Origin of the sequence: Bradyrhizobium sp. CCBAU 25338 (assembly GCF_028128965.1) — a bacterium.
Taxonomy (GTDB): domain Bacteria; phylum Pseudomonadota; class Alphaproteobacteria; order Rhizobiales; family Xanthobacteraceae; genus Bradyrhizobium; species Bradyrhizobium liaoningense.
The window spans coordinates 451590-507777 of record NZ_LFKY01000002.1 but is presented as its reverse complement, the minus strand read 5'-3'; the positions used below and the strand labels follow the sequence as shown (position 1 = coordinate 507777).

The window sequence follows — 56188 nt, the reverse complement described above, 5'->3', positions numbered from 1 at the left end:
GCGCAGGTGCTCGCCTTCGCGCTTCTGATCGGCGGCATCGCAATCCCCGGCGCGTTTCTCGCAAAGGCCGTCGTCGAACGGATGCCGGTGCACATCCACGCCGCGATCCTCGACGTTGCGGTCATCACGGGCGGGCTGGTGATGATCTCGGCCGCGGCGAGACAGCTCGTCGCGTAGATGACGCCGGTTCAATTGGCGTTCGCGTCCGGACCACCGTGCTCACGGACGTCGGCCCCGGGCACAAGCCGGAAGAGCACACGCCAACTCGTGGGCCGACTTCGTTTCGGCCATGGTCGCGCTCGCAGGGAGGCTCATCTCTTTTGAGAGCCCAAACGCCGCGGAGCCAGCCCGAGCCCCTCCGATGACGGGAGCGATGGAGCCCCTGACTCCAATCAGTCAGGCCGTGTTCGCCTGGCGGCTGAACTGATGTGGCGCCCCCGCGAGTTGACCTTCATCAATAACCCCGCTCCGATTTGAGCATCATACGCGTTCCGAGGTGGTAATGCGGAGAACTTGCCATGTTCAAGTTTAAGCGCGTTCCGTTTACCCCTGGTGATCTAACCAATCATCAATGGGGTACCGATGACGTCCTCGAGGGTGACCCAACTAAAACGATCTTGATCGGGGATGCTGGCGGCAGCATGTTCGATTTTTCGAGGGGCGGCAACGACACCTTTACGGGACCCTCGTTTGCGGGGGGCAACCTCATCCACTACACTTTCTACGGTGACGCGGCCGGCGGCATGTTCGATTTTGCTCGCGGCGGCGACGATACCTTCACGTTCGCTTCCCCGAGCAACACCGCTTACGGCGACGCGGGCGACGATATGTCCGATCACAGCAAGGGCGGCAACGACATTTTCAGCGGAGTTGGCCCCGCGACCAACACTTTCTATGGTGATGCGGGCGGCGACATGTCCGGCCATGCTCAGGGCGGCGACGATATCTTCACGGGCATCATCGACTTACCTGCTCCCTCATCCAACATTTTCTATGGCGATGCGGGCGGCAACATGTCGGGCCACGCTCAGGGTGGCGGCGATGCCTTCACGGGCTCTAGCAAGGCCTCCAACACCTTTTACGGCGATGCGGGCGGCAGCATGTCCGGCTATGCTCAGGGTGGCAACGACAGCTTCACCGGCGGCGTCCTCTCCTCCCACACTTTCTATGGCGATGCGGGCGCCAACATGACCGGCCATGCTTGGGGCGGCAACGACATTTTCAGCGGAGGCAACGACTCTATCAACACGTTCTACGGAGATGCCGGCGGCGACATGTTGGGCCGCGCTCGGGGCGGCGATGACACCTTCACGGGTGGCAACAGCTCCCTGACTGGCTCCACCACTTTCTACGGTGACGCGGGCGGCGACATGTCCGGCTATGCTCAGGGCGGCAACGACGCCTTCGCAGGCGGCGACAGCTCCGGCCCTGGCTCGACGAGCAACATTCTTTTCGGTGACGCGAAATCCATGTCCGGCCGCGCCGAGGGCGGCGACGATACTCTTGTCGGCGGCAACAGCTCCGGCACTGGCTCGACGAGCAACATTCTCTTCGGTGATGCGGAATCCATGTCCGGCTGCGCCGAAGGCGGCGACGATATCTTGTTCGCCGGAACCGCGGCCCCCGGCGGGACAGTCAGCAATGCGATGTGGGGTGACGGATTATTGCTGGGCGACGCTGATGGCGGCCGAGATCTGTTCGTGTTCAAAGACGATGGCCCGGCGACAGTCGGGACGGAGAACACCATCGAAGACTTCAGCCAAAGCCAACATGATCAGATCAAGTTCAGTAATGTGGCGGGCGTGCACTCATTCAACGATCTTGTCATCACCCAATCTGGAACTGACACCCTCGTTACCGCGGGAGCGGATCAAGTGACTCTGCACAATTTCGCAGGTTCGCTCACAGCAAACGACTTCCTGTTCGCCTGAAGACGAGATGCATTGCTTGCAAGGCAAGTTTTGGCCTGTGCACCCGACCGCGGGAACTGACGGGCTTATCCGCGGGGGATAAGTCAGGCCGCGCAGTCGGAACTGGGGCAAGACACTGACGGGGCGCCAGGACGGTCGTGGTGTGTCGCTTAGCCAGTGTTTCTGACCGCCTCAGCCAGAATGGCGTAAAGTTGCTGCCTGCTGAATTCCTTGGGCTGCTGCCTCCCCGCTGTACTCGACGACACCTTCTGTGTGACCGGACGGGGGCAGGGTGCCGACGACGGCCTCAGCTTCGGGGCCGGCCTTATCTTGGGCCGTGCTGTGGGCGACATGTGGCCGCGCTTCAGGCCAAGACGGGTCAGCATGCCGCAGACCGCGTTGCGACTGCACCCGAGACGGCGCGCAATCTGCGCCGCGCTCTGTCCTGCGAACCAGAGCCTCTTGAGAAGCGCTATGTCTTTTGCATCCCAGCTCATGAGAGATATTATAGCGCCGACTGCCGGACGCGGGCTAGTCTAGTCTTCGTCGGGCTCGCGCACGACCGCCGGTTCGTCAGCATCACCTTCCTCATCGGCGTCTTCGTCCTCCTCGTCCTCCTCGTCTTCATCGGGATCCCGGGGCGGCATCACGATGCCCATGAGCATGAGTGGTGTCCAGCCGTTCGCTGTGGTGGAAAATGCTTCGGAGGTGTGTTGCTTCATGTCATTGCTGCTCCTCGAAAAGCACGCGCCGTCGAATATTCCCGACGGGCGGCGCGCGTATGTTCGGGGCGCGATCGTTGCAAGCGCGAGGATGACATCAGGTCGATTACGCGAGCAACGGCCGCACCCGCCACGCAACCGGTGACGTTTTGAGCTACTTCAAACCCGAAGCCCCACTAGAGCATGATCCGGACAAGTGTGAAGCGGTTTTCCGAAAAGATCATGCTCAAACAGTAACCTGAAGCGCGATGCCGATTCATCCCAATCTCATCGTGCTTTAGGCTCTATGTCCACCAAGACCTCGCCGGTGGTGACTTCTGGAACCCCAAGATCGAGGTCGTGTAGACTCGCCTGAACAAACGCAAGTATCTTGGCGTTCGCTGCGCTGGCGCTTTCGCGGTCATCAAATATCATCACGGCGATACCGACACCGTCGCCCGCGTCCATCACATGGTAGGATCTGAATCCCTGCGATTGCTTCAGGATCTCACCGACGCCGCTCTTGGCGCGACGAGCAGCGTCCGCTACCGAACGAACCTTGGTGTACTTGCGAATGACCATGTACATGGGGCCACCACGCGCCACACGCCCCGTCGCATCAAAGCATATCGGTCCCAGCCGGACTAGGGCAACTTTCGGTACGGGCGACATCGTCCGGTTGGACGCCGCGCAACGCGCCTTTTCCAATGAGCCATCCTCGCCCCGCAAGTGGGGGCGAGGTGCCGAGGCTCAGGAGCCCTCGAACTTGAACGATACGTTGAGCTTGGCGCGATAGGCCTCGATCTTCCCCTTGTCATCCAGTTGCATATCGAGCTTTACGACCTCTGCAACTCGAAGATCTCGGAGAGATTTTGCAGCTTGTTCGACCGCATTGGCGGCCGCCTTCTCCCATGAGTCGGTGCTGGTACCGACCAGTTCGATGACCTTGTAGACGCTATCGGGCATGTCGTCCTCCTATTGGGTAGGAGCAGGAAATCTAGCATCGGTATCTCGACGCTGATACGTCCCGCGAGATGACGCGGAAAAGGGTCCGATTGGCTGTCATTTTCCTGTATGACCCACAGAAGAACCGGGCGGCCCTCCGTCGGGGATGCGTTCGTTGCAGCCCCCAACGGATGCCCGCATGGAATCGCCACCCGCCGGTTAGCTTCAGGCTATGGTGTCGTCATTGCCGCCAAGGTTCGACCCATGAAGCGATGGCGCTACGTCGGTATCGGCAGCATGGTTATCGCCGTGGTCCTGGTTTGTGCCGGGGCCCTGGTGGTTGGTCAATCCCACGTGCCGTCAGACGCCGTAGCGTCATCCGTCATACGAACTCCGGAGCTTATGGAGCGGGCGTGGCGCCTGCCCGTGGCAGCCACATTCCAAAGACACGTCGACTGGCAGTCAAATGGCTCTCGCTGCGGACCTGCAGCTGTCGCGAATGCCTACCGGTCGCTTGGCGAGGCGGCAAGGACGGAGGGCGAGGTGTTGGCCGGTACATGGAGCTGCTGGACAGGCATATGCATCATGGGTCTCTCGCTCGATGAGCTGGCCGCAGTCGCCCAGACCAACACGAGCCGGAAGGTCACTGTCTTGCGCGATCTCAGCGAGAGCCAGTTTCTGGAGCATCTTCGTCGCTCCAACGATCCGGGCCGACGCTACATCGTGAATTTCGATCGCGCTCGAATTTTCGGTGCCGGTAGCGGACATCATTCGCCAATTGGAGGTTATTTCGAAGCCGAGGACCTCGTTTTCGTGCTCGATGTCAACTCCGACTTTCAGCCTTGGCTGGTCGAACGGAAGCGGCTGTTCGACGCCTTGAATACGTTCGATGGCGACAAGAAGCGGGGGCTGCTGTTCATCGAGTAATGTTCCACTGCATGTCGCCTGTTGGCCCCAATGCAAAGCATTGCCTGTTGCAGTGGGCGCAACGTCACTCGTTACGAAGCAACCCCCTATCGCAATCGACCATCGGCCAAGATTGGCCTCGCTAGTTGGCGAGGGGGGTGCTACACAGCTGGCATCACCGCACGCTACGTGGCTGTTATCGGTGACTGAGAGCTTGCGCTCCCGCCTCCACCCGAAGAAGGCGGTCAGATGTCCAATCCGGTCAAATTCGATATTCGTGAGTGGCTGGTGCCACCGCTATTGGTGCCGATCGTCCTCGTGTTGCTGATCGCGATCGTGGCCGTTCTATGAGCGGCAGGTCCGTTCAACGGGAGCCGCTCTTAAGCAGAGACTTGAGCCAGGGCGTGAGCCGAGACAGGAGGCGGGAATGGCAAATACAGCAGTGATCAGGGATGCCTACGGCGTTCCGGCGATTTTCGTGGGTTCGAAAACAGGTCGGGACGATGCTCCCTTTGTTTTCGTCAGGGTCGGAGGCGAGGAGCGCAGGATGCGCTGGTCCGAATGGGATGCTCTGCCGGCCTGGACCGGCGAGCGTCCGATTTGGGCGAGCGGAACCAAATAGCGATGGAGTGTTCAGCATGAAGATGGCTCGACCAGGCACATGGATCGCGGCGCTTTTGCTGGCGTCGGCGCTGGGCACATCCACGCCCGGAGCTTTTGCCGCGGAGCCGAACTGCCGTGCGATCGAAAGCGCCAACGCGCGCCTCTCCTGTTACGATGCGGCTTTTCCTCCAAAAACAGGGCGGCCCGCCAAAACCAGCATCGATTTATCGTCCGGCTACACGGATCCGTTTCTTGCTGAAGATGCCCGAACCGCCGCGAAGCTGAAGAATATTTGCCGCGATTGCTGAGCGGCACCGACCGCGACGCGCTCCTGAACGTCGCGCTCCAATTCAGAGACCAGCTGTATGACGAATGAAGATGCGAAGGGGAGCCGCGCGCTCCGCCAACGAAAGCGTGCTGTTCATCTGGCCGGTGCGGCACTGGACGACAGGGCCGACAGTTTCGCGAGCTCGAAGGACCAATCGACGAGAAAGCAGCACCTGCTTGATGGGCCGACGGAATTTAGAGAGGTCCGGGTCGATCGTTCAAACGAGACTTCAAGCGACGAGGATTGATCCAATCGGCGGCAAAGCCAGGGCAGCCTGCAGATGGTTCCTGCGCGGACGCGAAACAAAGCGCTCGCTGTCCAGCAGATAAGGGAGCATTGTCTCGCTACCGCCGAGCGGCCCGCAGCATCTACCGGTGGTGTGAACGCGAGTTGCGCTCCCGCTCCACCCCGCAGCGGAGCATCAAACATGTCGGCTCGCCGATCCCCGGAACCATCATCGACATTCGAATACCGTCTGGCGCAAGAGGCACTCAACCTTCGTCAGCAGGCCAAGGGGATGCCCCTCGGGATCCGCCGCACAGAGCTTTTGCGAAAAGCCCGGCAGATCGATGCTGCCGGAGAGGTCAACAAGTGGCTGACCTCGCCGGGATTGCAGCCACCAGGTTGAGATTTGCAGCATGATCCGGAAAAGTATGCATCGGTTTTCCGAAAAGGATCATGCTCGAACGATAACCTGGAGCGCGATGTCGCTTCATCCTGATTGCATCGCGTTTTAGGCCGCGCCATAGCACGATGTGATGAACCTCGGCACGCAACGCGGCGACCAACTCTTGTCGGGATTTTACTCTCACCCTCCCGGGGCTGGAAGGACGCCGCCTGCGCTTTATTTCAAGCGGGCGGCGTTTTTGTGCGCGGTGGCAAGCCGTCGGATGCGACGTCTGGAAGCCGAAAGCGGTTTTCATGCGGCTTTCGAGGAACGCCGCTGGGAGATCGGCTTTAAGCTCAATCACCTTTTCGGATTCCTGGGCTGCTATCGGTGACTGAGAGCTCGTTGCTCCCGCCTGCACGCCGCGGGATGCACATGTGCAACAAGTGCGACCAGATAGATAATGAGATTGAACAGTTCCGCCGATTGATATCGCCGGGAATGGACGCGCTTAGCCTGACGATGATCCGATGCGCCATCGAATTGCTGGAGGCTGACAAGGCGGTCGTTCATTGCCGCGGCATTGTGCACCAGCCAGCGCGCCCAAGTTCGTAACCGTCTTGGATCTCGCCGCTTGCCCGGTTGCGAAGTTGCTTGCCGAGGCTGCCTGATGATCGGGGCATTCCCGCAACTGCGCGGGCAAGAGCCACACGGCACCTTGTGGGCTTGGACTGGCCGAGGCCGACATATCCGGTCCGGCCGGCAAGCGGAGAATCCAATGTCCCGGCTTCCTGGCATCGGGTTGCGGTTCTGCCCCAATCGAGCAATAGAAGATTCTTGGAGGCCTGCCTCCGCTCTGGAATGGTATGATCGCGAGCAACCCCTATGCTGACGTCCATCCCACACCCGCAGATCTTGTTTATTGATGGCCTGCCTGGTTCCGGCAAGAGCACGGCCGCAGCGGCACTGGGCGATTCAGTCTCCGACAGCAAGGTTTTCGTCGAGAGTGCTCCAGATCATCCCTTGCTCGTGGGCAGGCCCGACCGGATGGGAGCAGCCTTCGCAGACATTCACGAGATGCACTCTATAGGTTCGTTTGCCGCTGCGGCGCTCGAAAGGTTGGAAACATTCCTGGAAGGCGCCGGTCATGATGTGCTGTACGTCTTTGAGAGCCATCCCATCCAGAGCACGGTTCGGGTGCTTTTTCAGCTGGACGCGCCTCAAACGACGATACTTCGGTTTTGGTCGAATCTGCAGGAACGGCTGGCCGTCGCTCAACCTCGGCTGATCTACTTCCAGGAGCCGAATCCTCTGCATGCCCTCAAGGAGACCAATCGAAAGCGAGGGCCAAGTTGGGAGAGCTACTTCGTTGAAGCATTCCAGCGATCACCATGGATGCAGGCACGCGCGCTTTCCGGCGCCGAAGGCGTGGATCAGATGGCCGTCGCGTATGCAGATTTGATGGATCAGTTGGTGGATCTGTGGCGGTTCCCTAAGCTGAAACTCCCCGCACGGCCGGAGAACTACGAAGCGCGGACGGATGTGCTGACCAAGTGGGTCGTGGCGCCAGCAAGCCGAGAGCGGCATTAGGGGCAGCCGCGCGCAGGTTCGATGTGCCTTCACGTCCGGACAAATGGCCCATCAGCGAAGTAGGATACAGTTCACCTTCTTGATGCCGCTTCGATAAAGCGAACCACGAACGTCGGCTTTTGATCCCTGGCTGAACAACGAGGCGCCCATCGTCACGTCGGCTGTCGGCGGTAGTCCGGTCGCAGGACCCTGTGCCCGCAGTGAGTGCGACCACTATCAAGACGTGATACTCTCGCGCCCGGCGTCCTCAACATCTGATGAGGATCGAATGAAGCGGCGGAAGTTCATAGCGGCTACTGCTGTGTTGCTCGTTTTGCCCCGGCGTCTGTGGGCGCAGAGGAAGCCTCGTCGCATCGGCTTTCTTGCTATAGGTGATGGGAGCGGGCAGGCCCTTAATCCGGCCGAGCGTGTATTCCTTGATGGGCTCCGACGCTACGGCTGGACGGATGGAAACCTGATTATCGAATTCCGCTTCTCTCATCCTGCCGATCGATTGCCAGCTTCGGTCGCCGACCTGCTGGCTCTCAATCCCGATGTACTAGTCGCTGCGGGACCTCCAGCGGCCTTAGCCCTGAAATCGGCAACCGCCACCATTCCGATCGTATTCGTGGCTGTGGCTGATCCCGTCCGCCTCGGCCTCGTGCAAAGTCTATCGCGACCGGGTGGCAACATAACGGGTATTGCCACCAACGTGCCTGAAGATTTCTTCGGAAAGCGTGTCGAGATCCTTCGCGAGCTCGTGCCCGGCGCCTCGAAAATCGCGATCTTGATCAATCCAAAGAACCCAATGCTCTACCTGATGGAAGAGACACGCAACATGGCGCGGAGGCTCGGCATAGAACTGCTGACAGTTGAAGCGGCCACGGCCGAGGAACTTGACAGCGCCTTTGCTTCGGCCTCTGCCCAAAATGCCGATGCGATAATTGATTTCGGTGATCCGCTCACCTATGTCGAGGCTCCGCGAATAATCGCGCTCGCGGCGCAATATCGTCTGCCCGCAAACTACTTGTTTCGAGTCTACGCCAATGGCGGATTGTCCGTCTACGGCGCGGATACAGCCGATCTGTTCCGCCGTGCAGGCAGTTTCGTCGACAGGATACTCAAGGGCACCAAGCCTGCCGACCTGCCGGTTGAGCAACCGACGAAATTCGAGCTGGTCATCAACATGAAGACCGCCAAGGCGCTCGGGCTCACCGTGCCGCCCTCGCTACTCGTCCGCGCTGATGAGGTGATCGAGTAGAGGCGCCTTTCCTGCCGCTGTGCAGGAGTCCCGTCATGGCCCCTGGCTGCCCATCTGTTGCCACGCCCGGAAGTCGGCTCGCGGCGTGCTAACGGACCAAGGACTGATATGGCCGCGACGCCCGCATTTGAACCCAAACCTGACATCCATTCGGACTTCGTGGACCGACGACTGTCGAGGCGACAACTTCAGAAAAGCGCAAATGCGCCAGAAGCCCTGACTAATCTGAAGCCGCGCTAGTCTGCTAGTGTCTGCAGTCTGGGCGTGTGGCCCGTGCAGGGAGGCAACGGTGACAAACTCGGAAGTCTCCAACGACCCACCGGGCAAACCGCCATCCGATGATGAGCAGCCGGACAAGGCGGCATCCGATAAGGAGCAACCGGGGAAGCCGCCATCCGATCGCAATTTAAAGATTCGCTTACGGGCACGATTGCAGTTGATCGGCGGCGCGCTCGCCTCGATTGCCGCCGTCGGTGCGGTCGCGGGCGGCCTCGTCGGCTACTGGACTGTTTGGAAGACGTTCCGCACAGACGTGTTCCCGGAAAGCCAAAAAACGCAGAAGGCGGCTACGGCCCGGCCTGACATTGCTCCCCGTTTGTCTCTCGTTGTCCTGCCATTCGCAAACCTCAACAACGATGCAGAGCAGGACTATTTCGCCGACGGCATTACGACCGATCTGACGACCGACCTCGCGCAAATGCCCGATACATTCGTGATCGGGCGCGGGACGGCTTTCACCTATAAGAATAAGCAGGCCGATCTCAAGACGCTCGGCAAGGACCTTGGTATCCGATGGGCGGTACAGGGCGCTGTGCAACGGGCCGGAGATCGGGTCCGGATGAATGTGTCGCTTGCCGAACTTTCGACCGGTCGCGACGTTTGGTCGGATCGTTTTGACGGCGATCGGACAAATCTCGCTGCCTTGCAGGAGCAGGTCACGGCGCGGCTCGCCCGCTCTCTCAACATTGAACTCATCCAGGCCGAAAGCCGGCGGAGCCTGATGGACCAGCCAACGAATCCAGATGCCATGGATTTCAGCATGCGCGGCTGGGCGAAGGTCTATCAGCCCCAGAGCCAGGTTTCGAACGCGGAGGCAAACGATTTGTTCGACAGCGCGCTGCGCCTCGATCCAAACAACATTGACGCAATGCTCGGGAAAGCGTGGTGCATAACCAGTGGCGTGCTCAACGGATGGTCAACATCCGTGGTCGAGGACAAAAAGACCGCGACCAGACTAATTGATCAAGTTCTTGCAAAACGCCCGGCGACTGCAAAAGCGCGCGTAGCCATGGGAAGCATTTTAAGTTACGGAAATCCCGATAACGCGCTATCTGAATTCGACGCAGCTTTGGAAATCGACCCTAATTCGCCAGTTGCGTACGCATCAAAAGGAATCGCACTTATCGCTGCGGGACGCGCGCGCGAAGCGTTTTCCCCAATTCAGATCGCTTTGCGGCTAAGCCCCAAAGATCCGGCCGCTGGCGTTTGGCACTTCTTCCTCTGTCATGCCCACGCGCATTTGCACCAATACAACGAAGCCGTTGAGGAATGCAGGCGCGCGATAAATCTGAACAAACTAAACTGGTTGCCATATGTGGATCTGCTTTCAGCTTATGGAGCCACAGGACAATTGGAAATGGCCCAGCAAATGCTAGCCGAATTGAATACGATCCGGCCGGATTTTACCGTCAATTGGTTCCAGCAAATAGGCTATGCCCGTTCGAGCAATCCGCAGTATCGTAGTGAGTACGACGACATCGTCGATGGGCTGAGGAAGGCAGGCGTTCGGGAGAAATGAGGTGATAACCAGATAGCTGCATTTCATTGCTTCGTGACAAGGATAAAGACGACAAGGTCTCGTTTCTCGTTCTGACCCGCGTCTGTTAGCCAGATGTCGGTTCGTAGGGGTAAGCACGCCCCAGGTCCGCTTGTGGCCCATCAGATAAATGATGACACCCCGTCATTGACGTCCGCTCTATTTCAAGCGCCGTCCACGTGCGAAAACCTCGGAGGGAAGTTCTCCGAACATTTTCCGGAAGTCGTTGGCGAAATGACCTAAATTGGCGAAGCCACATTTGAAGGCGATTTGAGAGACGGAGGTTCTCGGATTTCCTTCTAGGAGCATTTGCCTGGCTCGTCGGAGCCGAATGGACTTTGCAAATTGCATCGGTGAATATCCGCGATACCTCTTGAAAGCCGCATAAAGGCTACGAATGCTGGTGTTCGTTTGTGACGCCAACTCCTCGATGACAACAGCACGTGCCCAATTTGCTTCAATGTATTCTTCGGCCGAGCGGACTATGAGAGGCGCTGGCTCGGTGGCGGGGCTCTCCAATAATTCGGTGTAGTTGTGCCTCTGAGCCGAGAGGAACGTCATGACTAGCGCTTGCTCGAGTTCGATCAGCGTCGGAGTAGGTAACTGCGCTGCCGTTGAATTCAGCTGGTCAGCCAAGAAAATTGTGAGCTGGCGCAACAGATGAGCTGCAGGCTGCTTCAGCGGCGCGGTGGGGTGAAACAACAGCGTCCCACGAGGTGGGACTCCCAGAAGCGCTGTCAACGCCTTCTCCAGCGCACTTGTTTTTATACGAAGGACGAGCTGCTCAAACCCGGCTCCGAAGACGATGGTAGCCGGCTGCCTTGGCGGGGTAATGCCGGAGTGGTGCTCGTCCACGGCCAGCGTCGTGGCGCCCAAAACGACGCCCGCTTTGCCCTTAAGGCCGACTTGTAGTCTTGCAAAATCGCCCTCGGGAAATTCGACGACCGTTTCGGCAGCATACCCGCAAAAACCGAGCCCGATGTGGGGCAACACAAGGTAATTAGCCACCCCTTCGAAATCGATTGAATCCGCGACAGCAAATCCGGTTGCCCCATAGACCGTACGAAGCGCATCTCTCATCTCTTCCGGATCGCGCGTCCGGACGACCGGAGAGCGGCTGAGCGGGTAATCGATTTCATCCATTGTTAAAAAACTGAAGCAAAATAATGCATTTCGCACTGATCTGGATCAAGACATGCTTCGATGCCGGAATTGAGTAATGTTTGCAGAATTTGGCCATGAGAAATCGTTGTGCCAGCACAAGAGGTGAGACATGCTGCCACAATCGATGGCGGCGCTCAAACTCACCACAAGATCCGACTTCGTATCGCGACGAGTTCTACAAAGGCGCTGCCTGCGTTCGCAGCGGGGACTAGGAATGCCACCGATGCTGCTGAGATAGTTCAACCGGACAGCTTTCAATGACCTAACTATACTATTTTCATTTCGTCCGTTGGCAGCGGGCTATGGCCGCCGCCCTTGGCTTTCCCCAAGCTGCACCGAACGAAAACTGACCGTCGCATTTTCGGCGGTCCACTTCTTTCTCGGATTCGCAGGGAATAGCTCAATGAGCGCCTGGCGCTGCGAAACCTGAGTACGCTTTGCAGGATTCGAACTTGGATGGCTGTTCGCCTGTCGCGCGAACTAGCTTAGCGTCTTTGTGCCCCAAAAAGGAGAAATGACGTGAGCCATGCGATAAGCGATGCCTCCCTGGCCACTCAAAATGTCAGACACTTTAGAGAATTCTTGAGCAGGGAAAGGCGTCCGGAAAGGCGCAGCGAAATACTCGAATTGCTTGCAGCTGAGCTGGCCAAGCTTCCCGAATCTTCACAGCGGGTCGAATTGATCAGGACAGCGAAGTATTTGGTAACATGACGGGCAGGTCGCGCGGTCGACCGCATATCCTCCCGGCGCAAGATCATCGACTTTCAAGGCTACGACGTCGCAGCCGCGCAGCTTGCTGTCGATGGCGACGCTGAACAGCCACCATTTAAGTCGGGCAACTACGTAGGTCGGGCTGAATTTGCGCCTGATCAAACCGGCGTGGCTCTCCGTCTACTTAACTTGCGTTAAATACTTAGCGAGGCGACTGTGCTGGTGAATATCAACACGTATCGACGACCCGTCGACGGACACCTCGCCGCTCTTACTGGTGAGCGGGTGCTTTGCAGCGAGTATAAATATCGCAAAGGGACCGAGATCTTCGGTGAGGGCGAAGAAGCCGAATATGTCTATCAAATCACCGCGGGAGCAGTTCGGACACACAAGCAGCTCGCAGACGGTCGTCGCCAGATCAATGCGTTTCATCTGCCGGGGGACATGTTCGGATTCGAGAATGGGAGCAGTCACCGCTTTACGGCCGAAGCCATCATCGAAACCAACGTTCGCATCATGAGACGCGGCAGCATCATCGAGGCAACTGAGATCCGGATCGGCGGCACGAAGAGGCTTCTGAGCATGGTCACGCAGAACCTCCAGCACGCAGAAGACCACCTGCTCCTGCTGGGACGAAAGACGGCGCCAGAACGGGTTGCCACGTTCCTCGTCGAGATGGACGCGCGACTGGGACACCCTCAGCTCATGACCCTCCCCATGAGCCGTCGCGACATTGCAGATTATCTCGGCCTTACGTTGGAGACTGTCTCGCGCGCGCTGTCCAGGCTTCGGGATCAAAAGTTGCTTCGCTTCGAGGGGACGACACAAAGACGGATCCAACTGCTTCGGCGCGAAGAACTCGCAGAGCTAGGCCCTTGAACTTACCCGCCCCAGCCGGAGGTGCGGCTGCCCTTGGCGCAGACGGGGCCGGATAGTCTCCATCGAAATCCTTGCAAATATCTCGATTGACGCGGCGCACCGCCTGTCGTTCGTGAATAGTAGCAATAGATCGTCCGATGCTAGGTCTGCTGTTGGCCCATCGCTTCCGTTGACGCGGCACAGCCGCATGTCCGTTCATAGGAGCAGACGGGAAGCTGGTAACCGAGCGCCAAATCGACGCTTTTGACCCGTTGCAGACATTCGGTGTCGCCGGTTATAAGAGCTTCGTGTTTAGCGTCTGAGCGTCGCTATGAATGAAAAGGTCGCGGAAGGCACCTGGTATTACGACGGTAACGTTCCGCGGCGCATTGCCGTTTATAGAAAAGAAGCACGTCTCGCGTCGTCGAGATTTAACCGCGATACCGACGAAGAGCCATCGTTAGACGAGACCCGACCGATACCGGAAACGAAGGACGGATACTTATACTATTGTCTGCTTACTAACTCAGGGGAACACCTCTCCCTCGCTGAGGCGAAGGCCTGGGCGGACGCCGAGCCGTGGGGTCCCGTGGAATGGGACTAACTCCAGGTTGTCACGTCCGTTGTTGGCCCATTGCGGACCATGCCCCAAAGCGCCGCAGCGTCCGCTTCCCGTGGATGACCCGACCAGGGCGATGCGAGCCAGGCAAGGCCTCCTTTGGCCCGGAACGGACCTCGCACCTTATTGCGGTTTTGCCAATGCAATGTCGAAAATGGGCAACCGAAGTGTTATCGAGCAATGAGATAAGAACCGACCATCGGTGATTAGAATGCTCGAACCTCTGACCGAACGCACGGTGATTATTGGAAACAGCGGGTCCGGAAAGAGCACGTTGGCCGAAGCCATCGCCAATCTAGCCCATATTCCTGCGATCGATCTCGATCTGCTGCACTGGGAAGAAGGCGGCTATGGCTTAAAGCGAAATGAGGACGTCGCGCGAAAGATGGTTCTCGATATTTCAGACCAGCCGCGCTGGATCATCGAAGGTGCATTTGGGTGGCTTGCTGAAGTCGCCCTTCCCAAAGCAACCGCTCTCATTTGGTTAGATTTTCCGTGGAGTCTTTGCCGTGCCGGGCTACTAGCTCGCGGTCTGCGGCGAGGAGCGACAAGTCACGACGCCACCGAACTGATGAAGTGGGCAGAGGCTTACTGGACTCGGCTGACACCATCCTCGTTTGCTGGCCATTCTAAGATGTTCAACGAGTTCTCTGGTGCCAAGTTGCGGCTGGAGAACCGAGAACAAGCTGCCCAATTGCTCAAAAACCTACGCGCCAACATGACCAATACGAACCTAAGGTTCTAGGCTTAAAGCGGTGAGGAGACGATAGCGTATCACGACGGCTCTTGGCCCTCCTGCGACATCCAGCGATGTCGTCCGCCGCACTGCTGTTGGCAGAGAAGCGGACATCGGGAGCGTCGCAGCGGGACGCTCCGTTCTAACGAGCATGCAGTGTCAGGCGCGCCTACTCCTCCTCGTCTTCGTCGTCTTCCTCATCTTCTTCCTCATCTTCTTCCACCTGCACGAGCACGGCCAGCGGCAGCGTCTCGCGGAACAGGTCGCCTTCCATGCCCATCCACAGGCACAGCACCTCGTCCGCCTTCACCTCCGCGACGGTCAGCGGCTGGCCGCCGGATTTCAGCATCACCACATCGCCGGCTTTCAATTCCATGGATTGTCCTTTCGGGTTGATCGGCCGTGAGGCTAACAGGCCGTCATGACATGCCGATCACGCCGGGTGCGCGTTCCGGGAGATTCGGCGGCCGCCTCGCGCTACGGTCTCAGCCCCGCTCTGCTCGTGGTCGGCTGGCACTGGTTGCTGATGCGGCTCACGCAGAAGCCTGTCCATCACAAGCCCCGCGACGATGACATCATGCCCCTGTTTTGCCCGACGGATCAAAGCGAATTTCGCTAAATCCGTAAGTCATTGATTTTGCAGCAGCCCGCTACTGTGCATGGGGTTGTTTTCGCAGTTCTTGTTTTGCCTGGTTACGCCTGGTCAGGTAGCAGCTCGCCGAGCGAGCGGATGATGCGGTCGGGCTTGACCGTCGAGCCTTCGGGCAGGCCGTCGCCATGCACGTCCATCCAGATCGAGTAGATGCCGAGACGCTGCGGCGTCACGACCTCCCATTCCAGGTTGTCGCCGATCATCCAGGTCTCCTCGGCGGTGACACCGAGCGCCTGCATGGCGTGCAGATAGGCGCGCTCCTCGGGCTTGCCAAAGCCGTGCTCGCCTTCGATCTGGATGTGGTGGAAGCGGTGCGCCAGCTCGAAGCGCTCGACCTTGGCGCGCTGCATGTCCGCGGCGCCGTTGGTGACCAGCGCGAGCTTGATGCCGAGCGCCTTGAACTGGTCGATCGCCTCATGCGCACCGGGAAACACGAACATCTCCTCCTCGCGATAGGCGGTGAAGCGGTCGGCGAGGCGAACGGCGAGATCGTCGGGCAGGGCGCGATGGCCGGCCGCCGCAAGCGCGGCAAAGCCGCCCTTGACCGTCAGGTGCCGCGCCTCAGCGAGCTTCATCCGCCACGCTGCTTCCGCGTTCGCCCAGAAGTCTCGCGCGAAAGCCAGCACCGCGGTTGCGACCTGGGCCGGCGGCAGCGGCGCAAGCTCCTCGGCAAACTCGTTCGCGATGGTGTTCCAGGCGATCTCCGGCCGGCCATAGGCCGACAGGATGGTGTCGTCCATGTCGATCAGCATGGCGCGCGGCAGCGGTCTCACGGCAAGCTTCATCGTCGTCATGGCCACTTCACCTCCGGAGGCAGCGACGACAGGATGGAGTCCACATTGCCGCCGGTCTTGAGTCCGAAGATGGTGCCCCGGTCGTAGAGCAGGTTGAACTCGACATAGCGGCCGCGCCGGATCAGTTGCTCCTCGCGATCCTCCGCGGTCCAGCTCGTCGCGAAATTGCGCCGCACGATCTCAGGATAGATCTTCAGGAAGGCGCGGCCGACGTCCTGGGTGAAGGCGAGGTCGGCGTCCCAGTCGCCGCTGTCGTGCCAGTCGTAGAAGATGCCGCCGATGCCGCGCGCCTCTTTCCGGTGCGGCAGGTAGAAATACTCATCGCACCACTTCTTGTACCTGTCGTAGTCGGCGACGCCATTCGGCTGCACGCAGGCCTGTTTCATCGCGGCATGGAAGGCGATCGTGTCGGCATCCTCCTGCGTCCGCCTTCGCTCCAGCACCGGCGTGAGGTCGGCGCCGCCACCGAACCAGGCCTTGGTGGTGACGACGAAGCGGGTGTTCATGTGCACGGCGGGCACGTTCGGATTGCGCAGATGCGCGATCAGCGAGATGCCGGAGGCCCAGAACTTCGGGTCTTCCGCGGCACCCGGAATCTGTGCGCGAAACTCGGGCGCGAACTCGCCGTGCACGGTCGAGCAGTGCACCCCGACCTTCTCGAACAGGCGGCCATGCATCATCGACATCACCCCGCCACCGCCGGCCGCGCCGGTATGATCGGTGCGCTCCCAGGGCGTGCGCTTGAAGCGGCCGGCTTCGCCGGGATAGAGGCTTTGCGGTGCGTCATCCTCGAGCCGCTCGAAGCTTTCGCAGATGTCGTCGCGCAATCGCTCGAACCAGGCGCGGGCGCGGGCCTTGCGGTCGTCCATCGTTGAGGCGTCCATCTGCATTCCCGGTCGCGTCCTATCTGATGCCGAGCGATTTGTGCGTCTGCACGCTGAGCCGCCATTGCGGATGGCGCAGGCAGTAGTCGATCGCCTGCGCGGTGTTCTTGATGACCTCGGGCCCATCCATCGGCTGCAGCGAGAAGCGCTCGAAGGCAAGGTCCTCGAAAGTCTCGGGCGCAGCCAGCGCCTGGGGATAGACCAGCTTCAGCTCGTGCCCCTGGCGGAGGACCAGCTCGCTGCCGCCCTTGGGGCTGACGCAGATCCAGTCGAGCCCCTCCGGCGCAGGGATCGTGCCATTGGTCTCGACGCCGATCTCGAAGCCGCGGGCGTGGAGCGCCTCGATCAGCTCGGCATCGACCTGGAGCAGCGGCTCGCCGCCGGTCAGCACCACGTAGCGATTGTCGCCTGAGGCGGTCCATTGCGCGGCAATGGTGTCCGCGAGTTCCGCGGCCGAAGCATAACGGCCGCCGAGGGTGCCATCGGTGCCGACGAAATCCGTGTCGCAGAACTTGCAGGTCGCATCCATGCGGTCGGCCTCGCGGCCGCTCCAGAGATTGCAGCCGGCAAAACGGCAGAACACGGACGCACGCCCGGCATGGGCGCCTTCGCCTTGCAGGGTCAGGAAGATTTCCTTGACCGCGTAACTCAATCGTCTCTCCTCAACCTGTCAGACTTGCGGGTTCCGGATCTGCCGCAGCGCCTCGCCTGCGGCCATGGCCGCGCTCATCGCCACATTGAGCGACCGCAGCCCCGCCTTGATCGGGATCACCAGCCGCGCATCGGCGGCCTCGACCACCGCGTCGGTGACGCCGGCGCTCTCGCGTCCGAATAGCAGGATGTCCGACCTCTGGTAATGAAAATCGCGGTAGTCGGTCGCAGCCTTGGTGGTGAACAGCAGCAGCCGGCAGCCCTGTGCCGCGCGCCAGTCCTCGAATTTCGACCAGGAGTCGTGGCGGGTCAGCCGGACATGGTCGAGGTAATCCATTCCCGCCCGGCGGAACAAGCGGTCGGAGACGGGAAAGCCGGCAGGTTCGATGATATGGGCGTCCATGCCCAGACAGGCGCAAAGCCTGAGAATCGTGCCGGTGTTCTGAGCGATGTCAGGCTGAAAAAGCGCTATCTGCATGGGCTGTGTCGGGGGTCGATGCGGGCGGGAATGTCTCAATAAAACATCGCCCGCCCGGGAATTCGTGCATGGCACGCTCCCACGCCGTTAGCGGGCTTGCGCTCGCCCGGCAAGGGTGCCAATAGAACGATTCTGGACTGCTGTTTCACCCGTTTAGAGGTGGACAAGCGAAGTTCTGCCGCCGCGGGGGGCCGCGGGCGCCGGCAGCCTTTCCGGGGACCTCATGGGCGCCCCTCGGAGCGGTTCCACCGGTAGCATAAGAAGAAAGGGTTGGAATCGTGACGACAGCGTCTTCGGCGGACCATCCGACACGCCGTGATTTCTTATTCGTTGCTACCGGGGCCTTCGCAGCAGTAGGGGGCGCGGCCGCGCTCTGGCCTTTTATCTCCCAAATGAATCCGGACGCTTCGACGATCGCCGCCGGTGCGCCGATCGAGGTCGATCTCAGCCCGATCGCCGAGGGCCAGGACATCAAGGTGTTCTGGCGCGGCAAGCCGATCTACATCAGCCACCGCACCAAGAAGCAGATCGAAGAGGCGCGCGCCGTCAACGTGGCGAGCCTGCCCGATCCACAGACCGACGAGGCCCGCGTCAAGTCCGGCCACGAGCAGTGGCTGGTCGTGATCGGCATCTGCACCCATCTCGGCTGCATCCCGATCGCTCATGAAGGCAATTACGACGGGTTCTTCTGCCCCTGCCATGGTTCGCAGTACGATACGTCCGGCCGCATCCGCCAGGGGCCCGCGCCCACGAACCTGGTAGTGCCGCCGTACCAGTTCGTTTCCGACACCAAAATCCAGATCGGCTGAACCTCGGACTTTCGTCCGAAGCTTCGCGTCGTCTCGTCGTACTATTTCCTCAGGATCGCATCATGAGCGGACCATCCGACTACCAGCCGAGCAATCCGGCCCTGCAATGGATCGAGCGGCGTCTGCCGATCTTTGGTCTCATCCACTCCTCCTTCGTCGCCTATCCCACCCCGCGCAACCTGAACTACTGGTGGACCTTCGGCGCCATCCTCTCCTTCATGCTGGGGATACAGATCCTGACCGGCGTGATCCTGGCGATGCACTACACGCCGAATGCCGACCTTGCCTTCAAGTCGGTCGAGCTGATCGTCCGCGACGTGAACTACGGCTGGCTGCTGCGCAACATGCACGCGGTCGGGGCCTCGATGTTCTTCGTCGCCGTCTACGTCCATATGTTCCGCGGCCTTTACTACGGGTCGTACAAGGAGCCGCGCGAGGTGTTGTGGATTCTCGGCGTCATCATCTACCTCCTGATGATGGCGACCGGCTTCATGGGCTACGTGCTGCCCTGGGGCCAGATGAGCTTCTGGGGCGCCACCGTCATCACCAATCTGTTCTCCGCCGTTCCCTATGTCGGCGAGAGCATCGTGACGCTGCTGTGGGGCGGCTATTCGGTCGGCAATCCGACGCTGAACCGCTTCTTCTCGCTGCACTATCTGCTGCCCTTCGTGATCGCGGGCGTCGTCGTGCTCCACGTCTGGGCGCTGCACGTCGCCGGTCAGAACAATCCCGACGGCGTCGAGCCGAAGACGGAAAAGGACACGGTGCCGTTCACGCCGCATGCCACCATCAAGGACATGTTCGGCGTCGCCTGCTTCCTGCTGCTGTACGCCTGGTTCATCTTCTACATGCCGAACTATCTCGGCGACGCCGACAACTACATTCCGGCGAACCCGGGCGTGACGCCGCCGCACATCGTGCCGGAATGGTATTACCTGCCGTTCTACGCGATCCTGCGCTCGATCCCGGACAAGCTCGCGGGCGTCATCGCGATGTTCGGGGCGATCATCATCCTGTGCTTCCTGCCCTGGCTCGACAACGCCAAGACCAGGTCGTCGAAATACCGTCCGCTTGCGAAGCAGTTCTTCTGGATCTTCGTCGCGGTCTGCATCCTGCTCGGCTATCTCGGTGCGCAGCCGCCGGAAGGCATCTACGTCGTTGCCGGCCGGGTCCTGACGTTCTGCTACTTCGCCTACTTCCTGATCGTGCTGCCGCTGCTCGCGCGTATCGAGAAGCCGCGGCCGGTGCCGAACTCGATCTCGGATGCAGTCCTGGCCAAGACCGGGAGCAGATCGACGCCGATGGTCTCGACCGCGATCGTGCTGGCGCTCGCGGGTTCGTTGTTCGCGGGCTCGATCGACAGCGCGAAAGCGTCTGAAGGCAGCGACACGCCGCCGGGCAACAAATGGTCGTTCTCGGGCCCTTTCGGTACGTTTGACCGCGGGGCGCTGCAGCGCGGCCTGAAGGTGTACAAGGAGGTGTGCTCCAGTTGCCACGGCTTGTCTTACGTCGCCTTCCGCAACCTCGCCGAGTCCGGCGGACCCGGCTATTCGGTGGCGCAGGCGTCGGCGTTTGCGTCCGAGTACAAGGTCAAGGACGGTCCGAACGATGCGGGTGACATGTTCGAGCGTCCGGGCCGGCCGGCGGACTATTTCCCCTCGCCATTCCCGAACGAGCAGGCTGCGCGTGCGGCGAACGGCGGTGCGGCACCGCCCGACCTGTCCCTGATCACCAAGGCGCGCTCCTACAAGCGCGGCTTCCCCTGGTTCATCTTCGACGTCTTCACCCAGTACCAGGAGCAGGGGCCTGACTACGTCACCGCGGTGCTCCAGGGGTATGAGGACAAGGTGCCTGAGGGCGTCACCATCCCGGAGGGATCCTACTACAACAGGTACTTCCCGGGCCACGCCATCAAGATGCCGAAGCCGCTCAGCGACGGCCAGGTGACCTATGACGACGGCTCGCCGACCACGGTCGCGCAGTACGCCAAGGACGTCACCACGTTCCTGATGTGGACTGCCGAACCGCACATGGAAGCGCGCAAGCGTCTCGGCTTCCAGGTCTTCGTGTTCCTGATCATCTTCGCGGGCCTGATGTATTTCACCAAGAAGAAGGTCTGGGCCGACTCGCACTGAGCGGCGCAAGACGAATGAGAAAAGAAAGAGCCCCCGCGAGGGGGCTTTTTTATTGGCCCAACTCTCCGTCATTCCGGGTTCGGTGCTGCGCACCGCCCCGGAATGACGGGAGTGCGGATTGCGTCGCGCCCGTCTAGACGCCACAATAACCCTCAACCGCTCCCCCAAAAACGCGTCGGAGGACACCATGGGAACCAGCATCACCTTCAAGCGCCCGGACGGCAAGGACGCCTCGGGCTATCTCGCCAATGCCGCGCGCGGCAACGCGCCGGGCGTGGTCGTGATCCAGGAATGGTGGGGCCTGTCGGACCAGATCAAGGGCCTGTGCGACCGCTTTGCGCTGGCCGGCTTCGACGCGCTCGCGCCCGATCTCTACAAGGGCAAGGTGGTGCCCTATCACGACACGGACAGCGCCAACAAGGAGATGAGCTCGCTCGACTTCATGGACGCCACCACGCAGACCGTGCGCGGCGCCGCGCAATATCTGGCGGGCAACGGCGCCAAGGTCGGGCTGACCGGCTTCTGTCTCGGCGGCGCCGTGACCATCATCGGCGCGACCAAGATCCCGGAGCTCGCGGCCGGCGTCGTGTTCTACGGCATCCCGCCCGAGCAGGCGGCCAAGCCCGCCGACGTCAAGATCCCGCTCCAGGCCCATTTCGCCAACAAGGACGATTGGTGCACGCCGGAGCTGGTCAATGGCTTCGAGAAGGCCATGAAGGCCGCCGGCAAGTCCCTGGAGCTGTTCCGCTATGACGCCGAGCACGCCTTCGTCAACGAGCAGCGCCAGGCCGTGCACGACCGCGAAGCCGCCGAGCTCGCCTGGGGCAGGGCGACGGAGTTCTTCCGCAAGCACCTGGGGTGATGAGGAAGAAGGCAGCCGGCATGCCGACCTCGTCTTTCTCGCACCGCCTCGTCGGCCGGATCGTGCGAACGATCGTGGCCGCCGTCGGCGTGCTCCTGGGGGCGGCGACTCACGCAACGGCGCAGCAGGCCTTCGTGACGCTGCACGGCGATCCCAAGAAGGAGGCCTGGTGGCTCATTGCGGATTTCCATCCGTTCACGACCGAGGTTCGCGGCATTCCCGCGAACCAGATCCGCAAGAGCTGGTGCAAGGCGACCGAATTCCGCAAGGACCTCATTCCCAGGGACTTGCTCTTCGAGGACGGCACGGATGCGATGGAGGAGAGTAAACTGTCCTTCGCGATCGAAGGCCAGTTCGACGGGACGGCCACCAGACAGGTCGCGTTGGTCGGCGTCTTCCAGGAATGCGCAGGTCCGAAGGGCAGGTTCATCCTGATCCTGGACCAGCCGACCGTTGGGACGCCAAATATCCGCTTTGTGAGCGCGGTGCACGAGGACCGTCAGTTCGGTGTCTTGCAGAAGGGAAAGGACAGCAGCATCGTCGTCTTGACATGCATGCAGTGCGACGACTTTTCGATCCTGAAATGGGATCGGAGGAAGCGCAAGTTCGGCCGTCAGCCTGACCCCGGCGTGCAATAGTCGGCAACTCGGCTCCCAACAAGCGGCTCTTGACGCCGCCCGCGGGCCATGGTGAGTATCCGCCCCATGAGCACCGCCGTCCGCCCAGCCCGTCTTTGGTGGCGCACCTCCTGAGAGGTGGCCGGTGCGATTTCTTTTCTTAAAATCGTCTGAGGTCGCCAGCACAGCGCGGCGGCCTGATCGTTTGTCCTGTGTGGCGTTCCCTCGGCAAGTCTCGTAAGAGGACCCCATGAACAGGACAGTCTTCGCCCTCCCGGCCAGAAGCGACTACATGACCCGCGCGGGTCTTGCGATCACGCGCGTGGCGGAGCAGTTTACCGGCGGCGCCAACAGGCTCGACGACCTCGTCAGTCTGCTCGACCGCCGCCGCGGCGTGGTGCTGTCCTCGGGCACGACCGTGCCTGGGCGCTATGAGAGCTTCGACCTCGGCTTCTCCGATCCGCCGCTCAAGCTCGAGACTGTGGGCGTCAACTTCAAGCTGGAAGCGCTGAACGAACGCGGGCAGGTCCTGATCGCCTTTCTCGGCGACGTCCTGCGCGAGCCCTGCGTCGTGATCTCCGAGCGCACCGCTTCGCGTCTTGCCGGCCACATCATCCGCGGCGATGCGCCGGTCGAGGAGGACCAGCGCACGCGGCGCGCCAGCGTGATGTCGCTGGTGCGTGACCTCGTCGCCGCCTTCTCGGCCAATGACGACGGGCTGCTCGGCCTGTTCGGCGCCTTCGCCTACGATCTCGTCTTCCAGATCGAGGACCTCGTGCAGAAGCGCCCGCGTGAGGCCGACCAGCGCGACATCGTGCTCTATGTGCCCGATCGCCTGCTGGCCTATGACCGCGCCACCGGGCGCGGCGTGGTGCTCTCCTACGACTTCGCGTGGAAGGGCAAATCCACCGAGGGCCTGGCGCGCGAGACCGCCGACAGCCCGTACTTGAAGACGCCGCGCCAGGGCTTCGCCGATCACGCGCCTGGCGAATATCAGGCCACCGTCGAGACCGCGCGCGCGGCCTTCGCGCGGGGCGATCTGTTCGAAGCCGTGCCGGGGCAGCTCTTCGCCGAGCCCTGCGACCGCTCGCCCGCAGAAGTGTTCCAGCGGCTCTGCGTCATCAACCCGTCGCCCTATGGCGCGCTGATGAATCTCGGCGAGGGCGAGTTTCTCGTCTCGGCTTCGCCGGAAATGTTCGTGCGCTCGGATGGTCGCCGGGTCGAGACCTGCCCGATCTCGGGCACGATCGCGCGCGGCGCCGACGCGATCGGCGATGCCGAGCAGATCCGCCAGCTGCTGAACTCGGAAAAGGACGAGTTCGAGCTCAACATGTGCACCGACGTCGACCGCAACGACAAGGCACGTGTCTGCGTGCCCGGTACCATCAAGGTCTTGGCGCGCCGCCAGATCGAGACCTACTCAAAGCTGTTCCACACCGTCGATCACGTCGAGGGCATGCTGCGCCCCGGCTTCGACGCGCTCGACGCCTTCCTCACCCATGCTTGGGCGGTGACCGTCACAGGCGCGCCAAAGCTCTGGGCGATGCAGTTCGTCGAGGATCACGAGCGCTCGCCGCGGCGCTGGTATGCGGGGGCGATCGGCGCGGTCAATTTCGACGGCAGCATCAACACCGGCCTCACCATCCGCACCATCCGCATGAAAGATGGGCTTGCCGAGGTGCGCGTCGGCGCGACCTGCTTGTTCGATTCCGATCCTGCCGCGGAAGACCGCGAATGCCAGGTCAAGGCTGCCGCGCTGTTCCAGGCGCTGCGCGGCGATCCGCCGAAGCCGCTGTCGACCTTTGCACCCGATGCCACCGGCTCGGGCAAGCAGGTGCTGCTGATCGACCACGACGACAGCTTCGTGCACATGCTCGCCGACTATTTCCGCCAGGTCGGCGCCAGCGTCACCGTGGTCCGCTATGTGCATGCGCTCGACATGCTCAAGCAGAAGAGGTGGGATTTGCTGGTGCTGTCGCCCGGCCCGGGCAGGCCCGAAGATTTCGGGATCAGGAAGACCATCGATGCGGCGCTGGAGAACAAGCTGCCGGTATTCGGCGTCTGCCTCGGCGTGCAGGCGATCGGTGAATATTTCGGCGGCGAGCTCGGCCAGCTCACCCATCCAGCCCACGGCCGCCCCTCGCGGGTGCAGGTTCGCGGCGGCCGCCTGATGCGCAATCTCCCGAACGAGATCGTCATCGGCCGCTATCATTCGCTCTTCGTCGAGCGCGACAGCATGCCGGAGGTGTTGTCGGTCACCGCCAGCACCGAGGACGGCGTGGCCATGGCGCTCGAGCATAAGACCCTGCCGGTGGCCGGCGTGCAATTCCACCCGGAATCGCTGATGTCGCTCGGCGGCGAGGTGGGGCTGAAGATTGTTGAGAATGCGTTCCGGCTGGATGCTGGGGCGAGTTGAGTGCAGAATATTTCCCCTCGTCATTCCGGGATGGTGCGCCCGCACCAGACCCGGAATCTCGAGATTCCGGGTTTGATGCTGACGCATCGCCCCGGAATGACAACTGAGATGAGACCCGAATGACTTTTGACCACGACATCAAGGCGAGCGTCCGCACCATTCCCGACTATCCCAAGCCGGGCATCATGTTCCGCGACATCACGACCCTGCTCGCGGACGCGCGGGCGTTCCGCCGCGCGGTGGACGAGCTCGTCAACCCCTGGGCCGGCAACAAGATCGACAAGGTTGCCGGTATGGAGGCGCGCGGCTTCATCATCGGCGGCGCGGTGGCGCACCAGCTCTCGGCCGGCTTCGTGCCGATCCGCAAGAAGGGCAAGCTGCCGCACACCACCGTGCGCATCGCCTATTCGCTGGAGTACGGCATCGACGAGATGGAGATGCATGTCGACGCGATCCAGCCTGGCGAGCGCGTCATCCTGGTTGACGACCTCATCGCCACTGGCGGCACCGCCGAGGGCGCGGTGAAGCTGCTCCGTCAGATCGGGTCCAACGTCGTCGCCGCCTGCTTCATCATCGACCTGCCCGAGCTCGGCGGCGCCGCCAAGCTGCGCGCCATGGACGTGCCGGTGCGCACGCTGATGACGTTCGAGGGACACTGAGAGGCTGCCGCGATCCTTAGATCGCCTCGGCGTTCAGCTCGGCCCGCCAATGCAGCAGGCGCTCCTTCAGGAGCGCGTTCCTGACATAGGCGGTCTCCTCGTCGTCCAAACGCTCGCATTCGCCAAAGGTCAGGCCGGCCTCGCCATGCGCATTCCAGGCAGCCTGGAGGTTGTGGCAGATGTGGCTGCCCTGGCGCAGCGAGAACCAGATGCGGTTCTGAATCGTCTCCAGGTTCGACGCCTGGCCGACCCAGGCCTGCCCCGACGCCGCGCAGCGCACGGCGTAGATGCCCGCAATGGTCTTGCGCTCCTTGTAGGCGGCGATTGCTGCTTTCCGGTCGATGCTCACGGGTAACAAGCCCTGCTAAGGGGATATCGATGCCCGCCTCAATAAGCCGGCTCCAGCTCGCCGTCAATATTATCCGGGTAAAATAATTGTACCTCGGTGTGGCGGAGTGGGGCGGCCTCGCTTCCCCCGTCATTCCGGGCGCGCATCAGCGCGAACCCGGACTCCATTGCGCGGGTCGCCTCTGCGGCTCGATGAATTCTCAGGTGCGCAAGTGGGTACCATAGCTCGCGACTTCGTCGCGCCCCGGAATGACATCTCTCAGGATCGCTGCAGGATCAGGCTGAGCTCGAGCTCGCGGAACGCGATGTAATTTCGCCGGGTCCACTGATGCAGCTCGGTGGAGTGGTCCTTCTCCTGGCGCAGATAGCCGGTGAAGGAGAAGCTCAGCCGGTCGATATAGGTCTTGAGGAAGCCGGGTAGCGCGGGCAGGCGGAACAGTCGGCCGCCTGCCATCGCGGACGGCAGCTCGCCGCGCATGACATATTCGTTGTCCACCGTGATCAGGTTCATGCGCGGGATCTGCCCGCGCAGCATCTCATGGGCGCGGGCCGAGGCGCGGTCGGTGTCGGCGACGAACAGGATCTGCAGGGCGACATGGCGGCGCGCCGCCTCCTTCAAGAGGCCGATCTCGTCGGTCATCTTGAAGAACTCGTCGAAGGCGTGGAAGCCGAGGTCGATCACCTTGGCAACGCCGTCATCGAGGATGACGCGGTCCATCAGCTGCATCTTGCCGTAGGTGTCGATCACGTCCGCGGTTTCCGTGACCTTCGGCAGATAGTCGAGCAGAGACGGCTCCTTCAGGTTGACGTCGAAGGCTGCGACGTTGCCGTTCTTGAGCAGCAGGAATTCGCTCAGTAGCCGCGCCAGCAGGGTCTTGCCGACCTGCGGGCGGGGCGAACAGATGATGTAGACGGGTGTCGCGGGCATCGACAGCTATATCAGGCCAACTCACCACCCAATCCAGCCGTATCCGCCCGGGCTCCGCAACTATTTTTCGCTGTTGCGGGTCGCGGGCTTCGAACCGACGATGTCGGTCAGCCGGATGCGGTCGAACTCGCTCCAGACATTGGCCAGCCAGTGCCGGACATAGCCGCGCAGCACGAAGGAGTAGTTGGCGGCCTCGTCGTTGATGCCCTTGTTGGCGACGAATTTCAGGAACGGGACGGAGGAGACCTCGACCTGCTCATAGGCCATTTCGTTGAGCTTGGGGATGGTCAGCTCGGTCGCGTCCTTGATGCGGTGGAAATAGGAATTGTAGGTCGCCTGGTCCCACTGGAAGAACTGGGTGTCGTTGATGAAGTTCTTCACCAGGAAATATTTCGCGCCGCCCATGAAGCCCGCGGTCTCGGCGATCTCCTCCAGCGAGGCGATCGAGGGGCCCAGGATGTGGAACACGGCAAAGGTGATCTGCCCGGCCTTGGCGGCATCGAGGAAGCCGATGTCGCGCAGCGAAGCCAGGGCCGGCGAGAGCAGGCCGGCGCGGACGTCGATGACGGTCACCGACGGGCTCACCGCATTGAGCGTGTCGAAGATCTTCATCTGGTCCGCCGTCGTCGTCATGTCGACGATCTCGGTGATATCGGGGTGGAAGCGCTTCAGGGTTCCGCGCGGGGACTCCGTGTCGAACGCGCGGGTCGGCACGTTGTTGGCTGAGAAATAATCGAGCAAGGTCCGCGACACCGTGGTCTTGCCGACCCCGCCCTTGTCCGCGCCCACCACAACCACTGCCGGCTTTGCCATTGCTGTCCCCTAACGCGCGCCCCCGATCGCGAGGTCGCAATCGGCCAGGCCCCAAATCGATGTCCCAAAGATGGTCCCAAGTCTGCTGTTGGGCGCGAACATGGCAGAAACAAGGGAGAATTCAATTCCTTGGACCGCAGTTGCGGCAATTCCCTTGGTTTTTCCCGATCACCGGGAAAACCGCCGCGTGTAGCGGTAAATCACGCGCTCAATGGCGGCCCCAAGGTCCCATCGCATTGCCCGCCGGAGTTCCTGAAGGGCCTGGGGCCGGCACGGGCGGCGATCCAGCCGGGTTGCCCGCGTCGTTCCACGGCCCGTGCGGCAGCGGCGGCTGCGCATCCTGCGGGTTGGCCTGTGCCTCGGGTTGTTCCGTCTCGGGTTGATCCGTCTCTTCAGCGGGGTCTGGCAGCGGACCGGGGTCGTGGCCGCCGGCGAACTTGACCAGCGCATCGACCCGGGACTGCACCGAGGGATGGGTCGCGAACAAATCGGCAAAGCCCTCGCGCGGATTGTCGACGCAGAGCTCCATCACCGCCGAGGTCGCGCCAGGCAGCTCGCCGCGGCCCTCGATCTTGCGCAACGCCGAGATCATCGCGTCAGGATCTTTCGTCAGCTCGACGGAGCCAGCGTCGGCGAGAAATTCGCGCGACCGCGACAATGCGAGCTTCACCACCTGGGACAACAGCCAGGCCACCACGATCAGCACGACCGCGATGATGATCACGATCACCGCCCCTCCGCCGGAGTTCTTGCTGTCGCTCGATGACGAGGACGACCGGGACGAGGAGGAGCCCGAGGACCACGAGCCACCGGAGCCGGAGCTCCAGTTGAAGTTCGTGAACAGGCGGAAGAACAATTCGCCGAAGAAGCCGACCACGCCGGCGATGATGACGGCGACGACCATGAGCTGCACGTCGCCGTTCTTGATATGGGTCAGCTCGTGGCCCAGCACCGCCTCGATCTCCTTGTCGTTCAGCGCGGCGAGGAGGCCGGTGGTGACGGTGATGGAATATTGCCGCGGATTGAGGCCGGTCGCGAACGCGTTCAGCGCCGGGCTCTCCATGATCTTCAGCTTCGGCATGGTGATGCCGCGCGAGATGCAGAGGTTTTCCAGCAGATTGTAGAGCCGCGGCTCCTCCTGCCGGGTCACGTCGTGGCCGCCGGTCACGGCGTCGATCATCGACTGGTGGAAGAAATAGGCGATCATGACCCAGAGCGCCGCCGCGATCGTCGCGAACGGTGCGGCTTTGAGCAGGTCGGTGAAGGCGCGGCTCAGATAGTAGGCGACCGTGCCATTGCCGTCGATGACGACCTCGGCGACCAGTGCGCCGGCATAGACCAGCACGTAGACCAGCATGAACAGGCCGGCGAGCAGCAGCATCGAACGAAACTTGTTCGAGGCAATGTGCGTGTAGAGACCATACGCGGCCATGGCGCGTCTTTGTCAAAGTCCGTCGTTCCGGGGCGCGCCGAAGGCGTGAACCCGGAACCTGGAGATTCTCTGGTGCGCAATTGCGCACCATAGTTCGATGCTACGCATCGCCCCGGAACGACGGAGGAAAACGATCGGCATGCGAGGCAATCAGAACTTCACCTGCGGCACCGTCTCGACCTCGGTACGGCTAGCGCCGAGATCGAAGAAGTCCTTCCTGGTGAAGCCGAACATGCCGGCGAACAGCGCAGCGGGCATCTGCTGGATTCCGGTATTGTACTCCTGCACCGCGTTGTTGAAGAAGCGGCGGCTCGCCGCGATCTTGTTCTCGAGGTCGGAGAGCTCGCTGGCGAGCTGCTGGAAGTTGGCGTTGGCCTTGAGGTCGGGATAGGCCTCCGACAGCGCGATCAGCCGGCCGAGCGCGCCGGACAGCTGGTTCTCGGCTGCGGACACCTGCGCAGGTCCCTGCGCCGACATCGCCGAGTTGCGCGCCTTGATGACGTCGTCGAGCGTGCCGCGCTCGTGCGACGCATAGCCTTTTACGGTCTCGACCAGGTTCGGGACCAGGTCGTGGCGCTGCTTGAGCTGCACATCGATATCGGCGAAGGCCTGGCCGACGCGCTGGCTCAGCGCCACCAGGCGGTTATAGGCGCTGAAGGCGAACAGCACGAGGACGACGATGACGCCGAGAACGATCCAGCCGGTCGACATGGAGAACTCCTGAAGAGGGAAGAAGACGGGCGCTAGGGTAGACCAAATTGGCGCAGGATGAGAGCCCGACGCAGAGGGAAGGTAGGACTTGGTCTGACCGGGAGCCATCCGAGTTCAAGGCGAAAGCCCTCAAACGAGGTTAACTTTCGGCAAGGACGGCATCGCCCCAGCGCCAGCGCCGGGCACGTGCATAGGCCGTCTTGTCGCGGCGGGGCACCTTCGCGAGTTCAACGCCGCCCTGGCTGCAGAGCCTTGCCGTGATCTCGGCCTTGCCGACATCCGGCGGGGCCAGCACGCGCGCCGCGCGCGTTGCGGGTGGTGTGCGGGTCAAGCCGACGTAGATGAAGCGCTCGTCCTCGAACGGCACCTCGGCACCCTTGATCTGGCGGTGTGCCTGGGAGCGCGGCAGACGCTGGCTGAAATGGCACCAGTCGGGCGCGCTGAGCGGGCACGGCCTTTCGTGCGGACAGGGTGCGGCGACGAAAGCGCCGGCCGCAATCAATTGCTGGCGCAGTGCGAGAATGCGGGCGTAGCCGGCGGGCGTGCCGGGCTCGATCACGACCAGCGCGTGGCGCGCCTTCGCCCACATCGCCTCGGTGAGCGCGCGCCGATCGGCCTCGTTGAGCTCGCCGATGACGTAGCTGGCAACGACGAGATCGGCTTGTGACACCTCGGCGAGGTTACCGCTGGCATCCCCCGGCAGATAGCGACACTCCGCGAGGCGCGAGCTGCCGCGTGCCAGATCGAGCGCGAGCCGGCTCAGGCTGGCGTTGGCGTCGAGCAGGGTAACGTCTTGCAGCGACGGAAAGGCTTCGGCGGCGGCCCAGCTCGCGGTGCCCGGGCCTGCGCCGACGTCGAGCAGCGTTTCGGGGGCGAGATCGGGTGCGATCTCGGTCAGCGCATTCAGGCTGGCTGCGACGGCAGCGTAGGTCGCCGGCATGCGCGCCAGCGCATAGGCGAGCGCATCGGCTTCCGACTTGATCGTGCCGGAGCCGCCGCCGGCGCGATAGGTGGTCGAGATTTTCTGTGACCGTTGTGCCGCATCAGTGCGGGAGAAGCCCTGAAGCTTGGCGTCGAGAGCAGCCTTCAGTTCGACGGGGAGGGTGGGGGCGATCATTCCGCCGCCGTCATTCCGGGGCGCGCGGAGCGCGATCCCGGAATCTGGAGATTGTAGCGCGAGATTCCGGGTTCTCGCGTTGCGACCCCCGGAATGATGCCGGAGCGATCACGCCACGTTCTGGTCGAGAATGTCGACGGCCTCGGCAAGGCTCACCGACACGAGCTGCGACACGCCGCGCTCGGCCATGGTGACACCGAAAAGGCGGTTCATCCGCGCCATGGTGATCGGGTTGTGCGTGATGATGATGAAGCGCGTGTCGGTCGAGCTCGTCATTTCGTGGAGCAGGTTGCAGTAGCGCTCGACGTTGTGGTCGTCGAGCGGCGCGTCGACTTCGTCCAGCACGCAGATCGGCGAGGGGTTGGTGAGGAACACCGCGAAGATCAGTGCCATCGCGGTCAGCGCCTGCTCTCCGCCCGAAAGCAGCGACAGCGTCTGCGGCTTCTTGCCCGGCGGCTTGGCGATGATTTCGAGACCGGCTTCCAGCGGATCGTCGCTCTCGATCAGGTGCAGCGCGGCCTCGCCGCCGCCGAACAGCTCGACGAACAGGCGCTTGAAGTGGTTGTTGACGACCTCGAACGAGGTCAGGAGCCGCTCGCGGGCCTCTTTGTTGAGGCTCTGGATGCCCTGGCGCAGTCGCTTGATGGCTTCGACCAGGTCGTCACGCTCGGTGACGAGGCCGGTGTGCTGGGTCTCGACCTCGCGCAGCTCTTCCTCGGCGCGCAGGTTGACTGCGCCCAGGCGCTCGCGGTCGCGCCGCATCTTTTCGAGGTCTTCCTCGATGTCGTGCAGCGGCGGCAGCTCGGCGCCGGGCTCGATCTCGGCGAGGCCGGCGACGGCCTGCGGCTCGACCTCGAGCATGTCGCGGATCTCGCGCTCGACATCCTCGAGCCGGCGCCGTGCGCCTTCCATGCGCTCCTCGGCGCGGGCAGTGGCCTCGCGGGCGCTCGACAGTGCCTCGAGCGTCAGCTTGGCGACGCGATCGGTCTCCGCCATCGCGCTTTCGGCGGTGGCGAGCGCGTCGGCGGCCATGCGGCGGTCGTTCTCGGCGTACTCGATCTCGGTGATCAGCGCGCTGCGCTTTTCCGCGAACACGGCCGGCGCGTTTTCGAGCTCGCTGCGTTCGATCGTGAGTTCGGCGATACGGGCCTGGATGGTGTCGATGTGGGAGGCCGCGCTCTCCTTGCGATTCTGCCACTCGGTGCGCTCGGCGAGGATCGCTTGCACGCGGCGGTCGGCGAGCTCGGCTTCGCGTGCCAGCGCCTGTGCCTCGGCGCGGACCTGGGCGGCCATGCGGCGATGGCCTTCGATGTCGCTGCGGACGGCGGCGAGACGCGTTTCGGTGTCCTCGCTCGACGGCAGCTCGGAGATGCCGGCTGCGGCGTTTTCATACGCGGCTTCGGCCTCGGCGCGGTCGGCGGCGAGACGGCTGTGCGCTTCCGACAGCGTCGCCTTGCGCGCGGCGTGGCGGCCGATCTCGCGCTCGGCGGTGGCATGGCGCTCACGCGCGACGTTGAGCTCGCGCTGCGCGGCGCGCCAGGCTTCGCGCGAGGCGCCTTCCGTGCTGGCCGCCATCTGCAGCTCGGACTCGGCGTTCTCCAGCGCCTGCCGCTTGATCTGCGCGTCGATGCGGGCCTGCTCCAGCTCGTTCTCGATATCGACGAGGCGGGCACGCTCGGCAAGGCGGCGTGCCGCACCGGTCGGGGCGTGAGCCGCGGCGACAAAGCCGTCCCAGCGCCAGACGTCGCCCTCGGGCGAGACCAGCCGCTGGCCGGTCTTAAGCTGCGAGACCAGCTCAGCGCCGCGCTCGCGCGGCACCACGCCGATCTGCGCCAGGCGGCGCGCCAGCTCGGCCGGCGCCTGCACGTGATTGGCGAGCGGCACGACGCCTTCGGGCAGCGCCGGATCGCCTTCGGTGTGTCCGACATTGGTCCAGCGCATCGGCGCCGACGGGTCGATCGGCGCATCGAGATCGTCGCCGAGCGCGGCGCCGATCGCCTTTTCAAAGCCCTTGTCGACGTTGATGCCGTCGATGATCGGCGGCCACAGATTCTTGGTCTCGCCATTGACGATCTTGGAGATCGTGCGCGCCTCGGTCTCGAGCCGCTGCACGCGCTTGTCGGCCTCGACCAGCGGCGAGCGGGAGGATTCCAGCGTCTGGCGCGCGGCCACGTGCGCGGCCTCGCTCGCCTGTGCCGCGGCTTCCGACGCGGCCAGCGTCTGCTCCGCGGTCTCGACCAGAGCGGTCAGCTCGTCCAGATCGCCGAAGCCGCCGGTCTCCTGCGCAAGCTTCTGCTCTTCGGCCGCCACATTCGCGATTTCCTGGTCAAGCCGGGCGAGCTTGTCGCGGTGAGTGCGGACGTTGGCCTCGAGCTGGTTGCGCTTGGCGGTGAGGTCGGCGAGCGCGGTGGTGAGCTCGGCGAAACTCTGCTCGGTTTCGGTGAGCACCGCCTCGGCTTCGGCGACGCGTTCGTCGACGCCGGAGCGCTTCTCGACGCGCGACTTGATCTCTTCCTTCAGCTCGGCGTCTTCTGCGTCGAGCCGCTGGAGGGCGACGTCGGCGTCCATGGTCTGCTGCTGGGCACGGGAGATGTCGCCTTCGAACTGCGCGAGGCGCCGCTCGAGCTCGGCGACGCGCTCCTTGGCGCGCTCTTCCTCGCGGTCGAGCAGCTCGCGGGCATTGGTCAGGCGCTGGAGCCCGGCTGCGGCGCGTGCCTCGGCGTCGCGAAGGGCCGGCATTTCGGCGGCGCGGATCGCCTGGATGCGGGCGGCTTCGGCCTGGTGCTGGGTGCGCTCGGCCATCTCGCGCACCGCGAGGTCGTGGGTCTGCCCGGACTCATTGACGTCGGCATGCGCGCCGATCCAGCGCAGATGGTACAGCGTGGCTTCGGCCTTGCGGACCTTGGCTGCGACCTCGCGATAGCGCACCGCCTGGCGGGCCTGCTTCTTGAGGCCTTCCATCTGGCCCGCGAGCTGGCCGATCACGTCCTCGACGCGGGTGAGGTTGGTTTCGGCCGCCTTCAGCCGCAGCTCGGCCTCGTGACGGCGGGCGTGCAGGCCGGCAACGCCGGCGGCGTCTTCCAGCACGCGGCGGCGCTGTTCCGGCTTGGCCTGGATGATCTCGCCGATCTTGCCCTGGTGGACGAGAGCCGGCGAGCGCGCACCAGTGGCGGCGTCCGCGAACAGGATCTGTACGTCGCGGGCGCGCACGTCGCGGCCGTTGATGCGATAGACCGAGCCAGCCTCGCGCTCGATGCGGCGGGAGACTTCCAGAAGCTGGCTGTCGTTCATCGCCGCGGGCGCGGTGCGATCGGCATTGTCGATCGTCATCGTCACTTCGGCGTGGTTGCGCGCGGGACGGTTGCCGGAGCCGGCGAAGATCACCGCGTCCATGTCGGCGGCGCGCAGCGATTTGTACGAAGTCTCGCCCATCGCCCAGCGCAGCGCTTCGACGAGATTCGACTTGCCGCAACCGTTGGGACCGACCACGCCGGTCAGGCCGGGCTCGATGACGAAGTCCGTGGGCTCAACAAAGGACTTGAAGCCGTGAAGGCGCAGGCGGGTGATTTTCATAAGCACGCATCTCTGTTGGCAGGCGCGAATCTCCCTGCCGGGACAATACCATGGAAGGCAATGTCGCTGTCTGGGTGAGTCGCGCGAGGCGGCTCATGCGGCTGGACAATGGCCGCGGTGCGCCGCGAGGGCAACCAGCGAAAGCCGCTTTTCCCAAGGGATTTGTGCCGGGAAGGATGCGGCTCCAGATGCGCGAATCAGGATTGTCGCGTGCGAATCAGCTCTTGAGCAGCGGATTGATCTTCTTGGCGAATTCCTCGAACGAGGCCTCGCCCTTGATCTTCTCGCCGTTGATGAAGAAGGTCGGCGTCGAATCGACCTTCAGCACGTCGCTGGCATATTTCTGGTCGGCGGCGATCTTGTCGAGAAGCGCCTGGTCCTTCAGGCAGGCCTCGACCTGCTGCTGGGTGAGGCCGGCCTGCTTGCCGATCCGCGTCAGGGTCTCGGTGGTGTTCTTCAGCACCCAGTCGTTCTGCTGGCGGAACAGCATGTCGGTGACCGCGAAATATTTCGGCGCGTCGCCATTGGCGATGCAGCGCGACAGCATCGATCCGGCGGCGGCTTTGATGTCGAGCGGGAACTCGCGGAAGATGTAACGCACCTTGCCGGTGTCGATGTATTCCTTCTTGATCTTCGGGAACACCTGCTCGTTGAAGGCGGCGCAGTGCGGGCAGGTCATCGAGGCGTATTCGGTGATGGTCACGGCGGCATCGTTCGGCCCGAGCGCCATGTCGGGCAGGGACACCGGCTTGGCGACATCGGCGGCGGACTGCGCCATGGCTTCAGGGATCATGGCCTCGGAGACGAACCGCAGCGGCGAGAGCCCGGTGAGCGCGGCAAGCCCGGTCAGCGACAGCATCGTGGTGAAGGCGCGGCGGGTGATGATCAAGGTCGGCTCCCGGGATTGGCAAGGTTCGTCCGAGGTTCCCGCCCGGACGGCCTGTCGCTAGCTTGAAACGTCGATTGAGGCAATGGCGAGCCGCGCGGACGGGTCCAGTTTGGCGGCGGAATGAGGCTCAATTTCGCTTGATGGCGGCCCCGAGCCGGGCCAGCGCCGACTTGAGCTCGTCATCTTCAATGCCGCCCAGGCTCTCCGCCACCTTGGCGACGCTCTTGGGGTCCGGCGGGCCGGGCCGCACCCGGCGCCGGGCGCGCGACAGAGGGGCCTGGCGGAAGGCGAGCTTGCCGACCGCGTTCCAGCCGAAGAAGCGGTTGACCCGCTCCAGGATCACATCGGCGGAGTGCTGGATCTCCAGCGCCATCGGTCCCTCGACCCTCAGCACCAGGACCGCCGGCTCCTGCGGCTGACCCTCCACCGGGCGCGGCCATTGCATCTTGAGCGGCTCGGCATGGGCCGCGATCTCCGGCCCCGCGATCTGCGCCCACCGCGTCACCAGCTCGCGCGCGGCAAAGCCCTGCTTGGCATAGGCCTCGGCGAAGACGTCGTCGACGAGGATGCCGAGCGGCTTGGCGCTGATGGGACCGAGCTTGGGAGGGAATTTGGACATGGTGACCTTATAGCACCGTGCGCGGCGCCTCAGGAACTGCTGACGTCATGGCCTGGCATTGTCCCGGTCATCTCCACGTCTTGCCGCGAAGAAAGACGTGGATGCCCGCGCCAAGGGCGGGCATCCCGTGGAGAGATCCGCCCGACGTCGTTACAGTGCGAGCATGCCCCTCAAATCGGCCCGCAGGGCAAATTCGGAACCAGTGCAACCGGAACGTTTGGCTCGACCGCTGGCGCTCCTCCAATGGTACGACCGCCACCGCCGCCGCCTGCCCTGGCGCGCGGCCCCCGGTGAGACATCGGATCCCTATCGCGTCTGGCTGTCCGAGATCATGCTTCAGCAGACCACCGTGAAGGCGGTCGGCCCTTACTTCGAGAAATTCGTCGCGCGCTGGCCGGATGTCACGGCGCTGGGGCGGGCTTCCCTGGACGACGTACTGCGGATGTGGGCGGGGCTCGGCTATTACTCGCGCGCACGAAACCTCCATGCTTGCGCGGTCGCGGTGACGCGCGAGCATGACGGCATCTTTCCCGATACGGAGGAGGGCTTGCGCGCGCTGCCGGGGATCGGGCCCTACACGGCGGCGGCGATCGCCGCGATCGCCTTCGACCGCCGCACCATGCCGGTCGATGGCAATATCGAGCGGGTGGTGTCGCGCCTGTTCGCGGTCGAGGAGGAGCTGCCGCAGGCCAAACCCCGGATACAGCAATTGGCGGCGACGCTGCTGGCGGATTCTCGCGCCGGCGACGAGACGTCTCGCGCGGGGGACAGCGCGCAGGCGCTGATGGATCTCGGCGCCTCGATCTGCACGCCGAAGAAGCCGGCCTGCTCGCTGTGCCCGCTGAGCGAGGATTGCATGGCGCGCGCGCTCGGCACCCAGGAAACGTTCCCGCGCAAGGCGCCGAAGAAGAGCGGGACGTTGCGGCGGGGGGCGGCTTTCGTGGTCACGCGCGGCGACGAGCTGCTCGTCCGCTCAAGGCCTGACAAGGGGCTGCTCGGCGGCATGACGGAAGTGCCGGGCTCGGACTGGCTCGCCGGCCAGGACGATGCGGCAGCGAAGCAGCAGGCGCCGCAGCTGAAGGGGCTGTCGCGCTGGCAGCGCAAGATGGGCGTTGTCACCCACGTCTTCACGCATTTTCCGCTTGAACTGGTGGTCTACACCGCGAAGGTGGAAGCCCGCACCCGCGCGCCTGAGGGCATGCGCTGGGTGCCGATCGCGACCCTGGCCGGCGAAGCGCTGCCCAACGTCATGCGCAAGGTCATCGCGCATGGATTGGGTCTCTAAAGCATGATCCGGAAAAGTGTGCAGCGGTTTTCCGAAAAGATCATGCTTAAACAACAACCTAAAGCGCGATGACGATTCATCCTAATCGCATGGGGGGGGCCATCCTGCTGACAACAGGCTGTCAGCAGCCTGGCGTTACCAGCGGGCACAGGAGATCTCGCATGGTCAAGACCGCACTCGACAATTTCCGAAGGCCACCCTGTGCCGAACTGCTGGGATGGCGTCTGCTCGACGCCCGCCCGCAGGAGGGCTGGATCAAGCTCGGCTTCGAAGGCAAGCCGGAGTTTTGTAACCCTGCGGGTTTCATCCAGGGCGGCATGCTCTCGGCCATGCTCGACGACACGATGGGCCCGGCCGTGCTGGTGATGAGCGAGGGCCGGCTCTACACCACGACCATCAGCATGACCGTGAACTTCCTCGCGCCCGCCAGGCCCGGTCCGATCATCGGTGAAGCGAAGGTGACGCAGCTCGGCAAGACGATTGCGTTTGTCGAGGCGAAGCTGATGGCGGAGGACGGCACCGTGCTCGCGACGGCCAGCGCGAGCGAGCGGCTGCTGGAGGCGGCGAGGGTCGTGGGGAAATAGACGAGCCGCACACTCCACCTTCCTTCGCCCCTTGTGGGAGAAGGTGGCGCGAAGCGCCGGATGAGGGGTTTCTCTCCGCGAGTCTAAACTGCGAGTTGGACTCGCGGAGAGATACCCCTCACCCGAGTGAGCCTGCGTCTTCCGGCATCGCTGCCCTCTCCCGCAAGGGGGCGAGGGCGCATCAACATGCATCTCGCTTCGAGTGAAAGCTCACGCTCCCGCCCGCGCATCCTTACTCACGATCGCCGGCTTCGCATTCAGCGCGTCGACCTGGAAGCCCGCGACGCGCTTGTAGTTCGCGGCGATGCCTTCCAGCTCCTGCTGGGACAGGACGTCGGTGACGACCTCAAAGCCGTCGGGCGCGCGCTCCTCGACGAGCTGCATCACCTGCTCGGGGCCGTTCTTGCGGTTGAGCAGGACGAGGTCGGTGGTCGCGGGCCTTCGCTCGGCTTCATAGGCGAGCAGGGCGGCGCTCGTCGGGCCATGCGCGAGAATCTCGCGGGTGATGACGCGGGCATCGAGGATCGCCTGCGAGGCGCCGTTCGAGCCGATCGGGTACATCGGATGCGCGGCATCGCCCATCAGCGTGACGCGGCCGAAGGTCCACCGCGACACCGGATCACGGTCGACCAGCGGATATTCATAGGCGTGCGGGCAGTTCTTGATCAGCCCGGGCACGTCGAGCCAGTCGAACTTCCAGCTTTCGAACCAGGGCAAAAATTCCTCCTGCCGCGCGGTGCGGTTGTAGTCCTCGCGCCGCCACTGATAGGTCGGGGGCATGTGCCGCTCGGCGACCCAGTTGATCTGATAGTTGCCCGCCGCATCCGGCGCCTTGCTGATCGGATAGCAGACGAATTTCAGGATCTCGTGCCCCGCCATGATCATGGTGCGGCCGCTGAGGAATGCCTTCGCGGGCGTCACGCCGCGCCAGAGGATGCGGCCGTTCCAGATCGGCGGGCCTTCGCCCGGATAGAGCTTTTCGCGCACGGCGGAATGGATGCCGTCGGCGGCGATCAGAATCGCGCCGTCGTAGGTCCCCGCGGCTTTGCCGGTCGCCTTGTCGATGAAATCAGCGCGCACGCCATCCGCCGTCTCGTTCCAGCCGGTCAGATGGTGGCTGGTGAGGATGTTGTCGCGGCCGAGCCGCTCGATCGCTGCGTCGAGCAGGAGCTGCTGCAGCGTGCCGCGGTGGATCGAGAATTGCGGCCATTTGTACCCGGCCTCCAGTCCGCGCGGCTCGCTCCAGATCGGCTTGCCGTGTTTGGAGAAATATGCGAGCTCGCGCGTCCGCACGCCGCTGGCGTCCAATTTGTCCATCAAGCCGAGCTCGATCAGCTCGCGCACCGCATGCGGCAGCACGTTGATGCCGACGCCGAGCGGCTTCAGTTCGGCGACGCTCTCGAACACTTTTACGGGAACGCCGATTCCGTGCAGGCTGAGCGCAAGTGTCAACCCGCCGATGCCGCCACCGGCGATGAGTACCGTCATGAGAAACCCCTCCCTGTCGCAGGCGTCTTGGCACAGCCGGATGGCGGTGGGCAACTGCGAAGAGGATGTTGTGCTATGGACGTCGGGCCCGACAGTCGTTAGTTTTCGGCTTTCCCATGAGGTCCGACATGCTCAAGCTCTACTACGCCACCGGCACCTGCGCGCTCGCCACCTACATCACCCTGGAAGAAGCCGGCGCCGACTACGCGGCCGAGCGGCTGAGCTTCAAGGACAATCAGCAGAACAGCCCGGACTATCTCGCGATCAACCCGAAGGGCCGCGTGCCGGCGCTGGTCACCGACCGCGGCGTCCTGACCGAGACGCCGGCGATGCTGGCCTATATCGCGCAAGTGTTTCCCAAGGCGAAGCTCGCCCCGCTCGACGATCCCTTCGACTTCGCCGAGGTGCAGTCGTTCAACTCCTATCTCTGCTCGACCGTGCACATCAACCACGCCCACAAGATGCGCGGCGCGCGCTGGGCGACGCAGGAGAGCTCGTTCGCCGACATGAAGGCGATGGTCCCGAAGACCATGGCGGCCTGCTTCAAGCTCATCGAGCAGAAGATGTTTCGGGGACCCTGGGTCATGGGCGATCAGTTCACGATATGCGATCCCTACCTCTACACGCTCTCGACCTGGCTCGAAGGCGACAGCGTCGACATCAATGCGACGCCGAAGATCGCCGATCACTTCAAGCGCATGTCCGACCGCCCCGCGGTGAGCAAGGTGATGGCGGCACAGAAGGCGTAGCAAATCTCGGTGTCGTCCCGGGCAAGCGTAAGCGCAGACCCGGGACCCATACCGCGGAATCTATCGATTGTGCTCGGTAGCAGTACCGAACGACCAGTCTTCACCAAAGCACGTCCTGGGCTATCGCGACGAGCGCAAGCGCTCGCACAGAGGTCCCGGATCGGCGCGCGCTTAGGGCGCGCTTGTCCGGGACGACACCGTGTTTGTTGAAGCTGTAAATTTATCCAGCCTTCCCCTTCTCCAACTCCCGCCCGGTCTCCAGCATCAGCCTTCGCAGCCAGATCGAGCCGGGGTCCATCTGCGCGCGGGTCGGGTGGAACATGAACTGCTCGTCGATCCCGGGGTCGAGCGGCGGTGTCACCGTGACGAGGCCGAGCTGCTTCGACAACGCCGCGATCAGCCGGCGCGGCACGAAGGCGACGAGGTCGGTGCGGGCGGCGACGTGCAGCGCCTCGAGATAGCCTGACACCACCAGGGAAATTTGCCGCTCGATGCCCTTGGCTCGCAGCCAGGTGTCGATCAGGTCCTCGCTGTTGCCGCGGATGATCACGCCGACATGGCGCGCAGCGAGGAACGTCTCGCGCCGCTTCAACTTCGCCCCCATCGGATGGCCGCGCCGCACCGCCAGCGCGTCGCTGTCGGTGTAGAGCAGCTGGCGGTGAAAGCCCTTGAAGGCGTTGCCGATCGAGATCACGAGATCGATCGTGCGGGCGAATTCGGCATGGAAGATCGCGGGTCCCCGCCACGGCACGACGTCGATGCGGACATTGGGCGCAAGGCGCGTCACCTTCTCCATCAAGGGCGGCATCAACAGCTCGACCGCGAGATCCGGCATCATCACGCGGAACTGCCGCTCGCTGCGCGCGGCGTCGAAATCGTCGGGCACGAACAGCCCGCGCACCTGGTCGAGCGCCTGCGCCAGGGGGGCGCGCAGCGCCAGGGCCCGTGGCGTCAGCTCCATCCGCGCGCCGGTGCGCACCAGCAGCGGATCGCCAAAAATGTCGCGCAGGCGCTGGAGCGCATGGCTCGTCGCCGGCTGCGAGAGTCCGATCCGCAGCGCGGCGCGGCTGACATTGGCCTCGCGCAGCAGCGCATCGAGCGCGGTCAGCAGATTGAGGTCGAGCGAATTCAAATTCATAAGGTGAATATATATCATATTCACTATCGATTTGAAGAATGCTGATCGGCCGGTGATGATCTTCGCGATGTCACACCACGGAGATGCCGCCATGAGCGCTGCCGCCAACAAGAAACTGATGCAGGACATTTTCGCCGCCGCCGCCAATCCCGATCCGGCCGCGCGCGATCGCGCCCTGTTCACCGCCAGCCTCGCCGACGACGCCAAATGGGTCGTGACCGGGCAGTATTCCTGGTCCCGCACCTTTTCAGGCAAGGAGGCGATCCTCAACGACCTGCACGGCTATGTGCGGACGCGCCTGCGCGACCGGACGCGGACAATCGCTCACCGCTTCATCGCCGACGGGGACATCGTCGTCGTGGAAGCCAAGGGCGACAACGTCACGCCCGAAGGCGTGCGCTACGACAACGACTATTGCCTGGTGTTTCGCCTCGCGGACGGCAAGATCAAGGAGATCCGCGAGTACTGCGACTCGATCCTGACCGAGAGGGCGCTCGGTCCGTTTCCACAAACGGTCGCGAGAGCCTCGGGCTAGCGGCTTGAGCACCATCTGGTCTGCCGGCTGGCGCCCTTCGTTCCGGTCTGCGAGGGTCGTGTTGGTCTGGCGAAAGCTGGCGGAGATCGTCCGGCTCCGGCGCGAGCGCGCGCGGATACGCTGCCAGCTCGCCGCCATGAGCGAGCGGGAGCTTCTGGATTGCGGAATGACGCGGTCGGAGATCGAGTACGAGCTGAGAAAGCCTGTCCGGCGGAAATAGAGCGGAGGCGGCCTCTATTTCTTCCGGACCCGGAGGAACCTTCGGTTTCCGCCGGCGTTCCCTCGGCTTCGGGAGTGATCGCGCCCCGGCAACCTGCATTTTTTGGGAATTTCATGCTCGCTGGGGCTTCGCACGTTTCAACACAGGTGGGCCGCAGCTTCTCCGGGCTCCGCGAACGACTGAAAGATGCGACCTCGGCTGCGCACCGCGCGCTCGACACCCAGCTTTCCGCATTCGATCTCGGCGGGCTGGCCGGCTATCGCCGCTTTCTTCAGGCCAGCGCCGGAGCTCTTCTTCCGCTCGAAGCCGCCCTCGTCGAGGCCGGCGTGGAGCGCATGTTTCCGGACTGGCCCGAACGGTCGCGCAGCGCTGCGGTTGCGGTTGATCTCGGACGCCTCGGCACGCGCGCGGCGTCGACAGTGTCGGTGCCGCGGCTGACGCGCAGCGGGGTGCTGGGCACGATGTATGTGCTGGAGGGCTCGCGGCTCGGCGCGAAATTCCTGCTGAAGACGGTCACGGACGCGGGCGATGCGCGCGTCAGTGAAGCCACCACCTATCTCCGCCATGGTGCGGGCAAGCGGCTCTGGCAGAGTTTTCTGGTGAAGCTCGCAAGCGAACAGCTGGGTGACGAGGACGAGATAATCGATTCCGCTCGCATTGCTTTCGACGCATTCGAGCGGGCGGCGGACCGCGCATGAACGAGGCGGTCAATCTCACCAATTGCGACCGCGAGCCGATTCACATTCCCGGCAGCGTGCAGCCGTTTGGTTTCCTGCTGGCTGTGCTCTCGGATTTCACGATCTGCATGGCATCAGACAATGTCGGCAGCTTCCTCGGCGCTGACGTTGCCGAGCTGCTCCAACGACCGCTGTCGAGCGTGATCTCGGAGGCGGCCGTCGAGACGATCCGCAGCCGTGTCGATCATCTCGGCGGCCCGGACGCGACCGAACGCCTGTTCGGCGTGGAGCTGCAGTCAGGCAGGCCGCCCTTCGACCTCTCCATTCATCTTTCCGGCGTTTATCTGATCATCGAGGCGGAGCCGAGCGCGCACGAGCCCGGCGTCAATTCGGGCGAACTCGTGCGCTTGATGCTCGAGAGGATCCGCAAGACACGCGGCATGGCCGATCTGGCGCGGGAGGCGGCGCGCCAGCTCAAGGTGCTGACCGGCTTCGACCGGGTCATGGTCTATCAGTTTCATCCGGACGGCTCGGGCGAGGTGATCGCCGAGACCGCGGAGGCGCAACTCGAATCCTTTCTCGGCCTGCGTTATCCTGCATCGGACATTCCAAGGCAGGCGCGGGCCCTCTACCAGCGCAACTGGCTGCGCATCATCGCCGACGTCAATGCCGGGCCGGCCGCGCTGGTGTCGACGGCTACGCACAACGCAGGACTGCTCGATCTTTCGATGAGCGTGCTGCGCTCGGTCTCGCCGATCCACATCGAATATCTGCGCAACATGGGCGTTGCCGCCTCCATGTCGGTGTCGATCCTGCGCGACGGCAAGCTGTGGGGTCTGTTTGCCTGCCATCACTATTCGCCGCGCTATATTTCGTTCGACAGGCGCACCGCGTCCGAGCTGTTCGGGCAGATGTTCTCGTGGATCGTGGAGGGGCGCGAGCGCGAGAGCGATGTTGGCTACGAGGCCCGTGCTCACCAGATCCAGGAACGGCTGATCGAAACCGCCGCGTCGCACGAGCATAGCCGGCGAGCGATCGTCGATTTCGTCGGCGATTACCAGAAAATGATCGAATGCGACGGAGTCGCCGTATGGTCCGACAACAAGATCACGCTCCAGGGCGAGACGCCCACCGAGGACGAGGTCAAGGACCTGGTGGCTTTCATCAACCGGACCTCGCCGGGCCGAATTTTCGCCAGCGGCCAGATCGCTCAGGTCTACGCCGCCGGTCAGGCCTTTCGCGACCGCGCGGCGGGCTTTCTCGCCATCCCGATTTCGAGGACCCCGCGCGATTGCCTGATCTTCTTCCGGCGCGAGGTCCTGCAGGCCGTGAAATGGGCCGGGGATCCCAACAAGGTCTACGATGAAGGTCCGCACGGGCCGCGCCTGACGCCGCGCAAGAGCTTCGAGCTCTGGCAGGAGACGGTGGCGGGGCAGTCGAAGCCGTGGTCGGCGGCCGACATCCGCATCGCCGAGAGCCTGCGCGTTACGCTGCTAGAAGTGATCCTGCAACTGTCCGACCTCGCCGCACGCGAGCGCCGCGGGGCGCAGGAGCGGCAGGAATTGATGATCGCCGAGCTCAATCACCGCGTCCGCAACATCCTGAGCCTCGTGCGTGCCCTGGTGGCGCAGAGCAAGGACACCGCGACCAGTGTCGAGGAGTTCGCCGGCGTGCTCGGCGGCCGCATCCAGGCTCTGGCGCGCGCCCACGACCAGATCACAAATCTGAACTGGGCCCCGGTCGCGCTCCGCAGCTTGGTCGAGTCCGAGGCCGGCGCCTATCTCGGTGCGCGCGCGGGACGGGTGAAGATGGGCGGTCCGGACGTCGCACTCGATCCAAAGGCGTTCGCCACGCTGGCGCTCGTCGTGCATGAGATGATGACCAATTCCGCCAAATATGGCGCACTTGCCGATTCCACCGGCAGTGTCGAGGTGGTCTGGCGCCTCGATCCATCCTCCAGCCTCGTCATCGAATGGAAGGAGAGCGGCGGTCCGCCGGTGCAGCCGCCGTCGCGGCGCGGCTTCGGCACCACGATCATCGAGCGATCGGTGCCGTTCGACCTCAAGGGCGATGCCGAGATCCGCTTCGACCTCCTGGGCGTGCAGGCAAAGTTCGTGATTCCCCCCAATTTCGTCGAATTGGTCCCGTCCATCGCAGGAGCCGCCATGCGCGTCGAGGAGCAGCAGTCCGCCCGACCCAGGATTTCCGACACGGCGCTGATCGTCGAGGACAATCTGATCATCGCCATGGCGGCGGAGGTCATCCTGCTCGATCTCGGCGCCCGCCACGTCGACACCGCCGCGACCGTCGATCAGGCGCTGCGGTCGATCGAGCGCACCCGGCCGAGCTTTGCCCTGCTCGATCTCAACCTCGGCAGCGAGAGCAGCATCAAGGTGGCGGAGAAGCTGAAGGAGATCGGGGTGCCCTTCATCTTCGCGACCGGCTATGGCGAGCGCGCGCCGCTCCCGGAGCAACTGGCGTCGGCGCCGGTGGTCCAGAAGCCTTACACCCTGGAGGTGGTCGAGAACGCGCTCGGCAAATTGCAGCAGGCGGGCGCCCGATAAGCATCCGTTACGAACTGCATGCGGAGTCCTGCATGACCCGGCGGATTCGCATGCGGCTTTGCATAGCTGCCGATAAAATCAGCAGATTCGGTGCGGGCCCGAGCCAGGGCGCGCGAACAATTGGAAGGTTCAATTAAGAAGTGTCCCCCATTGTGTCGCGGTGCAGCGTGGGTCGCCGGGGCGCGACGTGCGGCTGCCGGAGTGGCCGTGACGATCGCCGGAGTTGTTCGGCCCCTCGAATTCACATCATCTGGATGGACAGTGGGAATGCCGAAGTTTCGTTTGCGGATCAGGGGACGCCTGTACGCAGGTTTCATGGCCCTGGTGGCGGTCGGTCTCGTGATGGCCGTGGTTGCCGTCTGGAATTTGCGGGACGTGCAGGATCAGGTCGCAAGACAATCCGCGCTCTCGGACAGCACGGCGCGGGTGCTGGAGATATCCACCCATCTTCAGGCGATCCAGCGCGCCAATCTGCGCTACGTCTACGATGCGAACGAGCCGGCGATGAAGGAAGCGCAGGAGCGAGAAACTGCCGCGATCGAGCTGTTGCGGGTCGGGGCGAAGGGCACGCTCTCGGAGGAGCGGAGAACGCTCTACAACGGCCTGATCGACGACATCGCCAAAATGCGACGCCTGCGTGACAATCTCGGCGACGCCGTCAACGAGGCGAGAACGGGCAAGGCGACGCTGCTGCCGAGCGGGGAGGATCTGGCCGTCAAGACGGGCAAGCTCGTCGACGTGGCGCGCGCCGCCGTCGACGAAGATACCGCGGCCCTCGTCGCCGATCTCGAATCGCGAATCCTGCTCGTGAGGATCGCAAACTGGCGGTTTCTGGCCCTGCGCGATACGCAGGGCCCTGCGACCTTCAGGGCGAGCGTCGACAGGGCAGCGCAACGGCTCGCGGCACTCGAAAAGAGCCCGCAGGCGACGGAGTTGCGAGCCACGCTGGCGCCGGTGAAGACCTCGCTCGGAATCTACAAGTCGGCGTTCGAGACGACCTCCGCAGCGATGCTTCAGGCTGACGAAATCTACCACAAGAACCTCGCGCCTCTCATCGTCGACAGCATCGGCAAGCTCAAGGTTGTGGAAACGACCCTGAAAAAGGACTACCAGGACTCGCGCAACAATGCCGAAGCCGTGATCGCCGGTACGACGACCGTGCAGGAGATCGCCGGCGGCCTCGCCATCTTGTTCGGCGGCATCGTCGCCTTCCTGATCGCCCGCAGCATCGTCGGTCCCCTGACCTCGATGACAGGTGCGATGGGGCGGCTTGCCGGCGGCAATCTCGAAGTCGAGATTCCCGGTCGCGGCAGGGTCGACGAGATTGGCGACATGGCCAAGGCGATCCAGGTGTTCAAGGACAACATGATCGAGACCGAGCGCATGCGCTCCGAGCAGGCCGAGATCGAGGCGCGGCAGGCCGAGAGCCGCAAGAAAGACATGGCCAGGCTTGCCGATCAGTTCGAGCAGGCGGTCGGTGAGATCGTCAACACGGTGTCGTCGGCGTCGAGCGAGCTCGAAGCCTCCGCAGGCACTTTGACCACGACCGCGGCGCGGGCCCAGGACCTTTCGACGGAGGTCGCCAGCGCGTCGCAGGAGGCCTCGGCCAATGTGCAGGCGGTCGCCTCGGCGACCGAGGAGCTCTCCTCCTCGGTATCCGAGATTGCCCGCCAGGTGCAGGAATCCGCCCGCATCGCCACCGAGGCCGTCGGTCAGGCGAGCCGGACCAACGAGCGCGTCGGGGCGCTCTCCAAGGCCGCCGCGCGGATCGGTGACGTGGTCGAGCTGATCAGCACCATCGCCGGCCAGACCAATCTCCTCGCGCTCAACGCCACCATCGAGGCGGCGCGTGCGGGCGAAGCCGGCCGCGGCTTTGCGGTGGTCGCCTCCGAGGTCAAGGCGCTGGCCGAGCAGACTGCGAAGGCCACCGGCGAGATCGCCCAGCAGGTCTCCGGGATACAGGCCGCGACGGAGGAGTCGGTCGGCTCGATCAAGGAGATCAGCGGCACCATCGAGCGGCTGTCGGAGATTTCGTCGACGGTCGCCGCCGCCGTGGAGCAGCAGGGCGCTGCGACGCAGGAGATCTCGCGCAACGTCCAGCAGGCGGCCCACGGCACCCAGCTGGTGTCGTCCAACATCGGCGACGTGCAGCGCGGCGCTTCCGAGACCGGCTCAGCGTCCTCGCAGGTGCTGTCGGCGGCACGCTCGCTCTCGGCCGACAGCAACCGCCTCAAGCTCGAAGTGGCCAAGTTCCTGAGCTCGGTCCACGCCGCCTGAAGCCTCAAACGCAAAAGGCCACGCGCATGCGCGTGGCCTCGAAGAGCGGCGCGATCAGGCCACCTTGGTCGTCATGTGCTTGAACATGTTGCTGCGCGCTTCGTCGTCCATCTCGGCCTTGAAGGTGAACTTGTCCTTCAGGGCGATGGCGCGCGCCGCCGCGGGCCGCGCCGAGATCTCGTCGACGAGCCGCTTCACGTTCGGGTATCGCGCAAAGGCGTCGTCGCCGAGCTTGAACGGTATCATCCGCGCCCAGCCCCACAGTGCCATGTCGACGATCGAATAGCTGTCGCCGACCATGTAGCGGCGGCCTTGGAGGTGACCGTCGAGAATCCTGTAGTGGCGATCGGTCTCGTAGTGGTAGCGATTATGGGCGTAGTCGTGGTTCTGGTCCTTCGGCGCGAAATGCTTGAAGTGGACGGCCTGACCCGAATACGGCCCGACGCCGGTCGCCACGAACATCAGCCAGGACAGCAATTCGGCGCGGTTCGAAGGCAGGAACTTGCCGGTCTTCTCGGCGAGATAGAGCAGGATGGCGTTCGAGTCGAACACGATCGTGCCGTCGTCGTCGATGGCCGGCACCTTGCCGTTCGGATTGATCTTCAGAAATTCAGGCGCGAATTGCTCGCCCTTGCGGGTGTCGATCTTGACCGGCTCGAAGGCCAGTCCGGACTCCTCCAGAAACAGCGCAACCTTGGTCGGATTCGGCGATCCGTTGAAATAGAATCTGAGCATCGAGCATCTCTCCCGGTGTCTGTTGCGCGCGCGGACGCGGCGTGATTGGGCGGACCTTGTCTTGCCTGAACCCGTTGCGGGAGAGCAACCGGCGAGTTTGCTGGGCGGTGTCTGCGCGTTGCGCAGGTCAAGCGGCGTAACAAAGGCCGATTGCCGCCGTAATGACCATGGCCGCGCCCACGGCCTCCAGCCGCAGCCCGAGCCGCGCGGCCAGATGCATGTCGGAGGCCCGCGCCGCGCGCTCCGGTCCGCGCGCGTAGCCGTGGACGATGACGTCGTGGTTGAAATTGTCGTGCGCCTCGTTGCTGCTGGCGAGCCCGACGCAAATCACGAGCATGCCGAACAGCGCGAGCCCGAAAAATCCCAACAGCGCGATCAGGAACATCGGAAACATGCCGACCAGGAAGATCGGCAGCAGCGGCACCAGCAGCAATGTCTCGGATTGTCGTCGCATGGAGCCCAACCGGTCAGGACGGGGCTGATCTGGCCAATCTAGTCCTGGCGACGGCGGCATTCAAGCCGCTGCAGGGTGGGCAAGGCGCGAGGCGCCGTGCCCACCAGCACTGCATCGATCCGGATCGATGGGGATGGCGGGAAGTGGCTACTCCGCCGCCATGCCGGCGCGGATCTCGGCGCGCAGCTCGTCGATCAGCTTGAGACCCTTCTTGGTCTCGACGTGCCAGAAGGTCCAGCCGTTGCAGGCCTGCGCGCCTTGCGCCACCGCGCCGATGCGGTGGATCGAGCCGACCTTATCGCCCAGCATGATGGCGCCGTCGGCACGGACCAGCGCGCCCAGCTTCTTCTTGGCGTCGAACAGTTTCGTGCCGGGCATGATCATGCCGCGCTCGATCAGCTCGGAGAACGCCACCCGCGGCGCTTCGCGCGCGGTCATGAACGGAGCGAGGCTCTCTTCCGGCAGCGGCTCGACCGCGGCGATGCGCGCCTCGGCCGCCCTGGCGTAGGTCTTGTCGCGCTCGAAGCCGATATAGGAGCGGCCGAGGCGCTTGGCGACCGCGCCGGTGGTGCCGGTGCCGTTGAAGGGATCGATCACGAGATCGCCGGGCTTGGATGACGACAGCAGCACGCGCGCGAGCAGGCCTTCCGGCTTCTGCGTCGGATGCACTTTCTTGCCGTCCGCGCCCTTGAGGCGCTCTTCGCCGGTGCAGAGCGGGATCAGCCAGTCGGACCGCGCCTGCACGTCCTCGTTGGCGGCCTTCAGCGCCTCGTAGTTGAACGTATAGCCCTTGGCCTTCTCGTCGCGCGCGGCCCAGATCATGGTCTCGTGCGCGTTGGTGAAGCGGCGGCCGCGGAAATTCGGCATCGGGTTGGTCTTGCGCCAGACGATGTCGTTCAGGAGCCAGAAGCCGAGGTCCTGCATGATCGCGCCGACGCGGAAGATGTTGTGATAGGAGCCGATCACCCAGATCGTCGCCGATGGCTTCATCGCGCGGCGGGCGGCAAGCAGCCAGGCGCGGGTGAAATCGTCATAGGCGGAGAACGAATCGAACTTGTCCCAGTCGTCGTTGACGGCATCGACATGGGATTCGTCGGGGCGCTTGAGATCGCCCTTGAGCTGGAGGTTGTAGGGCGGGTCGGCGAACACCAGGTCGACCGAACCAGCCTGAAGCTTCGACATCTCGGCGACGCAATCGCCGAGAATGATGCGATGCGAAGGAGACTCAAAATTTGTGCGGGGCGCCCTTGCAGACGCCCCGCGACGCGACTCTACCATGACTCAAGAACTCTGACTCAGGCGACGCTGTCGGCGACGCGGGACCAAACAACCGACTGGCCGTTACATTGAAGGGGCAAAGTAAAAAACGACTTAACCCGCCGCTTTCGTGAGCAGCCCTCGCCTTGCCGCTTGTGCGCACGTTGTTGTGCGCATTCGCCATATTTTACAGTGTATTTCGCGTTTGCTCGGCTTGCTGCAGCAATCATGGCTGCAAAAAGGCTGCAAATTTCTCTCGGAAAAAATTGCTCGACCCTCGGAAAAAATTGCTGGCATCGACACGCTGTCGCACTAGGCAATTTTTGCCGGCCACGATATTGATAAAAGCAACGGAAATTTTACGTATGTGGCGCGTTGAGCTTTCGCACTCTCGTGCGCCGTCGAAACTGATTCAGGGACCCCCAAGGGAAAGCCGCCATGCGTTACGATGACTTCCGCCGCAGCGACGACATCGAGGATCGTCGCGATGAAGGTGGCGGCGGGGGAGGAGGCGGGTTCGGCCTGCCGATGGGCGGCGGCGGGCTCGGCATCGGTACCATCATTATCCTCGGCCTGGTCGGTTACGCCTTTGGCATCGATCCACGCATCCTGATCGGCGGCGCCGAGATTCTGACCGGCGGCGGCCAAGCGCCGACCTACCAGACCGATCGCCAGGCGTCCTCGGGCAAGCGCGGCGCGCCGACCGACGAGATGGGCAGCATGATCTCCGGCATCCTCGGCGAGATCGATGATCGCTGGAGCGAGATATTCCAGGCCAGCGGCCAGTCCTACACCGGTCCGAAGATCGTGCTGTTCCGCAACGCCACCAATGGCGGCCGCTGCGGCATGGCGCAGTCGGCGATGGGGCCGTTCTATTGTCCGCCCGACCGCACCATCTACCTCGACACTGGCTTCTTCCGCGAGGTCGAGACGCGCTTTCGCGGCTGCTCCGGCAAGTCGGCGTGCAATTTCACCACCGCCTACATCATTGCGCATGAAGCCGGTCATCACATCCAGAACCTGCTCGGCATCATTCCGCGCGTGACGCGGCTGCAGCAGCAGGTCGGCTCGAAGGCCGAGGCGAATGCGCTCCAGGTGAAGGTGGAGTTGCAGGCCGACTGCCTGTCCGGCGTCTGGGTCAACCGCGAGGCGAAGAAGCGTCCGAACTTCCTCGAGCCCGGCGACATCGACGCCGCGCTGACCACGGCGAGCGCGATCGGCGACGATACGCTGCAGCGCCAGTCGACGGGCCGCGTCGTGCCGGATTCCTTCACCCACGGTTCGGCGGCGCAACGCAAGCAATGGTTCATGACCGGCTACCAGCAGGGCACGGTCCAGGCCTGCAACACGTTCGGCGCGGGGGCGTTGTAAGGAAGGCTCGTGCCCCGGACGCAGCGCAGCGCTTCCTCAGCGGTGCGCTGCAGAGCCGGGGCCCACAATGCCGGTCTCACAAATCTCTCAAGTGGGTCCCGGCTCTGCGGCGCGGCGCTGATGCGCCGCACCTTGTCCGGGACACGAAAGACGCAACATGGCCATCGACGAATCCAAACAATTCATTCCGCTCAACATCGCGGTGCTCACGGTCTCCGACACGCGCGCGCTTGCGGACGACAAGTCCGGCCAGACCCTGGTCGATCGTCTCACCGCTGCGGGCCATCATCTCGCCGCGCGCGAGATCGTCACCGACGATGTCGAGGCGATCCGCGCCGTGATCCGCCGCTGGATTGCAGATAGCGGCGTCGACGTCGTCATCACCACCGGCGGCACCGGCTTCACCGGGCGCGACGTCACGCCGGAGGCGATCGAGCCGTTGTTCGAGAAGCGCATGGACGGTTTCTCGATCGCGTTCCACCTGCTGAGCCATGCCAAGATCGGCACATCGACGATCCAGAGCCGCGCCACCGCGGGCGTCGCCGGCGCGACCTACATCTTCTGCCTGCCGGGCTCGCCCGGTGCCTGCCGCGACGGCTGGGACGGCATCCTGGCGGCTCAGCTCGACTATCGCACGCGCCCCTGCAATTTCGTCGAGATCATGCCGCGGCTGGACGAGCACCTGCGCCGGCCGAAGGCGCAAGGCGCGACCGTGTGAGCGCGTTGTGCGGATGATGTCCAGTTGATCGAGGCACGGGCTTCTTCCCTTCTCCCCTCATGTTCGCCGAAGCCTTGGCGAAGGCGGATGTGGGAGAAGGTGGCGCGAAGCGCCGGATGAGGGGTATCTATCGACACGGCGGGCGCGGAGAGATACCCCTCACCCAGGCGAGCCCGTGTCTGACAGTTGACATGCCCTCTCCCACAAGGGGCGAGGGCACATCTATGCGCACCTCGCTCGCTGCAAGAGCGTTAGAGATCCCGTTCCCAGGTCTCGCCAACAAGATCCTGCCCGAAGCTGCGATGCGGCTCGGTGGCGACGAGCCTGAAACCTGCGCTTTGATAGATGCCGCGTGCGGCAACCAGGATGCTCTGCGTCCACAGCGTCATCTTGCTGTAGCCCCGCTCGCGTGCGCCCTTGATACATTGCTCGACCAGCGCACGGCCGACGCCGAGGCCTCGCGCTTTCTTCTCCACCTGCAACAGGCGGAGTTTTGCGGTCTCGTCCGTGGCCTTGACCAGGAACACCGAGCCGACCGGCTCGCCGCCGACCTCGGCGATCCAGCAGTGCTCGCGCGCGGCGTCGTAATTCCTGATGAACTGCGCGCAGATCTCGGCGACCAGCGCCTCGTAGCTGATGTCCCAATCGTAGTCCGCGGCGTAGGCGGCAGCCTGCCGGGAGACGACCCAGCCCATGTCGCCGACGCGATGGCTGCGCAGCATGAAAGCCGTGGGCGGGCTTCGGCGTTGCTCCAGCACGGCCTCGATGGTCGCCATGGCCTGCGTGAGCCGCGTCGCATCGCCGGGCGAGAGCTGAGCCAGCATCGCGGCGACCTCGTTTTGCGAGCTCAGGTTCAGCTTGGCGAAAGCCTGCCGGCCCTTGGCGGTCAGGCTGAGCTGGTATTGCCTGCGGTCCGCGGGCAGGGGCTTTCGCGTGATCAGCCCCTTCTCGTCGAAGCTCTGGACGATGCGGCTGAGATAGCCGGGATCGAGACCGAGCTCGTTTCCGATCTCTTTTGCGGCAAGGTCGTCGCGATGGGCGAGCTCGTAGAGCACCCGAGCTTCGCTGAGCGAGAACGGACTCTTGCCGAGGTGCTGGTCGAGCACACCGAGCTTGCGGGTGTAGAAGCGGTTGAAGGCGCGAACCGCTGCGACGTGGTCGTCGTCGGCCTGTTCGGCCACGGCGTTTGACGACGAAGCTTTCGATAGCATGGGATCACCTCGATATTTGCCATTGTCAATTAATTGTTTGACGTTGGCAAGTATCTCGGCGTCTCAACCAACCATGACGATCCGGCTGCGCAGCATGGTCCGGGACGACCGGCCCAGCCGCCGGAGCAGCCGCGCCTCGGAATGGCGGGCCTGGGGCGGATAGCCGCCGATCCGGTCGTAATGATCACGCGCAATCAGGAGCCCCTGATCGCCGAGCGGACCCACGAGCTTGCGCGCCACGGCCCAGGCGACGTCGCGGAATGCGGTATTTACGTAAGGAGAGCGCGCATAGCGGAACACCGCCGCGCGATCCCGGCCACTGCTGGCGACCGCCTGGATGAACTGGGTGGTTTCCTCGATCCAGCCGGTTTCCAGCACGGCGCCTGCGGGCAGGAACATCAGCCAGGGCGATCGGGCCTGGAGCGCGCCGGCGGCGAGCGCGGCGCCTTGCGAGTGTCCCTCGAACGCGATGAAGCGGCAGCCTGCGACGTCGGCAACGCGTTCGATGACGCCATTGCGCGTGCGGTCGACCAGAAGGACCTCCCGGATGACGCCCGCGGCGGCGCCGGGGACCAGCGCGGCCAGGGTTGCGACCGCCGTCTGCTCGACACCTTCGGTCGGAATGATGACGCTCAGCATGATTGAGGCTTCAGTGTCTGCACTTCGGGAGAAGCGTAGCGTGGTACGATGTTGTCATAAACCCGTAGCGTTGCCGAGTGCAACTTTGCGGCGGCGCTTCGGCGTGCGATGGTAAACCGCAGCCAGTCATCGCGGCCAAATGGGTCACGCGCGGGCAGGTGATATTGCCGAATGTTTCGGCACGAGCTCATCCCGACGGTATTAACCCGAAGTTTCATGGCAACACTTCGCTGCGCGCGGTAGGCCTCTCGCAGACGAGGACGAAGCCTGCCAGATAAGGTCGAACGGAAAATGTGCGATCCTGGTGCCGGGGGAGGCCTCACATGAACGCCGATCAACTCGCCGCTGGCATGGCGCCAGCGTCGCCGAAGCAGGAGGCTGCGCCGACCTTGCGGATCCGGGCGCTGATGCTGGGCGACCGCATCAATGCGTCGGGGCTGGAGATCGGCACGCTGGTGTCCTCGACGCCGGCCGCCTTCCGCGTCCATGGCGGTCTTGCCGTGATCTTCCGCTACGGCGTCGTCGTGCTGATCGGGCTGCTTCCGTCCGAGGAGAAGGTCCTCATCGACAACCTGAAGTCACGCGTCACCGGAGAGCTCAGCCCGTTCGAGGAGGAGATCGCGCAGGCACAGCTCTGCCACGACGAAGCCGCAGAGGCGATCCAGCCGGGCGGGCCGATCTGCCTCGCCAAATTCTCCGACGACCGGCTGTTGCTGGTTGCCGATGCGCTCGCCAAGAGCACGTCGCTGGCGCGCGACGAGCGCCGCGTCGCCGCGGTCTTCGATGTGATCGAGCCCTTTGCGCGGGAGCTCGCCGAACGCGGCCGCACGCCGCGCCGGCGCAAGAGCATTCTGCAATTGATCGGCAATGCATTGCTGGTGCAGCAGCGCGTCGCCGGCCGCGTCGCGATCGCCGAGAAGCCCGACGTGCTCTGGGAGAAGCCCGAGCTCGACCGGCTCTATTCCCGTCTCGAAGACGAGTACGAGCTGAAGGAGCGTCTCGACACGCTCGAGCGCAAGCTCAGTGCGGTGTCGGAGACCGCCAACGCACTGACTGATATCATCGACACCCAGCGCTCGCTCCGCCTGGAGATTGCGGTCGTGGTGCTGATCGTGATCGAGGTCGCGATCGGCTGTTTTCAGATCCTGACCGGCACTCACTGAGGCGCGGCGGCGCGCCGGCCATGTTGGCCGGATTGCGCCTGCCACGTGGCGATCTCGGCAAGCTCGGCTTCGGGCCGTGTCCGGATCGTCTCGCAGCGTCCGAGATAGAGCTCTCCGGCGTCGCCCTCGATCGTCATCCACTCGCCTTCGGCAAAGCCGACTTGGCCGAGCTGAGCTCGCTTCGCGACGGGATCGATCTTCAACTCACGGCAGCCGACCACGCAGGGCTTGCCCATTTGCCGCGCCACCAAGGCCGCATGCGAGGTGCGCGCGCCGACCGATGTGACGATACCGGCAGCCAGCGCGAAGCCTGCGACGTCGGCGGTGCTGGTATCGGGACGCAGCAGGATGACCGGCTCGCCCGCCGCCGAGAGGCGCTGGGCGCTTTCGGACGAGAACGCCGCCCGTCCGATCCCGATGCCGCCGGAGGCGCCGATTCCGGTCGTCGCGGGCTTGCCGGAGGAAACCAGCCTGGTTTCGGTGAGCGAGGCGAGGTCGATCTCCGCAATCCGCTCCAAGGCCTCGTCCTTCGAAATCAGGCCTTCATGCACGAGGTCGATCGCGATCCTGGCGGCGGCCCGCGGCGTGCGCTTGGCGGTGCGGGTCTGGAGGATCCAGAGCCGGCCGTTCTCGACCGTGAACTCGACGTCTTGGACGTCGGCGAACGCGTGCTCGAGTCGCCTCAGGATATCGCCGAGCTCCGATTCGAGTTTCGGCAGCTCGCGGGCGATCGCCTCGGCCGTATCAGGTGTGCGTCTTCCGGAAACCACGTCTTCGCCCTGCGCATCGAGTACGAGGTCGATCATCGGGCGCCGCGCGCCCGTCGACGGATCGCGCGAGAATGCCACGCCCGCGCCGGAGGCAAGACCGCCATTGCCGAAGACCATCGCCTGCACGGTCACGGCGGTACCCTCGAGCGCTTCGAGGTGCTGGAGGCTGCGATAGGTCAGCGCACGCTCGCTCATCCAAGAGCGATAGACCGCCTGAGCCGCCGCCTCCAGT

General features: G+C 63.6%; 55 protein-coding genes (2 of these 55 only partly in view). 28 read left to right on the top strand and 27 right to left on the bottom strand.

Going from position 1 to position 56188, the window contains the following annotated elements:
* Together ACM42_RS03820 and ACM42_RS03815 are read left to right on the top strand one after the other, a co-directional pair.
* Positions 1 to 177 carry the 3' portion of a sulfite exporter TauE/SafE family protein gene (locus ACM42_RS03820; protein WP_271526671.1) on the top strand. 594 nt of this gene lie to the left of the window's left edge, so the window shows 177 of its 771 coding nt (coding positions 595–771); its start codon lies off the left edge, out of view; the stop codon is at positions 175 to 177.
* Between the two features lie 341 nt (positions 178 to 518).
* Positions 519 to 1931 (top strand): hypothetical protein, encoded by a 1413-nt coding sequence (locus ACM42_RS03815; RefSeq protein WP_271526670.1) that lies wholly within the window; start codon positions 519 to 521, stop codon positions 1929 to 1931.
* Between the two features lie 149 nt (positions 1932 to 2080).
* On the opposite strand, the gene ACM42_RS03810 is transcribed toward ACM42_RS03815, so the two are convergent.
* The 4 genes from ACM42_RS03810 to ACM42_RS03795 all read right to left on the bottom strand — a co-directional run bounded on the left by ACM42_RS03810 (position 2081) and on the right by ACM42_RS03795 (position 3577).
* Positions 2081 to 2407 (bottom strand): GcrA family cell cycle regulator, encoded by a 327-nt coding sequence (locus ACM42_RS03810; RefSeq protein WP_271526669.1) that lies wholly within the window; start codon positions 2405 to 2407, stop codon positions 2081 to 2083.
* Between the two features lie 39 nt (positions 2408 to 2446).
* Positions 2447 to 2632, bottom strand: coding sequence for a hypothetical protein (locus tag ACM42_RS03805; protein WP_271526668.1), 186 nt, complete (start codon positions 2630 to 2632; stop codon positions 2447 to 2449).
* Positions 2633 to 2899: 267 nt separating this feature from the next.
* On the bottom strand, positions 2900 to 3199 hold the full coding sequence (locus tag ACM42_RS03800) for a hypothetical protein (RefSeq protein WP_271526667.1): 300 nt from the start codon (positions 3197 to 3199) through the stop codon (positions 2900 to 2902).
* A gap of 162 nt (positions 3200 to 3361) precedes the next feature.
* Positions 3362 to 3577, bottom strand: a complete 216-nt coding sequence (locus ACM42_RS03795; RefSeq protein ID WP_271526666.1) for a dodecin family protein — start codon at positions 3575 to 3577, stop codon at positions 3362 to 3364.
* A 243-nt stretch (positions 3578 to 3820) separates the two neighbouring features.
* Here ACM42_RS03795 and ACM42_RS03790 point away from each other — a divergent pair, with 243 nt between their 5' ends.
* The 7 genes from ACM42_RS03790 (at position 3821) to ACM42_RS03760 (ending at position 10628) form a co-directional block, all read left to right on the top strand.
* Entirely contained in the window at positions 3821 to 4483 is a 663-nt protein-coding gene (locus ACM42_RS03790; protein ID WP_271526665.1) for a phytochelatin synthase family protein, read from the top strand.
* A gap of 617 nt (positions 4484 to 5100) precedes the next feature.
* On the top strand, positions 5101 to 5373 hold the full coding sequence (locus ACM42_RS03785; protein ID WP_271526664.1) for a hypothetical protein: 273 nt from the start codon (positions 5101 to 5103) through the stop codon (positions 5371 to 5373).
* A 57-nt stretch (positions 5374 to 5430) separates the two neighbouring features.
* Positions 5431 to 5640 (top strand): hypothetical protein, encoded by a 210-nt coding sequence (locus ACM42_RS03780; RefSeq protein WP_271526663.1) that lies wholly within the window; start codon positions 5431 to 5433, stop codon positions 5638 to 5640.
* A 511-nt stretch (positions 5641 to 6151) separates the two neighbouring features.
* Positions 6152 to 6394 (top strand): hypothetical protein, encoded by a 243-nt coding sequence (locus ACM42_RS03775; protein ID WP_271526662.1) that lies wholly within the window; start codon positions 6152 to 6154, stop codon positions 6392 to 6394.
* A gap of 491 nt (positions 6395 to 6885) precedes the next feature.
* Entirely contained in the window at positions 6886 to 7590 is a 705-nt protein-coding gene (locus tag ACM42_RS03770) for a hypothetical protein (RefSeq protein WP_271526661.1), read from the top strand.
* Positions 7591 to 7858: 268 nt separating this feature from the next.
* The gene (locus ACM42_RS03765) at positions 7859 to 8830 is read left to right on the top strand and encodes an ABC transporter substrate-binding protein (RefSeq protein WP_271526660.1); all 972 of its coding nucleotides are present in this window, start codon (positions 7859 to 7861) and stop codon (positions 8828 to 8830) included.
* 289 nt (positions 8831 to 9119) lie between these two features.
* Positions 9120 to 10628: a tetratricopeptide repeat protein gene (locus tag ACM42_RS03760; protein ID WP_271526659.1), complete on the top strand. Its 1509-nt coding sequence runs from the start codon at positions 9120 to 9122 to the stop codon at positions 10626 to 10628.
* Between the two features lie 177 nt (positions 10629 to 10805).
* Here ACM42_RS03760 and ACM42_RS03755 read toward each other — a convergent pair whose 3' ends face one another.
* Entirely contained in the window at positions 10806 to 11789 is a 984-nt protein-coding gene (locus ACM42_RS03755) for an AraC family transcriptional regulator (protein WP_271526658.1), read from the bottom strand.
* 948 nt (positions 11790 to 12737) lie between these two features.
* Here ACM42_RS03755 and ACM42_RS03750 point away from each other — a divergent pair.
* Positions 12738 to 13400: a helix-turn-helix domain-containing protein gene (locus ACM42_RS03750; protein ID WP_442868889.1), complete on the top strand. Its 663-nt coding sequence runs from the start codon at positions 12738 to 12740 to the stop codon at positions 13398 to 13400.
* Positions 13401 to 14209: 809 nt separating this feature from the next.
* Positions 14210 to 14743: a hypothetical protein gene (locus ACM42_RS03745; protein WP_271526657.1), complete on the top strand. Its 534-nt coding sequence runs from the start codon at positions 14210 to 14212 to the stop codon at positions 14741 to 14743.
* A 160-nt stretch (positions 14744 to 14903) separates the two neighbouring features.
* On the opposite strand, the gene ACM42_RS03740 is transcribed toward ACM42_RS03745, so the two are convergent.
* The 5 genes from ACM42_RS03740 to ACM42_RS03720 form a co-directional block, all read right to left on the bottom strand.
* Entirely contained in the window at positions 14904 to 15110 is a 207-nt protein-coding gene (locus ACM42_RS03740; protein ID WP_271526656.1) for a YodC family protein, read from the bottom strand.
* 317 nt (positions 15111 to 15427) lie between these two features.
* Positions 15428 to 16180: an HAD family hydrolase gene (locus ACM42_RS03735; RefSeq protein ID WP_271526655.1), complete on the bottom strand. Its 753-nt coding sequence runs from the start codon at positions 16178 to 16180 to the stop codon at positions 15428 to 15430.
* Positions 16177 to 17064: an oxygen-dependent coproporphyrinogen oxidase gene (gene hemF, locus ACM42_RS03730; RefSeq protein ID WP_271526654.1), complete on the bottom strand. Its 888-nt coding sequence runs from the start codon at positions 17062 to 17064 to the stop codon at positions 16177 to 16179. Before hemF ends, ACM42_RS03735 begins: the two co-directional genes overlap by 4 nt.
* Before the next feature lie 19 nt (positions 17065 to 17083).
* Entirely contained in the window at positions 17084 to 17716 is a 633-nt protein-coding gene (gene queE / locus ACM42_RS03725; protein ID WP_271526653.1) for a 7-carboxy-7-deazaguanine synthase, read from the bottom strand.
* A gap of 18 nt (positions 17717 to 17734) precedes the next feature.
* A complete protein-coding gene (locus ACM42_RS03720; protein ID WP_271526652.1) occupies positions 17735 to 18193 on the bottom strand; it encodes a tRNA (cytidine(34)-2'-O)-methyltransferase in 459 nt (152 codons plus the stop codon).
* 278 nt (positions 18194 to 18471) lie between these two features.
* Between ACM42_RS03720 and petA the strand changes: the two genes are divergently transcribed.
* The 6 genes from petA to ACM42_RS03690 all read left to right on the top strand — a co-directional run bounded on the left by petA (position 18472) and on the right by ACM42_RS03690 (position 25691).
* The gene (petA, locus tag ACM42_RS03715; RefSeq protein WP_028179384.1) at positions 18472 to 19002 is read left to right on the top strand and encodes a ubiquinol-cytochrome c reductase iron-sulfur subunit; all 531 of its coding nucleotides are present in this window, start codon (positions 18472 to 18474) and stop codon (positions 19000 to 19002) included.
* A 62-nt stretch (positions 19003 to 19064) separates the two neighbouring features.
* Positions 19065 to 21137, top strand: a complete 2073-nt coding sequence (gene fbcH / locus ACM42_RS03710) for a cytochrome b/c1 (RefSeq protein WP_271526651.1) — start codon at positions 19065 to 19067, stop codon at positions 21135 to 21137.
* 187 nt (positions 21138 to 21324) lie between these two features.
* The gene (locus ACM42_RS03705; RefSeq protein WP_271526650.1) at positions 21325 to 21999 is read left to right on the top strand and encodes a dienelactone hydrolase family protein; all 675 of its coding nucleotides are present in this window, start codon (positions 21325 to 21327) and stop codon (positions 21997 to 21999) included.
* Positions 21999 to 22637: a hypothetical protein gene (locus ACM42_RS03700; protein WP_271526649.1), complete on the top strand. Its 639-nt coding sequence runs from the start codon at positions 21999 to 22001 to the stop codon at positions 22635 to 22637. Before ACM42_RS03705 ends, ACM42_RS03700 begins: the two co-directional genes overlap by 1 nt.
* Positions 22638 to 22866: 229 nt before the next feature.
* Positions 22867 to 25032, top strand: coding sequence for an anthranilate synthase component I (locus ACM42_RS03695; protein WP_271526648.1), 2166 nt, complete (start codon positions 22867 to 22869; stop codon positions 25030 to 25032).
* A 119-nt stretch (positions 25033 to 25151) separates the two neighbouring features.
* A complete protein-coding gene (locus ACM42_RS03690) occupies positions 25152 to 25691 on the top strand; it encodes an adenine phosphoribosyltransferase (protein WP_271526647.1) in 540 nt (179 codons plus the stop codon).
* 16 nt (positions 25692 to 25707) lie between these two features.
* Here ACM42_RS03690 and ACM42_RS03685 read toward each other — a convergent pair whose 3' ends face one another.
* The 9 genes from ACM42_RS03685 to ACM42_RS03645 form a co-directional block, all read right to left on the bottom strand.
* Positions 25708 to 26040, bottom strand: coding sequence for a GIY-YIG nuclease family protein (locus ACM42_RS03685; RefSeq protein WP_271526646.1), 333 nt, complete (start codon positions 26038 to 26040; stop codon positions 25708 to 25710).
* A gap of 258 nt (positions 26041 to 26298) precedes the next feature.
* Positions 26299 to 26967: a hypothetical protein gene (locus ACM42_RS03680; protein ID WP_271526645.1), complete on the bottom strand. Its 669-nt coding sequence runs from the start codon at positions 26965 to 26967 to the stop codon at positions 26299 to 26301.
* A gap of 60 nt (positions 26968 to 27027) precedes the next feature.
* Entirely contained in the window at positions 27028 to 27780 is a 753-nt protein-coding gene (locus ACM42_RS03675; RefSeq protein WP_028179390.1) for a hypothetical protein, read from the bottom strand.
* A 208-nt stretch (positions 27781 to 27988) separates the two neighbouring features.
* Positions 27989 to 29212: a M48 family metallopeptidase gene (locus ACM42_RS03670; protein ID WP_271526644.1), complete on the bottom strand. Its 1224-nt coding sequence runs from the start codon at positions 29210 to 29212 to the stop codon at positions 27989 to 27991.
* A gap of 150 nt (positions 29213 to 29362) precedes the next feature.
* Positions 29363 to 29923 (bottom strand): LemA family protein, encoded by a 561-nt coding sequence (locus ACM42_RS03665; protein ID WP_271526643.1) that lies wholly within the window; start codon positions 29921 to 29923, stop codon positions 29363 to 29365.
* Positions 29924 to 30062: 139 nt separating this feature from the next.
* Positions 30063 to 31040, bottom strand: coding sequence for a small ribosomal subunit Rsm22 family protein (locus ACM42_RS03660; RefSeq protein WP_271526642.1), 978 nt, complete (start codon positions 31038 to 31040; stop codon positions 30063 to 30065).
* Between the two features lie 108 nt (positions 31041 to 31148).
* Complete coding sequence (smc, locus tag ACM42_RS03655) at positions 31149 to 34613, bottom strand: chromosome segregation protein SMC (RefSeq protein ID WP_271526641.1); 3465 nt, start codon at positions 34611 to 34613, stop codon at positions 31149 to 31151.
* A 217-nt stretch (positions 34614 to 34830) separates the two neighbouring features.
* Entirely contained in the window at positions 34831 to 35502 is a 672-nt protein-coding gene (locus tag ACM42_RS03650; protein ID WP_271526640.1) for a DsbA family protein, read from the bottom strand.
* A 127-nt stretch (positions 35503 to 35629) separates the two neighbouring features.
* Positions 35630 to 36121 (bottom strand): DUF721 domain-containing protein, encoded by a 492-nt coding sequence (locus ACM42_RS03645; RefSeq protein WP_271526639.1) that lies wholly within the window; start codon positions 36119 to 36121, stop codon positions 35630 to 35632.
* A 163-nt stretch (positions 36122 to 36284) separates the two neighbouring features.
* On the opposite strand from ACM42_RS03645, the gene mutY reads away from it, so the two are divergent.
* Together mutY and ACM42_RS03635 are read left to right on the top strand one after the other, a co-directional pair.
* Entirely contained in the window at positions 36285 to 37406 is a 1122-nt protein-coding gene (gene mutY / locus ACM42_RS03640; RefSeq protein WP_271526638.1) for an A/G-specific adenine glycosylase, read from the top strand.
* Positions 37407 to 37567: 161 nt separating this feature from the next.
* Positions 37568 to 37990 (top strand): PaaI family thioesterase, encoded by a 423-nt coding sequence (locus ACM42_RS03635; RefSeq protein WP_271526637.1) that lies wholly within the window; start codon positions 37568 to 37570, stop codon positions 37988 to 37990.
* A gap of 210 nt (positions 37991 to 38200) precedes the next feature.
* Here ACM42_RS03635 and ACM42_RS03630 read toward each other — a convergent pair whose 3' ends face one another.
* Positions 38201 to 39478 carry a flavin-dependent oxidoreductase gene (locus ACM42_RS03630; RefSeq protein WP_271526636.1) on the bottom strand — a complete coding sequence of 426 codons (1278 nt, stop codon included), beginning with the start codon at positions 39476 to 39478 and terminating at the stop codon, positions 38201 to 38203.
* A gap of 128 nt (positions 39479 to 39606) precedes the next feature.
* Between ACM42_RS03630 and ACM42_RS03625 the strand changes: the two genes are divergently transcribed.
* On the top strand, positions 39607 to 40227 hold the full coding sequence (locus ACM42_RS03625) for a glutathione S-transferase family protein (RefSeq protein WP_271526635.1): 621 nt from the start codon (positions 39607 to 39609) through the stop codon (positions 40225 to 40227).
* A 220-nt stretch (positions 40228 to 40447) separates the two neighbouring features.
* Here ACM42_RS03625 and ACM42_RS03620 read toward each other — a convergent pair whose 3' ends face one another.
* The gene (locus ACM42_RS03620) at positions 40448 to 41365 is read right to left on the bottom strand and encodes a LysR family transcriptional regulator (RefSeq protein WP_271526634.1); all 918 of its coding nucleotides are present in this window, start codon (positions 41363 to 41365) and stop codon (positions 40448 to 40450) included.
* A 91-nt stretch (positions 41366 to 41456) separates the two neighbouring features.
* Here ACM42_RS03620 and ACM42_RS03615 point away from each other — a divergent pair, with 91 nt between their 5' ends.
* From ACM42_RS03615 to ACM42_RS03595, 5 genes are all read left to right on the top strand, one after another.
* The gene (locus ACM42_RS03615) at positions 41457 to 41900 is read left to right on the top strand and encodes a nuclear transport factor 2 family protein (RefSeq protein ID WP_271526633.1); all 444 of its coding nucleotides are present in this window, start codon (positions 41457 to 41459) and stop codon (positions 41898 to 41900) included.
* 58 nt (positions 41901 to 41958) lie between these two features.
* Positions 41959 to 42120, top strand: a complete 162-nt coding sequence (locus ACM42_RS03610) for a DUF1127 domain-containing protein (RefSeq protein WP_271526632.1) — start codon at positions 41959 to 41961, stop codon at positions 42118 to 42120.
* 74 nt (positions 42121 to 42194) lie between these two features.
* The gene (locus tag ACM42_RS03605) at positions 42195 to 42818 is read left to right on the top strand and encodes a biliverdin-producing heme oxygenase (protein WP_333921064.1); all 624 of its coding nucleotides are present in this window, start codon (positions 42195 to 42197) and stop codon (positions 42816 to 42818) included.
* Positions 42815 to 45361 (top strand): HWE histidine kinase domain-containing protein, encoded by a 2547-nt coding sequence (locus ACM42_RS03600; RefSeq protein ID WP_271526631.1) that lies wholly within the window; start codon positions 42815 to 42817, stop codon positions 45359 to 45361. Before ACM42_RS03605 ends, ACM42_RS03600 begins: the two co-directional genes overlap by 4 nt.
* Positions 45362 to 45628: 267 nt before the next feature.
* Positions 45629 to 47638 (top strand): HAMP domain-containing methyl-accepting chemotaxis protein, encoded by a 2010-nt coding sequence (locus ACM42_RS03595; protein ID WP_271526630.1) that lies wholly within the window; start codon positions 45629 to 45631, stop codon positions 47636 to 47638.
* A gap of 54 nt (positions 47639 to 47692) precedes the next feature.
* On the opposite strand, the gene ACM42_RS03590 is transcribed toward ACM42_RS03595, so the two are convergent.
* From ACM42_RS03590 to ACM42_RS03580, 3 genes are all read right to left on the bottom strand, one after another.
* Positions 47693 to 48373, bottom strand: a complete 681-nt coding sequence (locus ACM42_RS03590) for a glutathione S-transferase family protein (protein ID WP_271526629.1) — start codon at positions 48371 to 48373, stop codon at positions 47693 to 47695.
* A gap of 127 nt (positions 48374 to 48500) precedes the next feature.
* Positions 48501 to 48827, bottom strand: a complete 327-nt coding sequence (locus tag ACM42_RS03585) for a hypothetical protein (RefSeq protein WP_271526628.1) — start codon at positions 48825 to 48827, stop codon at positions 48501 to 48503.
* A gap of 147 nt (positions 48828 to 48974) precedes the next feature.
* Positions 48975 to 50105 (bottom strand): site-specific DNA-methyltransferase, encoded by a 1131-nt coding sequence (locus tag ACM42_RS03580; protein WP_271526627.1) that lies wholly within the window; start codon positions 50103 to 50105, stop codon positions 48975 to 48977.
* 417 nt (positions 50106 to 50522) lie between these two features.
* On the opposite strand from ACM42_RS03580, the gene ypfJ reads away from it, so the two are divergent.
* Both ypfJ and moaB read left to right on the top strand, forming a co-directional pair.
* On the top strand, positions 50523 to 51455 hold the full coding sequence (gene ypfJ / locus ACM42_RS03575) for a KPN_02809 family neutral zinc metallopeptidase (RefSeq protein ID WP_271526626.1): 933 nt from the start codon (positions 50523 to 50525) through the stop codon (positions 51453 to 51455).
* A 157-nt stretch (positions 51456 to 51612) separates the two neighbouring features.
* Positions 51613 to 52173 (top strand): molybdenum cofactor biosynthesis protein B, encoded by a 561-nt coding sequence (gene moaB, locus ACM42_RS03570; protein ID WP_271526625.1) that lies wholly within the window; start codon positions 51613 to 51615, stop codon positions 52171 to 52173.
* Between the two features lie 251 nt (positions 52174 to 52424).
* On the opposite strand, the gene ACM42_RS03565 is transcribed toward moaB, so the two are convergent.
* Both ACM42_RS03565 and ACM42_RS03560 read right to left on the bottom strand, forming a co-directional pair.
* A complete protein-coding gene (locus ACM42_RS03565) occupies positions 52425 to 53384 on the bottom strand; it encodes a bifunctional helix-turn-helix transcriptional regulator/GNAT family N-acetyltransferase (RefSeq protein WP_271526624.1) in 960 nt (319 codons plus the stop codon).
* 63 nt (positions 53385 to 53447) lie between these two features.
* The gene (locus ACM42_RS03560; RefSeq protein WP_194389198.1) at positions 53448 to 54023 is read right to left on the bottom strand and encodes a glycosyl transferase; all 576 of its coding nucleotides are present in this window, start codon (positions 54021 to 54023) and stop codon (positions 53448 to 53450) included.
* 323 nt (positions 54024 to 54346) lie between these two features.
* On the opposite strand from ACM42_RS03560, the gene ACM42_RS03555 reads away from it, so the two are divergent.
* Entirely contained in the window at positions 54347 to 55186 is an 840-nt protein-coding gene (locus ACM42_RS03555) for an RMD1 family protein (RefSeq protein ID WP_271526623.1), read from the top strand.
* On the opposite strand, the gene ACM42_RS03550 is transcribed toward ACM42_RS03555, so the two are convergent.
* Positions 55180 to 56188 carry the 3' portion of a PEP/pyruvate-binding domain-containing protein gene (locus ACM42_RS03550; RefSeq protein ID WP_271526622.1) on the bottom strand. Its footprint extends 602 nt past the window's final position, so 1009 of the gene's 1611 nt are visible here — the last part of the coding sequence; the start codon falls outside the window, past its right edge; it ends in the stop codon at positions 55180 to 55182. The two genes, ACM42_RS03555 and ACM42_RS03550, sit on opposite strands and share 7 nt — an antisense overlap.

What these genes read in the sequence shown, in the direction of transcription:
- ACM42_RS03555 (WP_271526623.1), top strand. Translation starts at nt 54,347, where the DNA reads ATGAACGCCGATCAACTCGCCGCTGGCATGGCGCCAGCGTCGCCGAAG.
- ACM42_RS03720 (WP_271526652.1), bottom strand. Translation starts at nt 18,193, where the DNA reads ATGCAGATAGCGCTTTTTCAGCCTGACATCGCTCAGAACACCGGCACG.
- ACM42_RS03615 (WP_271526633.1), top strand. Translation starts at nt 41,457, where the DNA reads ATGAGCGCTGCCGCCAACAAGAAACTGATGCAGGACATTTTCGCCGCC.
- ACM42_RS03755 (WP_271526658.1), bottom strand. Translation starts at nt 11,789, where the DNA reads ATGGATGAAATCGATTACCCGCTCAGCCGCTCTCCGGTCGTCCGGACG.
- ACM42_RS03690 (WP_271526647.1), top strand. Translation starts at nt 25,152, where the DNA reads ATGACTTTTGACCACGACATCAAGGCGAGCGTCCGCACCATTCCCGAC.
- ACM42_RS03560 (WP_194389198.1), bottom strand. Translation starts at nt 54,023, where the DNA reads ATGCTGAGCGTCATCATTCCGACCGAAGGTGTCGAGCAGACGGCGGTC.
- ACM42_RS03770 (WP_271526661.1), top strand. Translation starts at nt 6,886, where the DNA reads ATGCTGACGTCCATCCCACACCCGCAGATCTTGTTTATTGATGGCCTG.
- ACM42_RS03635 (WP_271526637.1), top strand. Translation starts at nt 37,568, where the DNA reads ATGGTCAAGACCGCACTCGACAATTTCCGAAGGCCACCCTGTGCCGAA.
- ACM42_RS03790 (WP_271526665.1), top strand. Translation starts at nt 3,821, where the DNA reads ATGAAGCGATGGCGCTACGTCGGTATCGGCAGCATGGTTATCGCCGTG.
- ACM42_RS03695 (WP_271526648.1), top strand. Translation starts at nt 22,867, where the DNA reads ATGAACAGGACAGTCTTCGCCCTCCCGGCCAGAAGCGACTACATGACC.
- ACM42_RS03630 (WP_271526636.1), bottom strand. Translation starts at nt 39,478, where the DNA reads ATGACGGTACTCATCGCCGGTGGCGGCATCGGCGGGTTGACACTTGCG.
- ACM42_RS03800 (WP_271526667.1), bottom strand. Translation starts at nt 3,199, where the DNA reads ATGTACATGGTCATTCGCAAGTACACCAAGGTTCGTTCGGTAGCGGAC.
- ACM42_RS03600 (WP_271526631.1), top strand. Translation starts at nt 42,815, where the DNA reads ATGAACGAGGCGGTCAATCTCACCAATTGCGACCGCGAGCCGATTCAC.
- ACM42_RS03585 (WP_271526628.1), bottom strand. Translation starts at nt 48,827, where the DNA reads ATGCGACGACAATCCGAGACATTGCTGCTGGTGCCGCTGCTGCCGATC.
- ACM42_RS03780 (WP_271526663.1), top strand. Translation starts at nt 5,431, where the DNA reads ATGACGAATGAAGATGCGAAGGGGAGCCGCGCGCTCCGCCAACGAAAG.
- ACM42_RS03670 (WP_271526644.1), bottom strand. Translation starts at nt 29,212, where the DNA reads ATGGCCGCGTATGGTCTCTACACGCACATTGCCTCGAACAAGTTTCGT.
- ACM42_RS03595 (WP_271526630.1), top strand. Translation starts at nt 45,629, where the DNA reads ATGCCGAAGTTTCGTTTGCGGATCAGGGGACGCCTGTACGCAGGTTTC.
- ACM42_RS03665 (WP_271526643.1), bottom strand. Translation starts at nt 29,923, where the DNA reads ATGTCGACCGGCTGGATCGTTCTCGGCGTCATCGTCGTCCTCGTGCTG.
- ACM42_RS03810 (WP_271526669.1), bottom strand. Translation starts at nt 2,407, where the DNA reads ATGAGCTGGGATGCAAAAGACATAGCGCTTCTCAAGAGGCTCTGGTTC.
- ACM42_RS03680 (WP_271526645.1), bottom strand. Translation starts at nt 26,967, where the DNA reads ATGCCCGCGACACCCGTCTACATCATCTGTTCGCCCCGCCCGCAGGTC.
- ACM42_RS03675 (WP_028179390.1), bottom strand. Translation starts at nt 27,780, where the DNA reads ATGGCAAAGCCGGCAGTGGTTGTGGTGGGCGCGGACAAGGGCGGGGTC.
- ACM42_RS03620 (WP_271526634.1), bottom strand. Translation starts at nt 41,365, where the DNA reads ATGAATTTGAATTCGCTCGACCTCAATCTGCTGACCGCGCTCGATGCG.
- ACM42_RS03660 (WP_271526642.1), bottom strand. Translation starts at nt 31,040, where the DNA reads ATGATCGCCCCCACCCTCCCCGTCGAACTGAAGGCTGCTCTCGACGCC.
- ACM42_RS03645 (WP_271526639.1), bottom strand. Translation starts at nt 36,121, where the DNA reads ATGTCCAAATTCCCTCCCAAGCTCGGTCCCATCAGCGCCAAGCCGCTC.
- ACM42_RS03785 (WP_271526664.1), top strand. Translation starts at nt 5,101, where the DNA reads ATGAAGATGGCTCGACCAGGCACATGGATCGCGGCGCTTTTGCTGGCG.
- ACM42_RS03625 (WP_271526635.1), top strand. Translation starts at nt 39,607, where the DNA reads ATGCTCAAGCTCTACTACGCCACCGGCACCTGCGCGCTCGCCACCTAC.
- hemF (WP_271526654.1), bottom strand. Translation starts at nt 17,064, where the DNA reads ATGGACGCCTCAACGATGGACGACCGCAAGGCCCGCGCCCGCGCCTGG.
- ACM42_RS03735 (WP_271526655.1), bottom strand. Translation starts at nt 16,180, where the DNA reads ATGACGACGATGAAGCTTGCCGTGAGACCGCTGCCGCGCGCCATGCTG.
- ACM42_RS03745 (WP_271526657.1), top strand. Translation starts at nt 14,210, where the DNA reads ATGCTCGAACCTCTGACCGAACGCACGGTGATTATTGGAAACAGCGGG.
- mutY (WP_271526638.1), top strand. Translation starts at nt 36,285, where the DNA reads ATGCCCCTCAAATCGGCCCGCAGGGCAAATTCGGAACCAGTGCAACCG.
- ACM42_RS03795 (WP_271526666.1), bottom strand. Translation starts at nt 3,577, where the DNA reads ATGCCCGATAGCGTCTACAAGGTCATCGAACTGGTCGGTACCAGCACC.
- ACM42_RS03565 (WP_271526624.1), bottom strand. Translation starts at nt 53,384, where the DNA reads ATGCTATCGAAAGCTTCGTCGTCAAACGCCGTGGCCGAACAGGCCGAC.
- ACM42_RS03700 (WP_271526649.1), top strand. Translation starts at nt 21,999, where the DNA reads ATGAGGAAGAAGGCAGCCGGCATGCCGACCTCGTCTTTCTCGCACCGC.
- ACM42_RS03805 (WP_271526668.1), bottom strand. Translation starts at nt 2,632, where the DNA reads ATGAAGCAACACACCTCCGAAGCATTTTCCACCACAGCGAACGGCTGG.
- ACM42_RS03815 (WP_271526670.1), top strand. Translation starts at nt 519, where the DNA reads ATGTTCAAGTTTAAGCGCGTTCCGTTTACCCCTGGTGATCTAACCAAT.
- ACM42_RS03765 (WP_271526660.1), top strand. Translation starts at nt 7,859, where the DNA reads ATGAAGCGGCGGAAGTTCATAGCGGCTACTGCTGTGTTGCTCGTTTTG.
- ACM42_RS03705 (WP_271526650.1), top strand. Translation starts at nt 21,325, where the DNA reads ATGGGAACCAGCATCACCTTCAAGCGCCCGGACGGCAAGGACGCCTCG.
- ACM42_RS03580 (WP_271526627.1), bottom strand. Translation starts at nt 50,105, where the DNA reads ATGGTAGAGTCGCGTCGCGGGGCGTCTGCAAGGGCGCCCCGCACAAAT.
- smc (WP_271526641.1), bottom strand. Translation starts at nt 34,613, where the DNA reads ATGAAAATCACCCGCCTGCGCCTTCACGGCTTCAAGTCCTTTGTTGAG.
- ypfJ (WP_271526626.1), top strand. Translation starts at nt 50,523, where the DNA reads ATGCGTTACGATGACTTCCGCCGCAGCGACGACATCGAGGATCGTCGC.
- ACM42_RS03775 (WP_271526662.1), top strand. Translation starts at nt 6,152, where the DNA reads ATGAACCTCGGCACGCAACGCGGCGACCAACTCTTGTCGGGATTTTAC.
- ACM42_RS03740 (WP_271526656.1), bottom strand. Translation starts at nt 15,110, where the DNA reads ATGGAATTGAAAGCCGGCGATGTGGTGATGCTGAAATCCGGCGGCCAG.
- fbcH (WP_271526651.1), top strand. Translation starts at nt 19,065, where the DNA reads ATGAGCGGACCATCCGACTACCAGCCGAGCAATCCGGCCCTGCAATGG.
- moaB (WP_271526625.1), top strand. Translation starts at nt 51,613, where the DNA reads ATGGCCATCGACGAATCCAAACAATTCATTCCGCTCAACATCGCGGTG.
- ACM42_RS03590 (WP_271526629.1), bottom strand. Translation starts at nt 48,373, where the DNA reads ATGCTCAGATTCTATTTCAACGGATCGCCGAATCCGACCAAGGTTGCG.